Below are 53,796 nucleotides of genomic sequence, written 5' to 3' on the forward strand. Positions count from 1 at the left end.
ACCGCCGGCGCCGGGTAGCCTGCAAACGCACCCTCATGAATAAGAGAGGTTAGGCATTTCGCGGGCGCGCCGTCTGTGGCCGCATCCTCAGCAGCAACTGCATCACAGCGCGCTATTCGGAACGCACGCATCCTCTCCGATGCTTCGTTTTCCTTAAGAAAGGACTGCCGAATTTCTTCGTATGTCATATCTCGGACATATGCTGTCTCTCGCACCACGAAACGACATTTACTGCCAAAATTTATTCGGTGCGGACCATTAATTGACCCTCCAATTTCGCACATCAGGATGAAGCCGCCAGTGGGCACAGTTACGACGTGGGACTGGAACCCGTCGAGTCTTGGCTCGATCATGGCGTCGAGGGTCTGGCTAAGTCGGCGAGTTAATCCGTCTGGGTCTTCATCGGTTATAGGCACGATATCTTCAGCCGCGCCATCGTGTTCAGATATTCCGTAGATTATCAATCCGCCACCTCGATTGGCGAGCGCAGCGACATCCTTCGCAAATTCAGCCTTGTCTTGTTCCAACTTCCCGGGCTGCTTGGCCTTGAACTCAAGGCTGTGGGATTCGCTGGCGCGATCATCGCACAGCGCGAGAACAGCTTCGAAGGTGGGCTGTAGGTTCATAGCTACAACCGTTACCCCCTACTCCGCAGCCTCAGCCCCAAACAGCCCGGCCTCAGCCTCACCCTCGGCGCCCGGCTCGTTCGCCGCCTTCGCCTTCTGCCGCTTGTCGAAGCTCGACCACACGGTGTTCCAGTCGCCGCGCGTCGCGCCCTTCGAGTATTCCGTGGCGCGGGTTTCGAAGAAGTTGGCGTGTTCGACGCCGTTGAGCAGCGGGGTCAGCCACGGCAGGGGGTGTTCCTCGATCATGTAGATCTCCTGGAGGCCCAGCTGCTTCAGGCGCCAGTCGGCGATGTAGCGGATGTAGCGCTTGATCTCCTTGGCGCTCATGCCGTCGACCGGGCCCATTTCGAAGGCGAGGTCGATGAAGGCGTCCTCGAGGCGGACGGTCTTCTGGCAGATGTCGATCAGGTCCTCCTTCACCGCCTTGGTGAGGCACTGGCGTTCTTCGCAGAAGGTGTGGAAGAGCTTGATGATGCCCTCGCAGTGGAGGCTCTCGTCGCGGACCGACCAGCTGACGATCTGGCCCATGCCCTTCATCTTGTTGTGGCGCGGGAAGTTCATCAGCATGGCGAAGGAGGCGAACAGCTGGAGCCCCTCGGTGAAGCCGCCGAAGGCTGCAAGCGTGCGGGCGATGTCCTCATCGGTGTCGACGCCGAACTGGCCGAGGAAGTCGTGCTTGTCCTTCATTTCCTCGTATTCGAGGAAGGCGGAGTATTCGGCCTCGGGCATGCCGATGGTGTCGAGCAGGTGCGAATAGGCGGCGATGTGCACCGTCTCCATGTTGGAGAAGGCGGCGAGCATCATCTTGACTTCCGTGGGCTTGAACACGCGGCCGTAATTGTCGTGGTAGCAGTTCTGCACCTCGACATCGGCCTGGGTGAAGAAGCGGAAGATCTGGGTGAGCAGGTTGCGCTCGCTCTCGGAGATCTTCTGCGCCCAGTCGCGGCAATCCTCGCCCAGCGGCACTTCCTCGGGCATCCAGTGGATCTGCTGCTGGCGCTTCCAGAAGTCATAGGCCCAGGGGTACTGGAAGGGCTTGTAGGTGTTGCGGGCTTCGAGCAGCGACATGGGCGGGTACTCCAATCAGACAATCAATATAACAGATACGGTGCGGGTGGCCGCGCGGATTCAGCGATTCCAGTAGGCAAAGATCACGATCAGGCAGAAGGGCACGAGCATCGTCACCATCGCGATGTGGATCATCGCGGCGTTGAACGAATGGCCGGGCGTGTCGCGCTTCAACTCGCGCACCGCCTGAATGCCGAACCACAGGCTGACGGCGAGGCCGAGCAGAGCGGCGGCGACGGGTACGTTCATGGGCTTCTCTCCCCCCTGAGAGCGTGGCCGGCGCGCGCAGGCGACTGCCCCCGCGCGCGCCCTGCCGGGATTACTGGCAGCTCAGGCATTCCTCGTAATCGGTCTGCTCCCCGCTGGCGGAGAGTTCGATCTTGGGCGCTTCCGAGGTGTTGTCGGCCTCCACCCCGCCGGCGAACCCGGCGCGCTGCACGGACTTGGAGCGGAGGTAATAGAGCGACTTGATGCCCTTCTCCCACGCCTGGTAGTGCAGCATCATCAGGTCCCACTTGTCGACATCGGCCGGGATGAACAGGTTCAGCGACTGGGCCTGGTCGATATAGGGCGTGCGGTCGGCGGCGAATTCGAGCAGCCAGCGCTGGTCGATCTCGAAGCTGGTCTTGTAGACCGCCTTCTCCTCCGGCGTCAGGAAGTCGAGGTGCTGGACGCTGCCGCCCCGCTCGAGGATCGAGTTCCAGACATTGGTCGAGTTCTTGGCCTTCTTCTCGAGCAGCTTTTCGAGGTACGGATTGCGCACGATGAAGCTGCCCGACAGGGTCTTGTGGGTGTAGATGTTGGCCGGGATCGGCTCGATGCAGGCGCTCGTGCCGCCGCAGATGATCGAGATCGACGCGGTCGGCGCGATCGCCATCTTGCAGCTGAAACGCTCCATCGCGCCCATGTCGGCCGCGTCGGGGCAGGGCCCGCGCTCCTGCGCCAGCAGCATCGAGGCTTCCGAGGCCTTGGCGTGGATGTGCTTGAACATCTGCAGGTTCAGCGCCTTGGCCATCGCGCTCTCGAAGGCGACGCCCTTCTGCTGGAGGTAGGAGTGGAAGCCCATCACCCCGAGGCCGACCGAGCGTTCGCGCGAGGCGGAGTACTTGGCGCGAGCCATCTCGTCGGGCGCGCGGTCGATATAGTCCTGCAGCACGTTGTCGAGGAAGCGCATCACGTCCTCGATGAACTGCTTGTCGCCCTTCCACTCTTCCCAGGTCTCGAGGTTGAGCGAGGAGAGGCAGCACACCGCCGTGCGGTCATTGCCGAGGTGGTCGATGCCGGTCGGCAGGGTGATTTCCGAGCACAGGTTCGAGGTCGAGACCTTGAGGCCGAGATCGCGGTGATGCTTGGGCATCATGCGGTTCACGGTGTCGTTGAAGACGATGTAGGGCTCGCCGGTGGCAAGGCGGGTCTCGACCAGCTTCTGGAACAGCGAGCGCGCGTCGACCTTGCCGCGGACCGAACCGTCACGCGGGGACTTCAATTCGAACTCGGCCCCTTCGCGCACCGCCTGCATGAACTCGTCGGTGACGAGCACGCCGTGGTGGAGGTTGAGCGCCTTGCGGTTGAAGTCGCCGCTCGGCTTGCGGATTTCGAGGAACTCCTCGATTTCCGGGTGGCTGATGTCGAGATAGCACGCGGCCGAGCCGCGGCGCAGCGAACCCTGCGAGATCGCCAGCGTCAGCGAGTCCATCACCCGCACGAAGGGGATGATCCCGCTGGTCTTGCCGTTGAGGCCGACCGGCTCACCGATGCCGCGGACATTGCCCCAATAGGTGCCGATCCCGCCGCCCTTGGAGGCGAGCCACACGTTCTCGTTCCAGGTGCCGACGATCCCTTCGAGGCTGTCCTCGACCGAGTTGAGGTAGCACGAGATCGGCAGGCCGCGGTTGGTGCCGCCGTTCGAGAGGACGGGGGTCGCGGGCATGAACCACAGGTTCGAGATGTAGTCATAAAGCCGCTGGGCGTGCGCCTCGTCATCGGCATAGGCATCGGCCACGCGGGCGAAGAGGTCCTGATAGACCTCGCCGGGAAGCAGGTAGCGGTCGGTTAGGGTGTCCTTGCCGAAATCGGTGAGGCGCGCATCGCGCGAGGGGTCGGTGACGATGGTGAAGCGCCGGTCGTTGACCTTCTTGCTGTCGGTCTTGGCGGCGTCCTTCACGGCCGCAGCCATCGCGCCCGCGAGCGCCTCGCCGGCCTTGGCGGCGATCAGGGCATCGGAGCCGGTATCGGTGGTCTTCATCGTAACAGCCTTTTCATCCCCCGCGATCACGCCGGTCTCGAGTTCGTTGGTCGCAGTATCCGGCACGTTTTCGCTCGCCTTGAAATCCATCTGAAGCCCCACTTGTCCCCCGAATCGTCACTATGGCACAAGCGGCCATGTTCTGATTCTGTTCTATACCGGCGGGTCCACAGACTTGCCAACAGTTCGCCCGCATCCGGGCGTGCTGACAGGTCGGTCGATCCCGTTCTGAGCGCGCGGCGGGCCCGTGGTCCGCAGCGACTCCTCTCCCGATCACTCCGCTGGGGGAGCGGCGGGGAAGTCACCATGGGTTGGGGGTCCGATTTGCGCCGAACCACTAGATGATGAATCACGTGGCGACTCCCGTCAATCGGCGATTAAGCACCTAGTTACCATGACGGGGGTGTTTCAGACCCGTGTCAAAGCCGCGACGCATGGACCAAGCTTGAGTCGCGGACCCCGCAAGCCCCAAATTGAATCTGTGAAGAAAAATATGGTGATTGAATCATTCGAATCCACCCGTGAATCTTTTGTACGGGCAGGGGCATGATTGTTGCGCGGGAGGGGTTGGAAAGCGGGTGCGGAGCGATGATGCGAGGAGTCCGCTATCGCCCCAGCTCCGCCAAAAAAGCGGGCGTTCGGCTATCGACCCCATGAAAGCCTGTCACCGCAGTATTTCGGCTCCCCGAAACCCGCCATTCACTGCGAAATGATCCTCGACGATAGCTGGACCACGTATGGTTTGGCGGCTCTTTGCTGAGAAAGAAAAGCAGCAATTTCCATATCCCGGCGCGTCGCCCTGCGGCTGCGAAAAAAGCCGCCCTTAACCTGTCGTTAGCCATCTTCGGCTAGCTTTTTCCCATGCTTTACGAGCCTATTCTGGCGGCCGAGACGCCACTATTGACCCGCGCGGCCTTCCGGCAGCGCATGCTTGTCGAGACGGGGCAACGCTACGCTGCCTTCCGCAAGTCGCTGACACCCCATTATGGCCGGGTGCTGGTCGACATCGCGCTGGGCTATGCCGCTCTTACCGGCTGGCTCGTGCTGATAGGGCAGGCCAGCGGTATCGTTGCCGGACTAGGTGGCGCTGCTGTCGGCGCGATCGGCGTCGGATTTCTGGTCGCCTACCTCCAGCTATTCATTCACGAAGCGGCCCATTTCAATCTCGCTGCGAGCCGCAAAACCAATGATCGACTGGCCGATTGGCTGGTATGCTGGTTCGTCGGTACGTCAATCGCCGCCTATCGTGCAACGCATGCTGAGCATCACCGTCACCTCGGCCGCGACGGTGACACCGAGGTCTCTTATCGTCACGCGTTGACCCCGATGTTCGTCATCGAGATGTTGACCGGCGTCCATGCGCTGCGCGTGTTCCGCGCGCGTAACCGCCAAACTCGCGCAAACGTCGCCGTGGCTTGTCGGGCTCCGCTGTTGCGCGGCCTATTCTTGCACGCCGTCATCGTCGGCGTGTTGCTGTGGCTGGGCTGGTGGCCTGCGGTGCTCGCCTGGCTCGGCGGTATCGGCATCGCCTTCCCGTTCTTCGCCACCATTCGCCAACTGCTTGAGCATCGCCCGACACCAGGGATGCGGGACGAGGGCGATTCGGTTACGCGTCTGTTCGGCGATGGGCCATTCGATCGCATTTTTGGCGGCGTCGGCTTCAATCGTCACCTCCTCCACCACCTCGAGCCGCAGATCAGCTACACGCGCCTGGGCGAGCTCGAAGCTTTTCTCGAGACGACCTCGCTATCCGAGCTGCTTGACGCACGCCGCGCCAGCTACCTGGGCACTTTCGCGGAACTGATGCGGGAGCAAAGGCGATGATCTGCCTGGCCTGCGGCTCGTCCGATCTCACACATTGGGCATGCGCGCGCGACGTAGAATATCTGTCGACATCCGAAAGCTTCAACTATTTGCGTTGCGGGGCCTGTGACGCTTTGTCGATCGACCCGGTACCGCGAGGTCGCCTCAGCGAAATATACCCTGATACCTATTACAGTTTCTCGCCCGGCAAGCTCTCGCTCGCCGAGCGGATCAAGCAAGGGTTAGACCGGCGCACCTTCGCCAAGCTCTTTGCCAGAGTTCACGGCGAAACCCTGTCCGCGCTCGACGTTGGCGGCGGCTCCGGCTGGCTACTGACTCAGGCTAAAGCAGTCGAGCCCCGCCTGACGCGCACTCAAGTCGTCGATATCGACGGATCGGCCGAGGATGCAGCGCGGGCTGCGGCGCATGATTTCTTCCTTGGTCGAATCGAAGATTTCGATACCGCCGAACGCTTTGATGTTATCTTCATGCTGAACTTGATCGAACATGTCGATGATCCGGTCGCGGTATTGTCCAAGGTGCGAGGTCTCCTGAAACCTGGAGGGCGCATCCTGATCAAGACACCCAATCATGACAGCCTCGACGCTCGGCTTTTCCGCCACCATAGCTGGGGGGGGCTTCACGCCCCGCGCCATTGGGTGGTCTTCACGCCCGAATCATTTCGTAAAGCAGCCATCAAGGCGGGCCTTTTCGTTGATCGCCTGTCGCTGACGCAGGGTGCACCGTTCTGGGCGGTGTCGGCACTTGAATATCTGTCACGCAAGGGACTGATCGAGATCAGACGCGACCGGCCCATGTGCAATCATCCGCTGTTCGGCCCGATGCTGGCGCTATTCGGTGGATTCGACCTGATCCGGGGGCGATTCCAGCGCACATCGCAGATGTTTGCGGAGCTGAGCGCTACTTGAAGGTTCACCTGGCCTGTGCGGAGACGTGTTCTTCCACAGCCGGGTGTGTTGCGCCTTCAGTGTCTCGAATGAAGCGGTCGCACGACCGAAAGTGAGGCGCGTAGCGGTCCAACTGGATCACCTCGAGAATGTCTGCTTCTAGAGCGGTTTCCGACCCACCTGCCGCCATTCACCCCTGCAAGGCGAACAACCGAAACCTGTCGCTCTCACACTGCCCCCTCCGCAATCGTCTGCGCAGTCTTGTAGTCGGGCTTGCCGTTGTTGAGGCGGAGCGATTGCCCGGTGAGCACATAGAGTCGCGGGATTTTGTAGCCCGCCAGCCCGGCGCGGGCGTGGGTGTCGAGTGCGGCTTCGAGTCCGTCGCTCTCTGGCGCGCCCTCGGGCTGGACCACAGCGACAATCTTTCTCCCAAAGCGCGGATCGGGGAGGCTCACCACGCGCACGTCCTTGACCCCCGGATGCTCGAGCAGCACCGCCTCGACCTCCTCGGGAAACACCTTCTCGCCGCCGGTGTTGATGCACATGTTGTCGCGGCCGATGAATTCGAGGGTGCCGTCGGGCGACCAGCGCGCGCGGTCGCCGGTCATCAGCCAGCGCCTGCCGCCGATGACGGGGAAGGTCTGGGCGTTCTTCTCGTCCTCGCCGAGATAGCCGAGCGGCAGCGGCCCGGTGCGCGCGACGATGCCGACGCCGTCGGAGCCGGGGGGGATTTCGTTGAAGTGCTCGTCGAACAGTTTTGTCTCGCGCCCGGGCAGGGGCTGGAACTTGCCGCCGCCGGTCGAGCCCGCCGCGGTGGTGATGACGATGCCGGTGCCCGAGCTTTCGGACGAGCCGAGCGCGTCGACGATTGTCAGCCGGGGCGCGTGGGCGATCAGCCGCTGCTTCAAGGCAGGCGAGAACACCGCCCCCGAGGAGGTGATGCTCCGCAGCGACGCCAGCACCTCCGCCCCGTCGCCGCGCGCGTCGAGCCGGTCGGCCAGCGGCAGGGCGAAGGCGTCGCCGACGATGAAGATGCCGCGCGCCCCGATCCGAGCAACCTCGTCCAGCGCCAGATCGGCGTCGAACTTCGGCCCCGGCAGCAGCGCCAGGGTGCCGCCCTTGAGCAAGTGGATCACCGCAGTGAATTGCCCCGCGCCATGCATCAGCGGCGAGAGCAGCAGCAGCGGCGAGGTGCTCGCCGGGTGCTCGGGGCCGATCGACGCCGCGCGTGCCACCTGCTCGTCAAGCGATGCGGCCACGAAGGGCGGCTGCCCTGGCCCTTGCTGCCACAGGCCGATATTGAACGCCTGCCACGCCTGATCCATCGGCCACATCACCGCCTTGGGCATCCCCGTGGTGCCCCCGGTGGCGGTGAGGAACAGCGCCTCGGGGTCGCCGTGAATCGCGAAATCGGCGGGCAGCGCGGTTTCGCCCAGCGCAGCCCACTCCTCGTCCCCGACATCGACCGTCAGCGTGCCCTCGGGCATGGCCGCGCGCGCCATCTCGGCAAAATCGCTCTCGGTGAACAGCGCCTTCAGCCCGAAGCGGGTAAAGATGTCAGCCAGCTCACGCGCCTTGTAGTGGTAGTTCACATTGACCGGCACCACGCCCGCCTTCACGCAACCAAAGTAGGCGAGCAGGTAGTCGGGCGTGTTCCTGAGCATCTGCCCGGCGATGTCTCCGGGCTTGAGGCCGCGCGCGGCAAGGCCCGCCGCGATCCGGTCGGTGAGCGCATCGAGCTCGCCCCAGCTCACCACCCGGCTCCCATGCACCAGCGCGGGCCGCTCCGCCGGGATCGCCCCCGCCAGCGCCTTCACCACCACCCCGAAATTCGCGCCCGCAAATGCCATCCGTTCCGTTCTCCCTATCCCTTTCGCTAGCCCCGCATGGGCTCGCATTCCCCTACGTAAATGATGAGGAGATTCCGAAAAATTGCGGTAGTCTTCCGAATCAGAAAACAAAGAGAGGAGCAAGGCTGGGGATGGCTACGAATGTTGTCGAACTGCGCACGCCGCAAGGACGCGAATCGCTCGAACAGCTGCTCGACAGCGTGACCATCACCTGCCCCGAGGACATCCACGATGCCGCGGTCAACCTCGCCCGCATCGCGCAGGAGCGGGGGATGCAGATCGCGGTGTGCGATGACATCAGTTCCAAGGAACCGATGGTCGATGTCGACGGCACGATCCTCAACGCCGATATCTTCCGCTGGCTCGATGACGGCGCGCGCTGGTGGGAGGACCACCGCCTCGCACTGCACTCGCCGCTGCCGCGCGCATGCCGTTACGAAAGCGAGCCCTTCTGGGTCAGCCGCCACGGCTTCAACACCCGCTGGCGCAACCACTACCTTTCCGAGATCGACCTCGCCGATTTCGAGAAGCGCGCGCTGTGCAAGGCGGCGATCGTGATCCCGACCCATCCGCCCTTCGGCCAGATTTCCGCCTCGAGCTTCATCTCGATGGACCGCGACAAGGAGGACCTCTCGGCCGAATTCGCCGAATATGGCGCGCTCTTCGCGATGGTGACGCGGTGCTTTGTCGCGGGCTACGTGCAGGCCAACCGCACCAAGCGGCGCATCCCTTCGGACTGCGTGCTCTCCAAGCGCGAGGTCGAGTGCCTGCGCTGGGCGGCGATCGGCAAGACCGACAAGGAGATCAGCATGATCCTCAACCGGTCGCACGCCACGATCCGCTACCACATCCACCGCGCGGGCGAGAAGCTGGACAGCGTGAACCGCGCGCAGACGATCTTCAAGGCCGGGCAGCTGGGTTACCTGGGCGCGTCTGATTAGCGCAGCCGCCTCCGCGGCTGCGTCCTCGGTGCTGTTTCGATCCCTGCGGGATCGAGCACCTGCGGCTCGCGCGCGTGCGCTCGCGGCCCTGGGGGGCCGGACCAGCGCCTCCATGAGCGGTTTGCACTGAACCGACGCCGCAGGCGTCGCAAGGCCGAATGGCCGCCCGCAGCGGGCGCAGCTTTGCTGCGCGTCTAGCGAGGACCGCGCGCCCGGAGGGGCGTGCGGAAATCAAAGACGCCGCAACGGCTCGCTGCCATCCCAGCCGATCCCGGCCGCCTTGATCATCCCGAACAGGTCCGGCCCGTCCTTGGCCTGCTGGAGGATCTCCACCAGCGTCCCCGGCCCGCCGCCGGCATCGACATAGATCACCTGACTGGTGCCGAAGGTCCCCTCGATCACCACCTCGGCCCCCTCCGCCTCGCACACGGCGCGGGCGTGGGCGAGGTCGTCGACCAGAATGCACACATGGTGCAGCCCGTTGCCGGTCGCGCCATATTCGCCGCGGTAGATCGAGGGGTGGTCGTCGCGCGGGCGGATCAGCTCGATCTGCAGGTCGCCCCAATAGGCGAGCGCGAGGTCGAACACCGCCTCGGTCGGCTGGCCGCGATACTTCATGCCATCGAGGTGAATGCCCTCGATCAGGAAGAACGGCCCGACGCCCATCAGCTGCGTCCAATAGGCCACCGCCGCGTCGAAATCCTCGGGCACATAGGCCAGCTGCATGATGTCGCCCAAGGCGGCGATTTTGCCCGTCAGACCCATTTTCCTCTCCAATCCGATAGGGGTTCTCGGCCTCAAGCTGTGTGATATTCTGCGCCGGAGACACTGCACAAAGTGCGAGGACGAGAGGCGGGGGCCCGAACCCACGACCCCCCGATGAGGACCGGAAAAGCCCCATGAACGAGATCAAGGACATTGCCCGCGGCGACCGTTGCCCGGGGATCAGCTACACCGACATGCTCAACGGCGACACCCGCCGCGCGCCCGATTACCTCTTCGAGGAATCGCATATCGAGATGGGCGACGATCCGCTGCCGGTGGCGCCCTATATCTCGGAGGACTTCGCGCGTCTGGAGCGCGAAAAGATGTGGCCCAATGTCTGGCTCTTCGCTGCGCGCGAGGACGAGATGCCCGAGCCCGGCGACACGGTCGTCTTCGACATCGCCGGCAAGAGCTTCCTGCTGATCCGCCAGAAGGACGGCAGCGTGAAGGCCTTCTACAACGCCTGCCTCCACCGCGGCCGCAAGCTGCGCACCGAAAGCGGGGCCTCGGTCCAGTTGCGCTGCCCGTTCCACGGCTTCACCTGGCGCAATGATGGTTCGCTGAAGGAAATCCCCTGTTCGTGGGACTTCAAGCATCTCGAAGGCAAGGACATGGACCTGCCGCAGGCGCGCGTCGAGCTGTGGCAGGGCTTCGTCATGCTCACCGAGAACCACGCCCTGCCCGATTTCAAGACCTGGCTCGGCCCGGCGGCCTCGCATTACGAGCGCTACGACTTCGAGAACCGCTACACCGGCATGTGGGTGCAGAAGAAGATCCCCGCCAACTGGAAGGCGACCGCCGAGGCCTTCATGGAAGCGTGGCACTCGATCACCACCCACCCGCAGCTGCTCGCCTTCCTCGGCGATGCCAACACGCGGTATGACCTCATCGGCGATCACTTCAACCGCGCGATCACGCCTTCGGGCGTGCTCTCCCCGCACGTGAAGGGCAAGAATTCGGACTACGTGCTCGAGAAGATGAACGAGTTCTCGGGCGGGCAGGACGCGCGCACCAACCGCCGCTTCTCGGCCAGCGAGGAGCCCGTGGAAGGCTACGACGCCGATGATCCGCTCGGCGCGCGCAAGGTGCTGGCCGAGGCGGGGCGCAAGGGCTTCGCCGAGCAATACGGCTACGACTATTCGGACGCCGCCGACACCGAGATCCTCGACAACTTCACCTACAACATCTTCCCCAACTTCGCGCCGTGGATCGGCTTCCTGCCGACGCTGGTCTACCGCTGGCTGCCGGGCGACACGCCGGACTGGTGCATCATGGAAATCCGCCTGCTGTTCCCGACCAAGAAGGGCGAACAGCGCCCGCGGGCGGTCGCGCCGACCTATATCCCCGACGACGAGCCCTTCGCCTGGGCGAACGACATCATGGGCCCGCAGCTTGCCAACGTCTTCGATCAGGACATGGCGAACCTCCCCTATGTGCAGGAGGGCATGAAGGCGATGAAGGACGGGCTGATGGAGCTCGGCCACTACCAGGACAGCCGCGTGCGCCACTTCCAGACGACGCTGATGAAGTATGTGAACGGGGAGCTGCCGGCTGTCGGTTAACCTCTCTTCGTCATTGCGAGCCGGAGGCGAAGCAACCCATGGCCCGACAGTTCCGCTCGCGGCACGGTTCGGCCATGGATTGCCGCGTCGCCTTCGGCTCCTCGCAATGACGAGGGGATGAGCAGAACATGAGCTTCTCCTTCGACCTCAAGGGGCGCACCGCGCTCGTCACCGGCGCGTCCTCGGGCCTCGGCACGCGCTTCGGGCGCATCCTTGCGGCGAGCGGCGCGCAGGTGGCGCTGGGTGCGCGGCGCAAGGACCGGCTCGAGGCTCTCGCCGCCGAAATCGGCCCGAACGCCGCCGCGATCCGCATGGACGTCGCGCGCGAGGCCGACATCATCGCCGGGTTCGACGAGGCCGACGCGATCTTCGGCAAGGTGGTCGATACCGTGATCGCCAATGCCGGGGTCGACGGCGCGGGGATGGCGACCGCCATCTCCGAAGAAGAGATCGAGCAGACCCTCGCGATCAACCTGAAGGGCGCGATCCTTACTGCACGGGAAGGCGCGCGCAGGATGATCGCGAACGGCGTCACCAACGGTCGGATCGTGCTGATCGCCTCGATCACCGCCTTCGAGCCCTCCCCCGGCCTCGTGGCCTATGCCGCGAGCAAGGCGGGCGTGGTGCAGGCTGGCCGGACGCTGGCGAGGGAATGGGCGCGGGCCGGGATCAACGTCAACACCGTCTCCCCCGGCTACATCCGCACCGCGATCAACGACGCGTGGTTCGACACCGAGGGCGGGCAGAAACAGATCGCGCGCTTTCCCAAGCGCCGGCTGATGGGCGAGGAGGGGCTGGACGCGATGATCCTGTTCCTGTGCTCGGACGCCAGCGAGTTCGTGACGGGGACGGACTTCGTGCTCGACGACGGCCAGACGCTGTGAGCCGCCGCCTGATCTCGCTCGCCGCCGGGATCATGCCCGAGGCCACTCCCGCCCAGCTGATCGAATGCGCCGCCGCGAGCGACTTCGATTTCGGCGGGATGTGGGTCGAGAAGGAGACGTGGACCCCGGCCACCACCCGCGCCATCCGGCGGCAAGCGCAGGACGCAGGAGTGGAATTCCTCGACTGCGAGGTCGCGTGGATCATGCCCGGCGCGCCCGATCCGTGGCTGACCGAGCTCGTCCACATCGCCGCCGAGCTGGGCGCGGCGAACCTCCTGTGCGTCTCCAGCGACCCCGACATGGCCGCCACCACCGCCAAGTTCCAGACGCTGGTGGATGCGGCCAAGGGCACCGGGGTCAGGGTCAATCTCGAATTCGGCATCTTCACAGAGGTGAAGACCATCCACATGGCCCGCGCGGTGCTCGAAGCCGTCGAGGGCGAGGCCAAGGCGCTGCTGGTCGACACGCTCCACTGGGCCCGCTCCGGCGGGACGGCCGAAGACCTCGCGGCCATCCCGCGCGAATGGCTGAGCTACTGCCAGCCCTGCGACGCGCCTGCCGAGGGGCCGGACACCAGCAACTTCGACGCCATCATCGACGATGCGATCAACCGCCGGATGCCCTTGGGCCAAGGCGGCCTCCCCCTCGACGCGATGGTGGGCGCCCTGCCCGCGCACCTGCCGATGGCGATCGAGGAGCGCTCGGCGGCTTTGCGCGATGCCTACCCCGACCTCACCGAACGCGCCCGCGAATGCGCCCTCACCAGCCGCGCGTGGCTGGAGGGACGAGACTAGCCGGAGAGCTGGACATCTCGTTCACAGCGCACCGGCGAAGGCTTCCAGTTGGTTCAGGCACGTGCCCCAACCTTGATGGAAACCCATCTCCTCGTGCTTGCGCCGATCATCGCCCGACTTGTGCCGCACCACGGTGCGGTAGCGGGTACCCTCCGGACAAGCCTCCATAGTGATCTCGACGCTCATGAAGCTTTCGTCATTGGGACGAAAGTCAGGCCCGATTGCGTCGGTCCACACCAACCGCGCAGCAGGCTCGGCGATCAGCACACAGCCGGGAGTCTCTTCCATTTCCTCGCCTTCGGGAGAAGCCATCACCACCGAGAAGATGCCGCCAGCGTGCGGCTCGATCCGTGCGCGGGCCACGGTCCACGGGCGGGGCGCGAACCACTGGGCGATCAGCGACGGATCGGTCCAGGCGCGCCAAAGCTGCGCGGGGCTGGCAGCGACGGTACGTTCGAGCACCAGATCGAGTTCGGGATTGTACTGCATGGGATTATCCTTTTCTCTCAGTGTCAGTCAGGAAGGTATCGAGGCGGTCGAGACGCGCGTTCCAGATGTTCCTCTGCTGGCCAAGCCAGCCTTCGGCGAGCTGCACCGTCTCCGGCCGCAAGCGGCATGTGCGGGTGCGGCCGGTCTTCTCCGAGGCAATCCAGCCTCCGGTTTCGAGAACCTTGAGGTGTTTGAGAAAGCTCGGCAGCGCCATGTCGTGTGGCGCTGCGAGTTCGGACACGGGTGCCGGACCTTTCGCAAGCCGGGCAATCACCGCGCGCCGGGTGGGATCGGCGAGACCATGGAAAATCGAGTCTAAGTTAGCCATATGGCTATCTATTCGCCTTCAGGTGATGGCGTCAAGATACTTATCTCATCGGCTAAGTCTTAAAGTGTAATTGGCCGCGCGTTCACACCCCCCGCGCGTGCCCCGCGATCTCGCCCGCCAGACGCGGGATCAGTTTCAGCGGCAGGTCGTGGCCCCAGCCGGGGATCGTCACCAGCCTTGCGCCGGGGATCACGGCTGCGGTCGCCTCGCCGCCGGCGGGCTTGACCAGCGGGTCGGCCTCGCCGTGGAGCACCAGCGTCGGCGTCGTCACCGCGCCGAGGCGCTTGGTGCGGTCGCCGTCGTCGATGATCGCGGCGAGCTGGCGCGGGAGGCCTGCGGGGTAGACGCTCCGGCGCATGCTGCGCAGCACCCGCTCGCGCTGGTACGCCTCGTCGAACGGGAACTCGGGGCTGTCGGGGGTGCCGATGTTGCGGATGATGTTGAGGCCGTGGGCGACCACCGTCTCCTCATCCATGCCCTTCAGGGGCGCGGTCAGCGCGCCGATTGCGGCAGGCTCGGCCTGGGGCAGCTTGCCGCTGCCGGTGGTCGACATGATCGAGGTCATGCTCATCAGCCGCCCGGCATGGTGGATCGCCATCAGCTGGACGATCATCCCGCCCATCGAGGCGCCGACGACATGGGCCTTCTCGATCCCCAGCGCATCGAGCACCCCGATCCCGTCATCGGCCATGTCCTTGAGGGTATAGGGCACCTTGGCCGGGAAGCCGATCTTCTTCCGCAGCACCTGAATGGCGGGCGAGGGCGCGCGCTGGCCTTCCATCTTCTGGCTGAGGCCGATGTCGCGGTTGTCGTAGCGGATCACCCGGAAGCCCTCGGCCGCGAGCGCCGCCACCAACTCGTCCGGCCACAGCGTCATCTGCGCGCCGAGGCCCATCACCAGAAGCATCGCCGGCGCCTGCGGGTCGCCGTGCTCCTCGTAGAAGATCTCGATGCCGGTGTTGGGGGTGGTCAGGGTGGGCATGGGGCAGGCGGTTCCTCTCAGCGGCCCCGCGCAGTCACTTCCACGGGGGTCCGGCAATATCGAAGCCGCGCGCGTCCAATTGGTCAAGCACCCCGCCGCCTTCCGCCAACACCCTTAGCGGCACGACCGCGAGGGTGGTGCCCGTGTTGGCGCTCGCCTCGGCGATGCGGTCGACCCAGATGGTCCTGAGTTCACTGCCCAAAGTCTCGTCCGCCCAGGGCCAGCACTGGCCGAGTGCGCTTTCGAGCGGGTTGTTCATCACGGCGGGAATCTTGAACCGCCGCCAGTTGGCCGCGCGCTCCTCGACGATCTGCGGACCCGCCTCGACCGCATCCATCGCGGCGACGAGGCAGGGGATGTGCGCAGTCGGCGGCGCTTCGAAGAGGTTGTCGATCACGTCCTCGCCCCTGAGGGTCGCGGCGCGGGTGATGGCGATGTCGGCCTTCTCGGCGGCGTCCTTCACCACGTCCGAGGCATCGCGCGCGGTGTCCTTGTTGAAGCGCAGCTCCTCGCGCAGCATCCGGAACGAGGTGAGCAGGAACGACTGGCGCGAATAATCCTCCTCGTGCACCGCGGCGAGCGCTTCGAGGCGCTGGAGCTGGGCGGCGTCGAGGTAATCGGAGGCGACGGTCTTGTCGGGCAGCTTGGTGAGCTTGCCGCCGGAGAACATCAGCCGGAAGATGTCGCCGGGCGAAATCTTGGGCCGCGCGCCGAGGATCACGCGGTCGGCCTGCCGGGTCGCCTCCTCGAGCCGCGCGGGCTCCCACGGGGTGGTCTTCGGGATCGCGCGGATCTCGCCGACGAGGATGACGGTGCCGCTGGGCGTCTCGACAATCCACATCGGCGCGCCCGAACGCTGGGCGGTGACGACGATGGCGTTGTCGGATTCGGCGGGGGCGGAGTCTTGGGCCGCGAGGGGAGCCGCCGTGAGCATTGCAAGGCAAAGCAGGCCAACGGTTCTCTTCATAAGTTCGCCCTTGTTTTTGATGGTCTGCCGATATGCCCTGCTAGGTCGCACCAAATGAACCGGAACCTAACCGGCAGGTTCCGGATCGATCACAATCCGCGCGATGCGTTCGACCATTCGTCCGGGTTCCACATCGCAGGACGTCCGCCGAGGTCGGGCGTGAAAAAGCTGCGATCCTCGGTTTGGACCAGGGCCAGAAGCCGCGCCCCTTGAAGCAAGCTGTTGCGCGATTGAGTCTCGATGATGTCGAGCAATGCGATGGCCTCACGCTCGCCGCGACTTACATGCCGGTCGAACCCGAGAAGAACCAAAGCAACCTTGTCGTTTCCCTCAAAGGGCCAATCTCTCATGCCGTCATTGAGCGCATCGAGATTGCCCGTCCAAGGGCCATAGCCGAACTGCTCTTCCCAGTGGAGAACCTCGCTGAACCGGGTCCGCATCGTGCCGGGGTCGGTGCAATCGATGAGATGAAGATCGTAACCAAGTGCGGCGAGATCGGCGCACCACTTGTCGAGGATAGCGCGTTGCCAGAACAGGTGCACGGCGCCGTCTTGCAGCAAGTGCAGATCTACCGTCCAAGTCACGGCACCAGCACCGTATCCTTGGCCTCAGCCGCCAGATCGGGATAATCGAGCGTGTAGTGCAGCCCCCGGCTCTCCTTGCGGCGGAGCGCGGATTGCACGATCAGCTCGGCGGCCTGGAGCAGGTTGCGCAACTCAATAAGATCGGTCGTCACGCGGAAGGCGCCGTAGTAATCCTCGACCTCGCGCTTCAGCAGTTCGATCCGGCTCGCCGCGCGCTCCAACCGCTTGGTGGTGCGCACGATGCCGACGTAGTTCCACATGAAGCGGCGGATTTCGGTCCAGTTCTGCTTGATGACGACCTCTTCGTCCGAGTCGGTCACGCGGCTTTCGTCCCATGGGAGGATCGCGGGGGGCGCCTCCAAAGTGTCCCAGCGCGCGAGGATGTCCTGCGCGGCGGCCTCGCCGAAGACGAAGCATTCGAGCAGGCTGTTGGACGCCAGCCGGTTCGCGCCGTGGAGGCCGCTTTCGGTGCACTCGCCCGCCGCCCACAGGCCCGGAATGTCGGTGCGCGCGTCGAGGCCGACGACCACGCCGCCGCAGGTGTAGTGCTGCGCGGGGACGACGGGGATCGGCTGCTTGGTCATGTCGATCCCGAGGCCCATCAGCTTGTCGTAGATCGTGGGGAAGTGGCCCTTCACGAACTCGGGGTCTTCATGGCTGATGTCGAGGTGCACGTAATCGAGGCCGAAGCGCTTGATCTCGGCATCGATCGCGCGGGCGACCACGTCGCGCGGCGCAAGCTCCATCCGCTCGGGGTCGTAGAAGGTCATGAAGCGCTTGCCGGTGCGCGGGTTGATCAGCCGGCCCCCTTCCCCGCGAACCGCCTCGGTAATCAGAAAATTCTTGGTCTCGAGGTGGTAGAGGCAGGTCGGGTGGAACTGCATCATTTCCATGTTGGAGACGCGCGCGCCTGCTCGCCACGCCATCGCGATGCCGTCGCCGGTCGCGCCGCGCGGGGCGGTGGAGAACTGGTACACGCGCCCCGCGCCGCCCGTGGCGAGGATCGTCGCGCGGGCGACATGGCGCTCCACGTGGCCGGTCGCCTCGTCGAGCGCGTAGACGCCCCACACGCGCCCCGCGGCGGAGAAGTGCTCGCGGTGGCGGTCGGTAATGAAGTCGATGCAGGTGCGGCCCGGCAGCAGGGTGATGTTGGGGTTCGCCTCGGCGGCGCGCAGCAGCGCCTCCTGCACCGCCCAGCCGGTCGCATCGTCGACATGGACGATGCGGCGGTGCGAATGGCCGCCTTCGCGGGTGAGGTGGAGCGCTTCGGCCTCGCGGTTGAAGGGCACGCCCAATTCGCACAGCCGGTCGATCGAGGCGGGCGCGCGCTCGATCACGAATTCGACCGTGGCAAGATCGTTGAGCCCCGCGCCTGCCACCATCGTGTCGCGCACGTGGTTGTCGAAGGTGTCGCCCGCATCGAGCACCGCGGCGATCCCGCCCTGTGCCCAGGCGGTCGACCCGCCGGTAAGCGAGCCCTTGGCGAGCACCAGCACGCGGACGCTCTCGGCCAGCGCCAGCGCCGCAGTCAGCCCCGCCGCGCCCGATCCGATCACGAGGACGTCGTGCGCTTCATCCTGCGGGCGGGGCAAGGCATTCTCCGTCACCATTGCGGCGCAATGCCGCGCAATTCGGACAGCGGCAAGAGCCAAGTCGCCTCCCAACTTTGGTTAGGAAGCTCAGTATTTTCCCTAGGTTGCACTGCAACATGATGCTACATGGTGCCCGGAACGACGCCCGACGCAGAATCGGAGCGCGCCAAGCGGGACGTAACACACTTCCGAGTCGCCACAACCTCTCACCGGGTGCTTGCTAGTCCATGTTCGTTTTTCAGACACTTGCCTGTCTCCTGAACCAGCATCAGCCCATGCGGCGCGACGTCACCTGGACCGGGCGCAACTATGTCGGGGTCTGCCGCCATTGCGACACGCCGATCGAGCGCCTCGGCCGGCGGCGCTGGCGCCGGCGCAAGACCGAGGATGCCGACCGGGGCGAGCCGACCCCGCGCTGACGGCGCATCCCGGAGGGGTCAGGCTGCCGCGGTCAGCTGGACGAAGACATCCTCCAGATCGGCCTCGCGGGTGGTCACATCGGCGATCACCAGCCCCTGCGCCTGCAGGATGGCGAGCACCTGCCCGGCATTGAGGCGATCCTTGTCATAGGTCACCGCGACATCGCGTGCGCCGTCCCACTCGACCTTCGCAAAGGCTTCATGCGCAGGCGCGGCGGCAAGATCGTCGGCTGCGGTCACCGCGACGATCTTCTCGCGCGCCATGCCGACCAGCTCGCGGGTGGTGGTATCGGCGATCACCTTGCCGTGGTTGATGATCGCGATGCGGTCGCACAGCTCCTCGGCCTCTTCGAGATAGTGGGTGGTGAGCACCACGGTCACGCCCTCGCGGTTGAGCTCGGTAACCAGTTCCCACAGCTGGCGGCGAAGGTCGACATCGACCCCGGCGGTGGGCTCGTCGAGCACGAGGATCGGCGGCGAATGGACCATCGCCTTGGCCACCAGCAGCCGCCGTTTCATGCCGCCCGAGAGCGTGCGGGCATAGGCGTTGCGCTTGTCCGCAAGCCGCACCGCCGCGAGCAGCGCCTCCGAGCGGCGCAGCGCGGCAGGGATGCCGTAGAACCCGGCCTGGTTCTCGAGCACCTCGAAGGGGGTGAAGAAGGGGTCGAACACGATCTCCTGCGGCACGATCCCGATCGCGCGTGAGGCGTTGCGGCGGTGCCGGTCGATGTCGAAGCCCCAGATCTCGGCCGTGCCGCTGGTCTTGTTGACCAGCCCGGCAAGGATGTTGATCAGCGTCGACTTGCCCGCGCCGTTGGGCCCGAGCAGGCCGAAGATCGAACCCTGCGGCACATCGAAGCTCACGCCGTCCAGCGCGAGCTTGCCCTCGGTCACCGCGCCCTTCGCGCCCTTGGCGGGGGCATAGCGCTTGACGAGGTTGTCGATGCGGATCGCGGGCTCGGTGGACATGGGTCTCCCCTAAGGCGTGGCGGGGCGGCGGGGCAAGGCGAAAGCGACCGATTGGCGCTTTCCTACACGCAAGGCGCCTGTCAGGATGCCGCGCATGATCGCCGCCCGCACCCTCCCTTTCTCGACGCCTGCATGGCCGGTGCAGGGGGCGGAGAGAGTTTTCCACTTATACTGTGTCTCATGTGTCTCCTACTGGCGGCTTGCGGGGCGCGGAGGCCGGCTGTATCGGGGGGCGTCATGAGCATTCCTCCTCCCGAAACCCTGCTGGTCGAGACCCACCGCGTGTCCTGCGACGGCGCGACCGGCATCCGCGGCGGCGCGGGCTTCCGTCCGGCGGCGCTGGGCCATCCGCGCGTGTTCCTCGAGATCGACGAGCACGGATACGTCGATTGCGGCTATTGCGACCGGCGCTTCATCCTGAAGGGCGGTCCGGCGGATGGCGCGGCGCAAGGCGGCCTCGGCGACATCGCCTCGGGGGCGGATGCGGGCCACCGCTAAGGCACTGGCGTTCGCCGCGCTGGCTATGCCCGGAGCTGTCGCGGCAGCGGGCCCTTGCCCGGTGATTGGAGCGATGCTGGCGGAAAATCCCAAGCGGTTGAAAGGGATCGGCGCCACCATCAACGTGGCAGGCACAATCGACGTGACCATGAACGGCGCTGCCGACGCGGTACGCGGGGCGGAGAATTGCGACCTCTACGGCCCGGCAGATCAACTGAATATCGCTTGTGACTGGAGCTATGGCGCGGATGGGAGTGCCGAGGCCCGACGCGATTTCGATGCGCTGAAAGGGCGGCTGGAAGCCTGCCTTCCCAGCCCGCTCGAACGCAGCGAGCCCATGGTTTATACCGAGCAGGGTCTGGCAAAGGCGGCGCAGGACGGGGGAGCATCCTATGCCGAATACCTCCGCAACCGGGAGGTGCTGGAGGAATACGAGCAGACCTATGAGCTCGGCAACGAGGGAGAGCATGCCCTCACGGTCTCGGTGAACCTGGAGCGCGACAAGAGCGATGGTTCGATGCGTCTGCGTCTCGATATGGAGCGCGACTAGCCGCTCAGCGCCGGTTAAGGCATTGTGGGGCTTAGAGGGGCGACAAACCTGAAGGAGATGTCCGCATGATTCGTATCTCCCCCCGCTCGCGACTGCTGGCCGGCTGCCTTGCCGGCGCGCTTGCCACCGCCGCCTCGCTCGCCCTACCCGCTCAGGTCGCCATCGCCCGCGGCGATCTCGAAGCCGACGTGACCGCCGCCGCGCCCGAGGAGGAGACCCCGGCGACCCCCACCAAGGGCGAGCAGCGCCTCGCCAAGCTGCTCGAGGGGCGCGTTGCGGGCGAGCCGGTGCGGTGCATCAGCGCTTTCCGCAATGTCCAGATGGAGACGATCGACGGTACGGCCTATGTCTACGGCTCGGGCAACCGGATCTGGGTGCAGCGCACCCGCAACCCGGCCGATATCGATTCGAACGACATCCTCGTGAACGACCGCCGCGAAGCCTCGCAGCTGTGCCGTCTCGACATCGCCTCGACCATCGATCGCAACACCGGCTTCTTCACCGGCGCGGTGTTCTTCGAGGACTTCGTCCCCTACACCCGCGTCAAGCCCGGGTCCGCGAGCGGGGGCTGACACTGCAGCCCGGCTTCGGCAGGTCCGGAGCGGGGCGGATCGGCGAGGGCGCAGCGGACTGCGCAACTGCAATCGTCACAGGCGGGCTCGGCAGATTGGCTGCGGCCCTGCGCGCCGACCTGGCGCATGTCGGAACCGCTGTGGACCGCCTCGCCCGGCGGGCACAGTTGCAACCCGTCCGCCTCGGAGCTCGCAAAGACCTGCTCGGCACGGCGATAGGCGCTGATCTCGGCATGAAGCTCGCCGAGTGAATCGGCTGCTGCCAGCGCGGCGGCGCGCCGGGTGCGGGCAACATCGATGCCTGGCAAGGCAGACAGCGCGCCCGCCTCTGCCGTGTCACGACCGGCCGGGGCGCGCGCATCATCGAGCGCGGCAAAACCGCCCTGCCAGCGTCCGAGCGTCCATCCGCCCATCGCCACACTGATCAATAGTCCGCCCAGCGCCGCTGGGCCATTCGCCAACAAATCCATCGTCACCTCCCCGTCCAACTTCCTCCGGGGAGCATCCCGATGCCGCCCGGAGGCATCCAGCCTCACGTGCGGCGCCGACCCCCTCCAGAATCGGCATGTCGCACTTTTACAAGGTGCTGCAGAGCGGCCCCTGCGAGAATGCGGGCGACTACCTAGTCGGCGCCGGTTGGCGCTGGCGGTGAACGGGTCGGCGCGCGGATCAGGCGCGGGCCATGGCCTGCATCCGGGCGATGATCTCCTCGGCCTGGAGCATGATGCGGTCGATCAGCTCCTTGCAGGTCGGGATGTCGTGGATCAGCCCGGCGACCATGCCGCAGCTCCACGCGCCCTCGTCCATCGCGCCTTCCATCATGATCTTGGGGTAGACGCCCGCGACCTCGGGGAGGATGTCCTGGATGGTGATCGCGTCGCCGAGCTCCTTCTCCTTCTGGATCAGGCGCTCGACCGCGGCGTTGTTGAGCACGCGCTCGGTGTTGCGCAGGGGCCGCATCACGAGGCGGGTGTCGAGTTCGGAGGCGGCGAGGATCGCCTGCTTCACGTTCTCGTGCACCGGGGCTTCCTTCGTGGCGATGAAGCGGGTGCCCATGTTCATCCCCGCTGCGCCCATCGCCAGCGAAGCGACGAGGCTGCGCCCGTCGGCCATCCCGCCGCTCGAGACAAAGGGGATCTCCAGCTCGTCCGCCGCGCGGGGGAGGAGGATGAAGTTGGGCACGTCGTCCTCGCCCGGGTGGCCGCCGCATTCGAAGCCGTCGACGCTCACCGCATCGCAGCCGATCTCCTGCGCCTTCAGCGAGTGGCGCACCGAGGTGCACTTGTGGATCACCTTGATCCCGGCATCCTTCAGCGGCGGGAGCAGCTCGACCGGGTTGCGCCCGGCGGTCTCGACCACCTTCACGCCGCCCTCGATCACCGCCTTCACCAGCCCCGGATAGTCGGGCGGGGTCAGGGTCGGCAGGATCGTGAGGTTCACGCCGAAGGGCTTGTCGGTCATGTCCTTGCAGCGCGCGATCTCGTTCGCGAGCTTCTCGGGCGTGCCCTGGGTGAGGCCGGTGATGATCCCGAGGCCCCCGGCGTTCGAGACCGCCGCGGCCATCTCGGCAAACCCGACATAGTGCATGCCGCCCTGGATGATCGGGTGCTCGATGCCGAACATTTCGGTGATCGCGGTCTTCATGGCGTGTCTCTCCCATCTGAGCCCGTCGCAGGGGCGTGTTTGGCGCGAGACAAGCCGAGTTGGCGGGCGCTTTCAAGCCCGCTTTTGCGAGGTCGGGCCTCGCCCCCCGCGCGCCGTAGCGTCAGGCTGGCGGGATTTTTCACGGGGAACCGGGCGGCGGGGAGGCGGTGGGATCGGTGCGCCTCGCACATCCGCCCGGCATCGGGGGAATGCACCCTCCCGCCCGCCGCCGCCTTGATCCAGCGCAAACCTTCCGAAACGGAGCGAAAACCGTAGCCTCAGCCGCGGGTGAAGGCGAGCGTGAAGGTGACTGGCACCGCGGGCGTGATCGAGGGCAGCTGGGCCAGCGCGCGCAGTTCGCCCAGCTCGTCGGTCAGGCCGAACATGTCGGTCGAGATGATGACGGGCGCGGCCGATACCACAAGCACGCGGTCCTCGGCGGTGCGGGTGACCAGCACCTCGGTCTCGACATCGGCGCTCGCGCCCTTGATCGTGACGCTGGCCTTGAGCGGCCGCAGCACCGATTGCCCGACCGCGAGCCCTGCAAAGCGCGCGGGATCGAGCTTCGCCGTGACGGTGGCGGCCGGGTTGTCGGCGACCTGGAAGAACACCTCGCGCATCCTCTCGTCACGGATCTCGACGCCGGTGTTGACCGAGGCGAGGTCGATGCCGAGGCTGGCGGTCCCGTCCGCCGCGACGCTGCCCGAAAGCGTGTCGAAGCGGTTGTTCTCGGCCACCTCGCCCGCCTTGATCGAAACATAGGCGAGGCGCGAGGCGGCGGGATCGAGGCGCCACGCGCTCTCGGTGACGGGCGCGGGCGAGGCGGTGGCATCGCTGATCGGCGCATCGGCCTCGGGCCCGGCACAGGCGGCGAGGGCGAGAGTGAGGGAAACGGCGAGGGGAAGGGAACGAAGCGACCGCATGGCCGATGCGTTATGCGATTTACTGGCGGCGCGGAAGGGGGCGAACAGCGCAAGGCTGGGGACTTGCGCGGGTTAGCCGGATGGTAAGCCGGAGCTGCTACGCCTCGCCCCCCATGACCAGTCCCGATCGCCTTGCGGCCGCGCGCGACGCGGTGATTGCCGGCAACCTTGCCAAGCTGCGTCTGCTGCTGAAGTCGGGCGTTCCGGCCGATGCACCGCTTCCCGGCAGCTCGCTGCTGCGGCTCGCGGCGCGCTTCGGCCATGCGGCGGTGTTCGACGCGCTGGTCGATGCGGGCGCGCGGATCGACGATCCCGAACTCCTCGAATATGCGGCGGACGGGAAGACCCCCTCGCCCGCGATCATCGCCCGCATCCTCGCCGAGGCCGCGCCCGCGCAAGCCGTGCGCGATGCGGCGCTGCGGTTCGCGAGCGTGCAGGGCGGTGGCACGGCGGTCGCGGCCCTGATCGCAGCCGGCGCGGATGTGAATGCGCGCGACCCCTTCAGCGGCGATTGCGCGCTGCTCAACGCGATCCTGCACGGGCAGGAAGAGGCCGCCGCGTTGCTGCTGGAAGCCGGAGCCGACCCGCAGGTGCGGGTGCTCGACGATCCCGCCGAGACCCCGGCCGAGAACCCGCACAAGGGCAGGACCGCGCTCGAACTGGCCGAGGCGCTGGGCCACACCGACATCGCCGCAAGGCTACGCGCGGCGGGCTGAGCTAGCCGCGCCTCACTCCCACTCGATCGTCCCCGGGGGCTTCGACGTATAGTCATACACCACCCGGTTGATGCCCTTGACCTCGTTGACGATCCGGGTTGCGACGCGGGTGAGGAAGCCGGCGTCGAAGGGGAAGACGTCCGCGGTCATCCCGTCGGTCGAGGTCACCGCGCGCAGGGCGCAGACCGAATCGTAGGTGCGCCCATCGCCCATCACGCCCACCGTCTTGACCGGCAGCAGCACCGCGAAGGCCTGCCAGATCGCGTCGTAGAGCCCGGCGTTGCGGATTTCCTCGAGATAGACCGCGTCGGCCTTCCTGAGGATGTCGCAGCGCTCCTTGGTGACTTCGCCGGGGATGCGGATCGCGAGGCCCGGGCCGGGGAAGGGGTGGCGGCCGACGAAGGCGTCGGGCAGGCCCAGCTCGCGGCCGAGATCGCGGACCTCGTCCTTGAACAGCTCGCGCAGCGGCTCGACCAGCGCCATGTTCATGCGCTCGGGCAGGCCGCCGACATTGTGGTGGCTCTTGATCGTGACGCTCGGCCCGCCGGTGAAGGAGACGGACTCGATCACGTCGGGATAGAGCGTCCCCTGCGCGAGGAAGTCCGCCCCGCCGACCTTCTTGGCCTCGGCCTCGAACACGTCGATGAAGGTCTTGCCGATGAACTTGCGCTTGGCCTCGGGGTCGGTGAGGCCGGCAAGGCCATCGAGGAACAGGTTCTCCGCCTCCACGTGGACGAGCGGGATGTTGTAATGGTCGCGGAACAGGGTCACGACCTGCTCGGCCTCGTTCATGCGCATCAGGCCGTGGTCGACGAAGACGCAGGTGAGCTGGTCGCCGATCGCCTCGTGGATCAGCACCGCGGCGACGGCGGAGTCGACGCCGCCGCTGAGGCCGCAGATCACCCGCTTGTCGCCCACCTGCGCGCGGATCTCCGCGATCTTGGTCTGGCGGAACTCGGCCATGGTCCAGTCGCCCGCAAGGCCGCAGACGTGGCGCACGAAATTGGCGATCAGGCGCGCGCCGTCCGGGGTGTGGACCACCTCGGGGTGGAACTGGGTGCCGTAGAACTTGCGCGCCTCGTCGGCGATTACCGCGAAGGGCGCGCCGTCGGAGGTGGCGACGATCTCGAAGCCGGGGGCGAACTGCGTCACCTTGTCGCCGTGGCTCATCCACACCTGGTGCCGCTCGCCGACCTCCCAGAGGCCGTCGAACAGCGCGCATTCGGCGGTGACGGTGAGGAAGGCGCGGCCGAATTCGCCGCCTTCGCCGGTCTCGTGGCCGGGCCGGACCTCGCCGCCCAGCTGGTGGGTCATCACCTGCTGCCCATAGCAGATACCGAGGATCGGCACCCCCGCCTCGAACAGCAATTGCGGCGCGCGGGGGGAACCCTCGTCAGGCACACCTGCGGGCGAACCTGAGAGGATAATCCCCTTCGGCTGCATCCGGTGAAAGGCGGCCTCGGCCTGGGTGAAGGGGGCGATCTCGGAATAGACCCCCGCCTCGCGCACCCGGCGGGCGATCAGCTGGGTGACCTGCGAGCCGAAGTCGACGATGAGAATCGAGTCGGAGACGGCGGACTCGCCGCCAAGGGTGTGCGCGCTCATGGCGGCGGATTAAGGAGCGCGCCCCCCGCTGTCCAGCACCCCGCGCGCGAGGCCCCGCGATTTTGCGGTGCAACAGGAAAAGAGCATCGTTGAATCAGCTGGTTCCCGGAAAACCCTTCATTTCCGCTTGCAATCTTTGGAACCAATTTCGCGCATTTCGCATTTGCACATAACTCTTGTGCACTGCACCAGAGTTTCAAACAGCAACCGAATGCCGGACAGCGGCATCACATTCCTTCGAAACCCCCTCTCGTTCGGAGTTCGTCACATGCGTTTCACTCTTCCCCTGCTCGCTCTCGCCGCACTCGCCGCTCCTGCAGCGGCCGAGAATGTCGTCACCGTCAAGATCGCTTACGGCGATGTCGACGTGACCACCGCCGAGGGCCGCGCCGCGCTCGAAGCGCGGATCGATGCGCGCCTCAAGAAGGCCTGCGTCAACCCGGCCGCCGCGCGTTACGCCCACAACCGCCGCGCTCTCGACCGCAAGTGCGTCGCCGATGCGCGCGTCGCCGCCCTCGCCGAAGTCGAGCGGGTTGCTGCGCTGCAGCAGCGCAGCGGGCGCGAAGTCGCCGCCAACTGAGCGCGCTTACATCGTTGAAATCACAGGCGGCCGTCGGAGCGATCCGGCGGCCGTTTGCATGTCATGCACCTTAATAAGTTGCGTTTGGCGCAACTTGCCTTGGTGTTTTCTCATTTGAAATAGCGCCGCGCCAATCCCACTTGGCCCCTCGAGCGATGCGGCGCGTGGCCTCCTCTCCATCCAAGCGCTGATCCGACCCGGAAGCATCGCCCGGCGACGAGGGAGCCGAACACGGTTCCCCCCGCCCGCCTGCCGACTGGAAGGGACTGGCCAGCTCTCCCCCTGCTGGGCCTTCCCCACCGGTCATTGCCCGGCCCAGCGCCCGGCATGCAGCGAAAGAGACGCGGCCACCGCACTCCCCCCCCTGAACAGGTGGCCGCGTCTCGAGCTGCCTGCATCCACGCTACGCGCCCCGATCAATGTCTTTTTCGATTGCGGTGATGAATTATTTTCAGTCGCACTTAAGATTGAAAGTTGCGCGCCCGTTTCTATATCGTGCTCGGCCCGAGCGCTCCCTCTCCCCCCTGATCGTCCGGGCCACCCCAACCACAACAGAACAGGGAACCAGAACCATGACCATGATCAGCGAAAAGGCCGTCGCCCTGCTGCTCGCCGTTGCGCTCAGCGGCACCGCGTTCAACACGTTCATCGTCTGACGCCAGCAAGCAGGCGCAAGCCTATCGACCGGCCCGGCCCCTCATCCGAGGAGCCGGGCCGAGCTGTTTCTAATCGGTGCCGCCCAATCGCACCGCTTCCTCGCGAAGCTCGGTCTTGAGCAGCTTGCCGATATGACTGCGCGGCATTTCGGCAATGGCGTGGAGCGCGGCGAGGCGCTGGGTCTTGCCGAGCCGCGTGTTGACCGCCGCCATGATCGCGCCCGTGTCGGCAGCGCCGTCCTTCAGCACCACGAACCCCACCGGCGTCTCCCCCCAGGCGCGCGAGGGGACGCCGACCACGGCGGCCTCGACCACGCCGGGCTCCTTCGCCAATTCGGCCTCGAGGTCGGAGGGGTAGATGTTGAACCCGCCCGAGATGATCATGTCCTTGGCACGGCCGACCAGTTCGACGAAGCCCTCGGCATCCACGCGCCCGATATCGCCCATCCGCTGCCACACCCCGCCCTCGGGATCGGTCCAGTAGCCTTCGCGGGTCTTCTCGGGCTGGTTCTGGTAGCCACTCATCATGGTGAGGCTGCGGCCGACGAGGTTGCCGGGGGTGCCGGGGGGCACTTCGCGGTCCGCGTCGTCCAATACCTTCAGCTCGCTCCCCGGTGCGGGGCGGCCGACGGTGTGGAGCTTGTCGGGGAATTCGTGACACGGCAGCAGGCAGACGACGCCGCCCTCGGTCATCGAGTAGATCTCGATAAGACCCCCCGGCATCCGGCGCAGCACCTCGCGCTTGAGCTCGGCGGAGAAGGGCGCTGAGGTGCAGTATTTGAGCTTGAGGCTCGACAGGTCGAAATCGTCGAAGCCCGCGAAATCCATCAGCCGTTGGTATTGCACCGGCACCAGCATGGTGATGGTCGTGCGATCGGCCTCAGCAAAGCCGAGCCACTTGCCGCAGTCGAACTTCCCCATCACCCGCACGCAGCCGCCGGCCAGCAGAACCGGCAGGAAGGCGACCATGGTGGTGTTCGAATAGAGCGGGGTCGAGGCGAGCGAGCGGACGTCGATCCCCGCGCCGAGGTAGGAAAGGGCGGTCGGCGCGAATTGCCGCCAGCGCATCCGGTGCGAATGGACGATGCCCTTGGGGATGCCCGTGGTGCCCGAGGAATAGATGATGTTGAACGGATCGCCGGGCTCGGGCGCGAAGTCGGGCGCGCGGCTGCCGGGAGGGGCCATCCACTGGTCGATGCTCTCCAGCGGCACGCGCTGGAGGTCAGCCATGAAATCCGGCCCCAGCTCGGCGGCCTTGGCGGCGTCGATGAACAGGTGGGCCGCGCCCGAATCCCGCGCCATGCCTTCAAGCTGCTCGCGCGAGGCGCTGGTGGTGAGCGGCGCGGCCACGCCGCCTGCACGCACAGCAGCGAGGAACACCAGTGCATATTCCACTGTCGACGTCCCGAGGATGGCCACCGCCTGCCCGCGCTGGAGCCCCGTCTCCACCAGCCGCGCCGCCAGCCGTTCGACCAGCCCGACCAGCTCGGCCCAGTAGACCTCGCGCCGCTCGTCCACCAGCGCGAGGTCGTCGCCCTTGAGGCGGCTCCATTCCATCAGGATTTCGGGGAAGCTGCCGAAGGGCTCGGCAAGGCGGTTCATCATCGTCTCTTGGCTCATGAAGCCATGCATAATCGGCAGGCGGGCGGGCGCAAGGAATTGCAAAGCGCCTCGCACAAGTGGCAGGAAGCGGGCCGAGGGAGAGAGACATGATCCGCAGCACTACCGTCGCCGCCGTGCTCGCCGCGCTGGCCGCGAGCCCCGCCGCCGCAAAGGCGGAACCGACGCAGAATGTGCTGGTGGTGGTCGCGCACCCGGATGACGAGCTGTTCATGGCCCCCGCCATCGCCGCACTGGCGCGGCAGGGTGCCAAGGTGACGATCATCTTTGCGACTGTCGGCGATCAGGGGCCGGGCGTGACCGACTTTGCGCGCGGGGCCCAGCTCGGCGCAATCCGCCGGGCGGAGGCGCAATGTTCGGCCAACGCGCTGGGCGCGCAGGCGCGGTTCCTCGAAGGGCTGGGTGACGGCACGCTGGCCGAAACCCCGCAGGCGCCCAAGTCGCCCGCCTTGCGGTTCATCGACCAGTTCGCGAAGGCCTATGTCGAGACCGACCCGCAGCTGGTGCTGACCTGGGGCCCGGACGGCGGCTATGGCCATGCCGACCACCGCATGGTGAGCGCGCAGGTGACCATGGCGCTGCAATCGCTGGCCAACCAATATCGCGCGCGGCTGCTCTATGTCGGCATCCCGGCCGGCTCCTTGCCCAAGGTGCCGCAGATGGCCGGCTGGGCCGAGACCGATCCGGCGCTGCTCACCGAAGCCGTGCGCTACACCCCCGCCGATCTCGCCGCCGCCAAGGCCGCCGCGATGTGCCACGCGACCCAGTTCGACGAGGCCTCGCGGCAAGGCATGATGGGCCTGTTCGACGCCACCATGTGGCGCGGCAAGGTGCATTTCCGCCCCGCCTTCTAGGGCGCCCGTCGAACCCTCTCCAACTCCCGTGGAAAAGCAGGCCTCGGGGGCCTCCCGCAGTTGGGTTTCGCCGCCCAAGCCCCTATATGCTGGGCCATGGACGACAACACCAATCAGACCCCGCAAAAAGTGCCCAACGCCAACGAATATGGCGCGGATTCCATCAAGGTTCTGAAGGGCCTCGACGCTGTCCGCAAGCGGCCGGGCATGTATATCGGCGACACCGACGACGGCTCTGGCCTGCACCACATGGTGTTCGAAGTCAGCGACAACGCGATCGACGAGGCGCTGGCGGGGCATTGCGACCTCGTTCTGATCGAGCTGAACCCCGATGGCAGCGTCTCCGTGGAAGACAACGGCCGCGGTATCCCCACCGGAATGCACGCCGAAGAAGGCGTTTCGGCGGCCGAAGTCATCATGACCCAGCTTCACGCGGGCGGGAAGTTCGAGAACACCTCGGACGACAACGCCTACAAGGTCTCGGGCGGGCTCCACGGCGTCGGCGTGTCGGTGGTCAACGCGCTCAGCGAATGGCTGGAATTGACGATCTGGCGCGAGGGGCAGGAGCATTGGATGCGCTTCGAGCATGGCGATGCCGTCGCCCCGCTCAAGGTCGTGGGCGATGCCCCCAGGTCCGAGCGCAACGCCGACCCGAACGGCTTCAAGAAGGGCACCCGCGTCACCTTCAAGGCGAGCCACGACACCTTCAAGAACGTGACCGAGTTCGATTTCGAAAAGCTCGAGCACCGTTACCGTGAGCTCGCCTTCCTCAACTCGGGCGTGCGCATCAAGCTGCGCGACCTGCGGCACGAGGAGAAGCTCGAGCACGATCTCTATTACGAGGGCGGCATCGCGGCCTTCGTCAAATACCTGGACCGCAACAAGCAGCCGCTGATTCCCGAGCCGATCGCGGTCAGCGCCGAGAAGGACGGGATCGGGATCGACGTCGCGCTCGAATGGAACGACAGCTATTACGAGAACGTCCTCGCCTTCACCAACAACATCCCCCAGCGCGATGGCGGCACGCACCTCGCAGCATTCCGCACCGCGCTGACCCGCACGCTCAACAACTACGCCGAGCGCTCGGGGATGCTGAAGAAGGAGAAGGTCAGCCTCTCGGGCGAGGACATGCGCGAAGGCCTCACCGCCATCGTCAGCGTCAAGCTGCCGGACCCGAAATTCTCCAGCCAGACCAAGGACAAGCTGGTCAGCTCCGAAGTCCGCTCGCCGCTCGAAACCCTGATGAGCGAGAAGATGACCGAGTGGCTGGAGGAAAACCCCAATGACGCGCGCGCCATCATCCAGAAGGTGATCGACGCCGCCGCCGCCCGCGAGGCCGCCCGCCGTGCGCGCGAGATGAGCCGCAAGGGGGCGATGAGTGTCGCCAGCCTGCCGGGCAAGCTGGCCGATTGTCAGGAGCGTGACCCCGCCAAGTCCGAACTGTTTCTGGTCGAGGGCGATTCCGCAGGCGGCTCGGCCAAGCAGGGGCGTGACCGCAAGACCCAGGCGATCCTGCCGCTCAAGGGCAAGATCCTCAATGTCGAGCGTGCGCGGTTCGACCGGATCATCTCCTCCAAGGAAGTCGGCACGCTGATCCAGGCGATGGGCACCGGCATCCGCGACGAGTTCAACCTCGAGAAGCTGCGCTACCACAAGATCGTCATCATGACCGACGCCGACGTGGACGGCGCGCATATCCGCACCCTGCTGCTGACCTTCTTCCACCGCCAGATGCCAGAGATCATCAAGGCCGGGCACCTGTTCATCGCCCAGCCGCCGCTGTTCAAGGTCGCCAAGGGGCGCAGCGAGGTCTACCTCAAGGATCAGGCCGCGCTCGATCGCTATCTGGTCGATGCCGGGCTTCAGGGCCGGGTGCTGGAGACCTCGGGCGGCACCCGCGGGGCGGAGGAATTGCGCGCGCTGGTCGATGGCGCGCTGCGGCTGAAGAACCTCCTCGCCTTCGTGCCGCGCCGCTACGACGGCGGGATCATCGAACAGATGGCGCTGGTCGGCGCGCTCGAGCCGGGTCTGGCGGGTGAGGCGCTTGCCGCCGCGCTGGGCCGCGCCGCCGGGCGTCTGGGCGCAGGCGACCGCGAGGCGCGCTGGTCTGCCAGCCAGCGCGAGGACGGCACCGTGGTGTTCGAGCGCCTGTGGCGCGGCGTCAAAGACGTGCACGAGATCGAGGCGCGCTTCCTCTCCAGCACCGAAGCGCACAAGCTCCACGGCCTCGCCGCCGCGCAGGCCGAGGCCTATACCGATCCGGTCAAGCTGGTCCGTGCCGGGGCCGAGGCCGAAGAGCCCGAACCCGAGGTGGCTCCCGCCGCCGACGATCCGCTCGCCGGCGAGGCCGAGGAGGCCGCCCCTGCACCCGCCGCCACCTTCGACGGCACGATCAGCCGCCCGAGCCAGCTGCTCGAGGCAATCTTCGCCGCCGGTCGCAAGGGGCTGTCGATCAGCCGCTACAAGGGGCTGGGTGAAATGAACGCGGAACAATTGTGGGAGACAACCCTCGATCCCGAAGCCCGCGTGCTGCTGCAGGTGAAGGTCGAGGATGCCGACGTGACCGACGAGATCTTCACCCGCCTGATGGGCGACATCGTCGAACCGCGGCGCGAGTTTATCCAAGATAACGCCTTGAACGTCGCCAACCTCGACGTCTGATCCGCCGAAGGACCCCATGGCCGCCCATCCCACCCGCACCGAGGACCTGCAACAGGCGAGCTTCCTGATCATCCTCGCGGTGGTCAGCCTGCTGATGGCGGTGATCGTCTATCCCTTCGCCCAGCCCTTGCTGTGGGCGGCGCTGGCGGCGATCATGTTCCAGCCGCTCTACCGCTATGTTCTCAAGCGGCTGCGCGGGCGGCGCAATCCGGCGGCCGGGCTCAGCCTGCTGATCATCTTCATCGTCGTCCTGATCCCCGCCGCCTGGATCGCGGCGATGGTGGCCGAGCAGGCGATCATGCTGGTGACGACGCTCCAGAAGCAGCCGCTCGATCTCGCCGCGTGGTTCGACACGTTCTACACCGCCCTCCCCCAGTTTGCGCGCGACGCGGTCGACCGCAGCGGCTGGGCCGACATCGCCATGGTGCAGACCCGGCTGCAGGAACTGCTGGCCGAAAGCGCCGGGATGATCGCCACCCAGGCCGTGTCGATCGGCAGCGAGGCGCTGAGTTTCTTCCTGTCCCTCGGCGTCGCGCTGTACGTGATGTTCTTCCTGCTGCGCGATGGCGAGCGGATCGGGCGCACCGTGCTGTGCGCCGTGCCGGTCGAGCGCGCCATCGCCGACCGGCTGGCCGAGCGCTTCCTCGGCATCGTGCGCGCCACGATCAAGGGCACCGGCGTCGTCGCGCTGGTGCAGGGCGCCTTGAGCTGGATCACGCTGGTGATCGCGGGCGTCCCTTCCGCGCTGCTGTTCGGCGTGGTGACGGTGTTCTTCGCGCTGGTGCCGGTGATCGGCGCGGGCGCGGTGTGGCTGCCGGCGGGGCTGTACCTGCTCGTCACCGGCGCGACATGGCAGGGCATCTTCGTGCTGGCGGTCGGCTTCTTCATCATCTCGTCTGCCGACAACGTGCTGCGCCCGATCCTGGTCGGCCGCGACACCGGCATTCCCGACTGGATCATCCTCGTCTCGACACTGGGCGGCATCACCCTCGTCGGCTTCTCCGGCATCGTCCTCGGGCCGCTGGTGGCCGGGCTGTTCCTCGCCAGCTGGTCGATCCTGCGCGAACAGCGCGAAGAGGACGAGGAGGCCGCGCTGAGCGACGGCGGCGGGGTCCGGGTCGACGCATCGGGACACACCCCCGAAGCGGCAGCGGGCTGAGCGCGCGCATGTCCTCGCTCGTCACCCCCGGCTCCAAGGGCGAGGCAATCGGCCGGCTGGTGCTGGCGGGCTTCGTCGTCTCGCTGCTCCCGGTGCTGCCCTTCGGCGACCTCATCGCCTATCCCTTCTTCATCCTCACCACATGGTTCCACGAGATGGGCCACGGCCTCACCGCAGCCATGCTCGGCCAGTCGTTCGAGCGGCTGGTGCTGCTGCCCGACGGCTCGGGCTTTGCCGAGTACCTCGTCAGCGGCGAGGCATCGCGGCTGGTGCAGGCGGCGATCGCTGCGGGCGGCCCGCTGGCGCCGAGCGTCGTCGGCTCCGCGCTGATCGTCGCCAGCGCCCACCCGCGCGCGTGGCGTCCGGTGCTGTGGGCGATGGTCGCCGCGATCCTCGCCAGCACCGTCATCTGGGTCCGCTCGGCGACCGGCTGGTGGGCGCTGCCGGTGGCCGCTGCGGTGCTCGGCCTCGTCGCATGGCGCGCTAGCGGAGGCTTCCAGCGCTTCACCCTCCAGTTCCTCGGCCTCACCGCCGCGTGGAGCGTGTTCGGCGCGTGGCGCTACTTCCTCACCGAGCAGATCGTGATCGAGGGGCAGACGCAGCTGTCGGACACCGGGGCGATCGCCGCGGTGCTGCTGCTGCCCTACTGGTTCTGGGCGGGCGCGATCCTGCTCACTTCGGCCGCGATGTTCATCTTCTCCCTGCGCTATGCCCTCGCCGACAAGCGCCGCGGCCCGCCGCCGAGGAAGCTCCCCGCCAACGTCCTCCAGTTCAAGCGCCGCTGACGCTTTCGGCAGTCCCCCCGGGGCTCGCGCCGGAGTAGCCTGCCGCGCCATGGACACCACCGAACTCGCCGACCGCCTCGCCATCGCCGAGACCCTCGCGCTCTACTGCCGCGGGATCGACCGTTGCGATGCCGAGCAGCTCGCCGCCGCCTTCACCCCCGACGCGCTGATCGACTACGGCGACGGCGCGCGTCCGATCGCCGAGGTCATCCCCGGCCTGATGGCGGGCCTCGGCGCCATGCGCCTGACCCAGCACAACATCACCAACACCGTGATCCGCATCACCGACGACACCGCCAAGGCCGAGACCAACTGCGTCGCGCTCCACATCCTCCCCGCCCCCGAAGGCGAGGCGGAGCTGACCGTCGGCGGCCGCTACCTCGACACGCTGGCGAGGCGCGAGGGCCGCTGGCTGATCGCCGAGCGGCTCTACGTGATGGACTGGAACCGCACCGTGCCCGCCACCATGGCGCTGGAAGGCGGGCTGTTCGATGGCCTCCAGCGCCGCGGCGCGCGGGGGCCCGCCGATCCCGCAGCCGCATGGTGGGCCGCTGTTGGAGACACATGAGACACTGTCCAGAGGCGAAATTCTCTCCCTTCCCGCACGCCCTGCCGGAGGGGTCGGGAAGGAGAGGAATCGCTGAGGTCATGGGGCGATCCTGTCACCCCCACCGCAAGTAGGAAAGCGCCGATTTTCCCGCCGTGTAACGGCTCAGGACGCTACCTTGAGCGTGTTCAGCCCCGCCGCATCGGCCCCGGCCTCGCCCGACAGCCCGATGAACATCGTGTCGACGATCCGCGCCAGCTTCTGCTCCGACAGCTTGTCGCCGAGATAGATCAGCGCGTCGGGCAGGGTGTAATTGCTGATCATCTGGTTGATCAGCGAGAGCGCCTCGTCGATCTCGAGCCCGGCGAAGAAACCCTCGGCCTGCGCCTCGGCGATCAGCTCGCACAGATAGTGGTCGGCAAGGTCGACATAGGACCGCACACGCTCGAAATTGGCCGCGCCCATCTCGCACAGAACGGTGAAGAACTGCGGGTCTTCACGGAACCGGGCCTGCGCGATCACGAAGCGGCGGCGGAAGAATTCGTACATCTTGCGCTGCGGGGGAAGGTTGCTCGAGAGCACCTCCTCCATCACCGCCAGCTGCGGGGCAAGCCAGGTCTGCGCGACCGCATCGAACAGGTCGTCGTAATCGGCAAACAGCGCCTCGAAGCGCGCGCGGGTCAGCCCGCTTTCGGCCATCGCGACGGTCCACGGCACTTCAGACCCGCGCTCCTTGACGAGGTCGAGCACATGGCGCGCGATCCGCTCGCGCTCCGCTTCCCGGGCGGTTTCGGTCAGTGCCATGTCGTCAACGCCTCCTCGCGCGGGGGCCAACATAGGCCAACCGCGAGCGGGCTTAAAGGGCCGCTCGTCGATTTTTGTGCGACGCAGCAAGGGAAAGGTCATGTGGGCGAGACGGCTGACGGCCGTTTCAGTTCCGGGGCGGCAGCGGGAAGAAGGCCGAGGTGCGGCGCTTGTAGTCCGCGTATTTGTCGCCCTTGGACTTGTCCAAACCCTTCTCGAGCAGGGTGACGCCCGACCACTTGGTGAGGGTGAAGCTGAGGAACAGCGGGCCGATCACGGTCGCTGCGGCATATTCCCAACCGGCCGCGGCACAGGCGAGCCAGATGCCCCACCACGCGGCGAAGTCGCCGAAATAGTTGGGGTGGCGGGTGTAGCGCCACAGCCCGGTGTCGAGCACCTTGCCGTGGTTCGCCGGATCGGCCTTGAAGCGGGTGAGCTGCCAGTCGCCGACCCATTCGAAGAACACGCCGACGCACCACAGGGCAAAGCCCGCCCATGCCAGCGGCGGGATCGGGGCGGGCTCGGGGCTGGCGAGGATGCCGACCTGCGCGGGCGAGGAGACCATGAACAGCAGCACCGCCTGCATCAGCCACACATTGGTGAGCGCGGCGCGGGCGAACTGGCCCTTCTCGCGCGCCTTCTTGAGGATCAGCTTGTAGCGCTTGTCCTCGCCCTCCTTGCGCCAGCGCAGGAAGAGGTAGATGCCGAGCCGGAAGCCCCAGGCCGCCGTCATCGCCATGATCAGCGTCGCCAGAGCGCCCGGCCCGCCCGGCACATGCAGCCAGCTTGCCACGGCAAGAATGCCCATGCCGGCGCCCCAGAAGGCGTCGATGAAGCTGACGTCGTCGATCTTCACGCTGATCGCCCACTGGATCAGCACCAGCGCCAGCAGGATCGCGGCATTGACGGCAAGGAGTTCAAACATCGTTCTTGCCCGCAATGATGTCGCGCGCCTGTTGTTCCAGCACCTTGAAGCGCTCGTAATCGGGGAGCTTGGAGCGGAACCACTCGGCGATCTTCAAGAGGTCCTCGCCGTAATTACCGGTCGGGATCATCGGCGGGCCGAAGCTGATGCGCTTCTTCACGTTGTCGGCAAAGGCGGGGACGATCGGCACGTTCGCCGCGCGGGCGATGTGGTAGAAGCCCGACTTCCACTTGCCATCGGTCTTGCGCGTGCCCTCGCAGGCGATCACCAGCGCGAGTTCGTCGCGGCGCTCGAATTCGGCGGCGACCTGCTCGGTGGCGTTCAACCGGCTGCGGCGGTCGACGGGGATGCCGCCCATGTCGAGCATGAAGCGAGTCATCGGCCACTGGAACAGCGTGTGCTTGCCCATGAAGTTGGGGCGAATGCCCTCTTCATGGGTCGCGCCGGTGAAGAACACGAAGTCCCAGTTGGAGGTATGCGGCGCACCCGCGAGCACGAATTTCTTCAGGTGCTTGGGCAGCGGGTCCTCGATCTTCCACCCCCGGATGTACCAGATCGCGAGGATGATGCGGCGCACGATGCGCGAAAGGATCGAGGGCGCACGGGTGTGCGCGGCGGCGGTCGGCATATGCGGCAATGTCCCTGGCCTCTCCCAAAAGGCTTGAAGTGCTTGTGGCCCAACATGGGTTAGCTACGCAAGGGGGCGGGGGAGGGTTTCAGGGCAAATGCGTGCAGGAGTGAGCCAGCGCTACACCATTGGCTAAGTGGGTTGAAATTGATCAACTTGCATGAACAAATCGTCACACTCCTTTCTTCCCGTCATATAAATCATGCCACTGTTTGGCCTGACAATGTAATCTTGGAGGGGCTCATACTCGCCTTGCTCATTCTTTTTGTAGACAAGACTGTGACTCTCAGTCTCATATCGATAGCTCGAAATAATACCGAAGAAAGCCGGCCGGCCATCGTCCCCACATGAATAAACGGGCCCACCGGAATAACCCGGATTATTGAAACCATCTAAAACAGTCAGAGTAAGTCCACCGTGCTGAATAATGCCACTAAAGTGGGCTGATCTGACTAATGGTGTTGAAAAGCCGTTTTGTGACGGATAATTGGAGTTCAGTCCATGGGGAAAACCCAAGAATTTGACAGGCTGCCCCGGATAAAGACTGCATTTCGTGTCAAATTTTGAACCAACATTCCATCGAGATGTAGTTACGAAGGCGGCAATGTCATGGCCATTGTTTGGCATGAAAATTGCTGAAACCTCCGTTGGAATCCATGTGTCACCCTGTGCAAAATACACGAATTCACCTACATGCGTTTGATCGATCAGGTGGCGGGCAGTGACATGAAATACGCCGTTCTCATTTCCATAGAGAAAGCAAGTTCCCGTGCCTCTTTGAGTTTTAAGTTTAAACGCAGTTTGCATTTGAAAACTGGTTAGCAAGACATCAGCGAGGTGGGCGGCAACTTGTTGTCTATCCATTCTTTCCTCACATCCGAAACACCCCGAAGCGGGGCACCTCTGCAATCGGCGCCTCAAGACACGCCGCGAACGCCAGCCCCAGCACATCGCGGGTCTGCGCCGGGTCGACCACACCGTCGTCCCACAGGCGGGCGGTGGCGTAGTAGGGGTTGCCCTCGTCCTCGTATTTCTGGCGGATGGGCGCCTTGAAGGCCTCGGCCTGTTCGGGCGTCCAGCTCTCGGCGTCGCGGTGGACGGTGGCCAGCACGGAGGCGGCCTGCTCGCCGCCCATCACCGAGATGCGGGCGTTGGGCCAGGTGAACAGGAAGCGGGGGCTGTAGGCGCGGCCGCACATCCCGTAGTTCCCCGCCCCAAAGCTGCCGCCGATCACCACGGTGACCTTGGGCACGGTCGCGGTCGCCACGGCGGTGACGAGCTTCGCCCCGTGCTTGGCGATGCCTTCCGCCTCGTACTTCCCGCCGACCATGAAGCCGCTGATGTTCTGGAGGAACAGCAGCGGAATGCGCCGCTGGCAGGCGAGCTCGATGAAATGCGCGCCCTTCTGCGCGCTTTCCGAAAACAGCACGCCGTTGTTGGCGAGGATCGCGACGGGCATCCCCCAGATATGCGCAAAGCCGCACACGAGGGTGCTGCCGTAATGCGCCTTGAACTCGTGGAACTCGGAAGCATCGACGAGCCGCGCGATCACTTCCTTGACGTCATAGGGCGCGCGCACGTCCTCGGGTATGAGGGCGTAGAGGTCTTCGGCGTCGAACTTCGGCGGGCGCGGGTCTTTAAGCGCCACGTCCTTCGCCGCGCCGGTGTTTGCCCCGAGGTGGCTGACGATATCGCGCACGATGGTGAGCGCGTGCTCGTCGTTCTCGGCGAGGTGGTCGACCACGCCGCTCTTTTTGGCATGGAGGTCGCCGCCGCCGAGGTCCTCGGCGGTGATCTCCTCACCGGTCGCCGCCTTCACCAGCGGGGGGCCGGCGAGGAAGATCGTGCCCTGGTTGCGGACGATCACCGTCTCGTCGGACATGGCGGGGACGTAGGCTCCGCCCGCCGTGCAGCTCCCCATGACGCAGGCGATCTGCGGGATGCCGAGCGCGCTCATATTGGCCTGATTGAAGAAGATCCGGCCGAAGTGGTCGCGGTCCGGGAAGACCTCAGCCTGATGCGGCAGGTTCGCCCCGCCGGAGTCCACCAGATAGATGCACGGCAGGCGGTTCTCCTGCGCGATCTCCTGCGCCCGCAGGTGCTTCTTGACCGTCATCGGGTAGTAGGTGCCGCCCTTCACGGTCGCATCGTTGCACACGATCATGCACTGCCGGCCCGCAACGCGCCCCACCCCGGTGATGATCGAGGCGCCGTTGACGTCGCCCTCGTACATCCCGTTCGCCGCGAGCTGCCCCACCTCGAGGAAAGGCGAGCCCGGGTCGAGCAGCCGCTCCACCCGCTCGCGCGGGAGCAGCTTGCCGCGCGACACATGCCGCTCACGATGCTTCTCCGGCCCGCCCAGCGCGGCCTCGGCGACCCGGGCGCGGAGTTCCTGCGCGAGGGCGTGGTTGTGCGCGAAACGGGCCTTGGCCTCGGGTGCCTCGCGGTCGAGTTTCGACGTCAGAACAGGTGCGGTCATGGTCTCTCCTGCGTTCCGCCCTAACCGCGCCGCGCGCCAAGGCCAAGACCTCTAGCCAAGCGGCGGCGCGTCCAGAATCGCGGCGTGTTCGGGCGCGAACCAGCGGCCGCGCATCCATTGCCGGGCAGCGGCTTCGATCATGCCGGGATAGTCGGCACGCTCGGGGATGACCAAAGGCAGCGCAAAGGCGCGCACCGTGGCCTCCACGCCGCCCGCATCGAGCCTGCGCCCCGCGGCGGCGGCGTGGCGGGCGATCTCCAGCTCCTGGCCCCAGAAATAGACCGCCTGTGCCCCGACATTGTCCTGCATCCGCCGCACTTCGGGCACGCGGTCGCCCTCGACCAGTCCGAGCCAGATGTCGGGCATCAGCAGATCGACCGGCTCATCCGGCCACCACGCGAAAGCATCGCCTTGCACGATCCGAACCTTCTTGCCCGCGCCACCGGGCAGCCGCGCGAACAGATCGAGTTCGCGGTGGAGCGCGATCACCTCCGGGTCGCGCTCGACGATGGTGACCATGGAGACGCCATCGCGCAGCGCCGTTTCGGCCGCGACCCAGCCCATGCCGAGGCCCATGATCACAACATGGCCCTCGGCCGCCTCGACGCCGAGAATCTGGCTTTCATACTCGAGCGGCGTGAGCGACATCCATGTCTCGGTGCCGCGGACCAGCCCCGGCATGGCACGCACCATTTTCATCCCGCTCCAATAGCCGCGGGACGGGGTATTCGCACCGATCAGCAGTTTCCATGCACCGGCCTCGACGGGCCGATAGAGCGCGGCCAGGGGACCGAAGTCGAAGACTTCGAGCCCGAGCAAGACGGCAAGATCATGCGGGTCAGCCTGCGACATCCGGTTTGCTCTCCCTCACCGCTTGCGCACGAATTCGGCCCTGAGCACCAGGCCCTTGATGCCGGGATACTTGCAGTCGATCTCCTGCGCGTCGCCGGTCAGGCGGATCGACTTGATCAGCGTGCCCTGCTTGAGCGTCTGTCCTGCGCCCTTGACCTCGAGATCCTTGATCACCGTCACCGCATCGCCATCGGCGAGCAGGTTGCCGACCGCGTCGCGCACCTCGACGGCATCCTCCGCGGCGCGTTGGGCCGCGAGCTCGGACGCCGGCAGCCACTCGCCGCTCGCCTCGTCATAGACGTAGTCTTCGTCGGGGGTCATGCGGGGTCTCCGGTGGTGGTCTCTTCAGTCCAGCTTGGCGCGGGTCGCCAGAAAGGCGCGGTATTTGGGGTCTTGATCCGCGAAGATGTCCTCGCCTGCGCCCATGTAGGCCCGCATCAGCTCGTCCGCCGCGCGGTCGAACTCGCCCAGTTCATACTGGCTCTGACCGAGACGCAGGTGGAGGAAGGGATTGCCGAGCCCGCCCGGACAGATCATCGCGAATTGCAGCGTCTGGCGCGCATCGGCGTAGCGGCCCTTGAGGAAGTCGATATCCCCGATTGCGGCGGCGAGCCAGGTGGTCGCCTCCCACTCGCTCTGCGGTTCGGGTATGAGCATCCACGCCTGCATGAACAGCTTGCGCGCCTCGTCGAGCTTGCCTGCGTCGAACAGCGCCTGCCCCTCATCGGTCAGCCGGATGATTTCGGCATAGGTCTTGTCGTCGAGTTCAGCCGGCATGGCGGGCGCTCCTCCAGGTGCGGATTGGGCGAGGGCTGGCGTTGCCGCGAGGAGCAGCGCCGCTGCCAGCAGGGCGGGCCGGGTCGCGGCGCTCACCCCGCCGCCCCGATCAATTCGCGCCCGATCAGCATACGCCGGATCTCGTTCGTCCCCGCGCCAATATCCAGCAGCTTGGCGTCGCGCATGTAGCGTTCGACCGGCCAGTCGGTGGTGTAGCCCGCGCCGCCCAGCGCCTGCACGCTTTCGGCGGCGACCTTGAAGGCGTTCTCGCTCGCCAACAGGATCACCCCTGCCGCATCGAATCGCGTTGTCTGCCCGGCGTCGCAGGCCTTCGCCACCGCATAGGTGTAGGCGCGGGCCGATTGCAGGGCGACATACATGTCGGCGACCTTGGCCTGCATCAGCTGGAACGAGCCAATCGGCTTTCCGAACTGCTTGCGCTCGCGCAGGTAGGGGATCACCGTGTCGAGGCACGCCTGCATGATGCCGAGCTGCAATCCGGCGAGCACCACGCGCTCGTAATCGAGCCCGCTCATCAGCACGCCGACTCCGCCGTTCAGCGGCCCCATGATGCGGTCTTCGGGGACGAAGCAGTCGTTGAACACCAGCTCGGCGGTGGGGGAGCCCTTCATGCCGACCTTGCTGATCTTCTGGCCGATGGAGAAGCCCTCGTCGCCCTTCTCGATCAGGAAGGCGGTGATGCCGCGCGATCCGGCGTGGCCGTCGGTCTTGGCATAGACCACCAGCGTATCGGCCTCGGGAGCGTTGGTGATCCAGAACTTGGTGCCGTTCAGCACATATCCGCCCTGAACGGCATCGGCCTTCAGCTTCATCGACACCACGTCCGACCCCGCGCCCGCTTCGGACATGGCGAGGCTGCCGACATGCTCGCCCGAGATCAGCTTGGGGAGATATTTCGCCTTCTGCTCGTCATTCCCCCAGCGGCGGATCTGGTTGAGGCAGAGGTTGGAATGCGCGCCATAGCTGAGGCCCACCGAGGCGCTGGCCCGCGAGACTTCCTCGACCGCGATCACATGCTCGAGATAGCCGAGCCCCAGCCCGCCCCATTCCTCCTCGACCGTGATGCCGTGGAGGCCCAGCGCGCCCATCGGCTCCCACAGCTCGCGCGGAAAACGGTCCTCGCGGTCGGTGCGTTCGGCGAGGGGGGCGATCTGCTCGTCGGCGAAGCGCGCGGTGGTGTCGCGGATCATCTCGGCGGCTTCACCGAGCTGGAAGTCGAAATCGGGGGTCGCGCGCATGAATCGTTCCTCACCGGGCAATGATTGTTCTGATGCGCCGCATAGCAAGCCATCGGGCAAAGGCCAATCGCTCGCGCTGGCGTAGCGCGGCGACAATCGCTAATCGAGAAAGGAATGGAAACCGCGCCGCCCCTGCTCCGCTTCGACGGGGTCATCTGCCGCTTTGGCGAGGTCACGGCCGTCGGCGGCGTCACCTGCGAGATCGCCAAGGGCTGCTTCGTGGCGATGGTCGGCGCCTCGGGATCGGGCAAGTCGACGCTCCTGAAGACGGTCAACACGCTCGTGATGCCCACGGGGGGCCGGGTGCTGTTTGGCGGCGAGGATGTGAGCGAACTGCCCCCTGCCCGCCTGCGCCGCCGGGTCGGCTATGTGTTCCAGGGCATCGGCCTGTTCCCGCATTTCTCGGTCGCCGAGAACATCGCCATCGGCCCGCGCCTCGCCGGCGAGAAGCTGGCGCGGGAGCGGATTGCCGAATTGCTCGAACTGGTCGAGCTCGATCCCGCCTATGCCACGCGCATGCCCGACGAGCTCAGCGGCGGGCAGCGCCAGCGCGTGGGCGTGGCGCGCGCGCTGGCGGGGGAGCCGGAGCTGCTCATCATGGACGAGCCCTTCGGCGCGCTCGACCCCGTCACCCGCGACGCGCTGGGCCGCAAGGTGCGCGAGTTGCACGAGCGGCTCGGCCTCACCACGGTGATGGTCACCCACGACATGGCCGAGGCGCTGCTGCTGGCCGACCGCGTGGTGGTGATGGACAAGGGCGCGATGGTGGCCGACGCCACGCCGCAAGCGCTGCTAGCGGGCGAGGGCGGCGCGGTGGCGCAGCGGCTCGTCAGCGTCCCGCGCGAACAGGCAGAGCGCCTCGCCGCGATGGAACTGCGGGGCGAGGGGCGCGGCTGATGCACGAGATCTGGGACATCCTCCCCGGCCTCGGCGACAAGCTGGCCGCGCACGTGGTGCTGGCGGCGAGCGCGATCGGCCTCGCCATGCTGATCGCCCTGCCGCTGGCGGTGTGGGCGGGGCGCTCGCGGATCGTCTCGCGGCTCGCGCTCAGCCTTGCGAGCCTCGTCCAGACCATCCCTGCGCTGGCGCTGCTGGCGCTGTTCTTCCCGCTGCTGCTGTCCTTGCGCACGGTCTTCGGCGAGGGGCTGCCGACCCTCGGCTTCCTCCCCGCGCTGATGGCGCTGACGCTCTATGCGTTGCTGCCGATCCTCAGGAACGCCGTCACCGCGCAGGCGAACCTCGACGAGGGCGTGCTTGAGGCCGCCGACGGCGTCGGCATGACCAAGTGGCAGAAGCTGGTGCTGGTCGAGGCGCCCTTGTCGGCCCCCTTCATCATGGCCGGCATCCGCACCGCGAGCGTGTGGACCATCGGCGCGGCGACGCTGGCCACCACAATCGGCCAGCCGAGCCTCGGCGATCCGATCTTCGCGGGCCTCCAGACCCAGAACTGGGCGCTGGTGCTCGCCGGGTGCCTGGCGAGCGCGGGGCTGGCGCTGGCGGCGGACAACCTGTTGTGGGTGATCGAGGTCGGCCTCGCGAGGCGCAAGCGCTGGATGACTTATGGCGGGATGGCGATCGTCGTCCTCGGTATCCTCGCCGCGCTGTGGGGCCAGCGCCCCGACAGTGAGGAGCGCCCTATCGTCATCGCCGCCAAGCAATTCTCCGAGCAATATATCCTCGCCCAGCTGATCGGTTCGCGGCTGGAGGCGGCCGGCTACCGGGTCGAATATCGCGACGGGCTAGGGAGCGCGGCGGTGCATTCGGCGGTGGCCAATTCGAGCGTCGACATCTCGGTCGACTATACGGGCACGATCTGGGCCAATTTCCTCAAGCGCGCCGACAACCCCGGACGCGAGGCGATGTATGAGACGATCCGCGCGTGGGAAGCCGAGACTTACGGCGTGAAGGTGCTCGGGCGGCTGGGGTTCGAGAACGCCTATGCCTTCGCGATGCGGCCTGACCGGGCGCGGGAGTTGGGCGTCACCAGCCTTTCCGATCTGGTCGGCAAGGGCGGGAGCCTCACCGTGGGCGGCGATCCCGAATTCTTCGAGCGGCCCGAATGGCTCGCGGTGCGCGACGCCTATGGCCTGCGCTTCGGGAAGACCCGCAATTTCGCGCCGACCTTCATGTATGATGCCCTCAGATCGGGCGAGGCGGACGTGATCAGCGCCTATACCTCGGACGGGCGGATCGCGGCCGACAGGCTGGTGGTGCTCGCCGACCCCAAGGGCGCGCTGCCGGGTTATGACGCGCTGCTGTTGCTCTCGCCGCGGATCGCCGACGACCCCGGCGTCGCCGCCGCGCTCCAGCCGCTGCTGGGCGCGATCAGCGTAGAGGCGATGCGCGAGGCGAACTTCGCCGTCGACCGCGAGGATGCGGGCAAGCTCACGCCCAAGCAGGCGGCGGAGGCGCTGGCGAGGAAACTCCGTCGTCCCGGACTTGATCCGGGACCGCTCACGTCCGGGCGCTGAGAATGCGCGGTGGCTGGGTCTACATCCTGACCAACAAGCCGCGCGGGGTGCTCTATATCGGGGTGACTGCCGATATCGTTCAGCGCATCTGGCAGCACCGCAACGGGCTGGGCTCGGCCTTCGTGCGCAAATACGGCCTCGACAAGCTTGTGCGTGCCGAATCGTACCCCTCGATCGAAGAGGCGATCTGGCGCGAAAAGCAGCTCAAGAACTGGCACCGGCAATGGAAGATCGAACTGATCGAGAGCGACAATCCGACGTGGGAGCATATCGAACCCGATCCCGGATCAAGTCCGGGATGACGAATTCGCTTTACCCCGCGCGTTTCCAAACCTGCGACTGGCAGAACGGCCCGACGCAGCCCTTCATCTCGAGCGTCCCGTCGGGCTTGCGGCGCACATAGGCGGTGTAGGTCTTGCCCTTCTTGGGATCATAGACCTTCCCGCTCCACACATCGCCATCGGCGACGAGGCCGGTGAGGATGGAAATGCCCAGCAGCTTGCGGCTGCGCTTGGCCGCGTCGGGGTTGTTGACGTCGCGCTGGTCGTTGCCCTGCGGCGGGGGGACGAGGAATTTCTCGATCCGCCCGCACAGCGCCTTCCCGCAAGGGGCGATCGCCACCACCGCGTCCTTCTCCGCCGTCACCCAGCGGCCCGTGATCGGCTCGGCCGCGAAACCCGCGGGCACCATCACCGCGAGCCCCATGGCCACTGCCAAAACGCCTGCCATCTTCTTCATGCGCGTCTCCCTCACTGGAATCCCGCCCCGAACGGCCAGCGCCGCCCGCACAGGCCGAGCACCTTGAACAACCTGCCCATTTCGCTGTCCTTGACCAGCCGGTTACGCTGCCGTTCGAACTTCTCGCGTTCATAGGGTGCGCGGCGGCGGAGCATTTCCATGCGCATGTCGATCCCCATCTGGATCAGCCATTCGCCCTGGTACTGCAGCCCCATCACGTCCGCGCCGTGCTGCTGCGCGACGAGTTGGAGCAGCTCGAAATCGACGTGTGCGGTGAGGTCCGCATCGCCCGGATGGGCGAAGACATCGACCTTCTGGTGCGATTTCAGCGCCTGCAAGGTCGATCCCGAGCGCAGCTCCTCGTGCCCGTAGTCGATGATCAGCGCGACCCCGCCCTGCTCCTTCAGCCGCCGCGCGAGCTCGGCCATCAAGGCGACGGCGGCGGGGCTGGTCTCGATCAGCGTGCCCTGCGAGGCGGTGACCCAGCTGGGCGGGACCAAGTGATCCATCCGCTCCTTGCCGGTCACGAAGGTGAAGTCGTCACCCTCCAGCCCCACCATCCGGGCGTACCAGCCATCGGTGGAGCGGATCAGGTGCTGCACCGGCAGGGCATCGAAGAATTCGTTGGCGACGATCAGCAGCGGGGCATCGTCGGGCAGGGTCGAGATGTCGTGGTGGTGGATGCAGTCGGGGAAGGCCTCGCGCTGGAGCTTGCGCAAGGCGGCCGAGGTCTCGACGAAGTGGACCTGCGGGGTGAGCCCCTGCTTGGCTGCCGCGCCGAGCGCATCCTTGGCCAGCGTTCCGCGCCCGGGGCCGAGTTCGACATAGTGGATATATTTGCGCTTGGTCATCTGCGACCACAGGTCGGCCAGCCACACCCCGATCAGCTCTCCGAACACCTGCGTGATCTCGGGCGCGGTGATGAAATCGCCCTGTTCGCCCAGCGGATCGCGGCTGGCGTAATAGCGCGCGTTGCTCTCGCCCATATATTGCGAAAGCGGGATCGGGCCGGTCTCGCGGATCAGGCGCTTGAGGACCGCGGGAACATCGACCTGCGCGCGGGCGAGGACTTCGGCTTCGAGCCGTGCCTGCTCGGCGGCGGCGGCCTCTTCCGCCTCGCGCTTGGCCTGTTCTTCGGCGGCGATGCGGGCGGCTTCTTCCTCGGCAGCCTTTCGCGCAGCCTCTTCGGCGGCGAGGCGCGCGGCTTCCTCGGCAGCGAGCCGCGCGGCTTCCTCGGCGGCGCGGCGGGCGGCTTCCTCTGCTTCCTTCTTCGCCTTGGCCTCGGCTTCGCGACGCGCCTTTTCCTCGGCCGCCTTGCGGGCCTTCTCTTCGGCGGCGGCCTTGGCCTCGGCCTCGCGGCGGGCTTTCTCCGCGGCGGCCTTTCGCGCCTTTTCCTCGGCTTCGGCCCTGGCGCGGGCTTCGGCTTCGGCCTTGGCGCGGGCCTTGGCCTCGGCACGGGCCCGGGCTTCGGCTTCCTTCCTGAGGCGGGCTTCCTCGGCGGCGCGGGCCCGGGCTTCTTCCTCGGCGCGCTTGCGGGCCTCGGCGATGCGGCGCGCTTCTTCCTCGGCGCGCGCGCGCTCGGCGGCTTCGGCGGCCTCGGCCTCGCGGCGAGCGCGCTCTTCGGCCTCGCGGCGGGCCTTGGCCTCGGCTTCAGCACGGGCCTTGGCCTGTTTCCTCGCCTCGGCTTCGGCGGCAGCCCTGGCGCGCGCTTCGGCCTCGGCACGCTGACGCGCCGCGATCTCGGCGCGCTTTCTCGCCCGGGCCTCGGCCGCCGCCTGCTCGCGCGCTTCGCGTTCCGCGCGGGCCCGCGCCTCGGCTTCGGCCTGCTCGCGCTGCCGCGCTTCCCGGGCGAGACGGGCGCGCTCCTCGGCTTGTGCCTTCACCCGGGCGAGCGCTTCGGCCTGTTCGCGCGCAGCCGCCTCGGCGCGCGCCTTGGCGGCCGCGCGCGCCGCGCGTTCGTCACGCGCGGCGGCCTGCGTGCCGGGTTCGGGATCGATCAGCCGGAGCGCGCTCTTCCAGACGCGCGCGCCGTTCAGGCCGGCGCCGGCGTCCCCGCCGCCAGCGGCTTCTTGCGCAGCGCGAAGATCACGACAATCAATCCAGTCAGGATAAGCGGTATCGTCAGCCATTGCCCCATCGATAGCCCGGTGCGGGCTGCAAAGTCAGCCAGTTGTTGATCCGGCTCGCGGAAAAATTCGTTGACGAAGCGCGACACGCCCATGCCCACGGTGAACACCCCGGCCAGCAGCCCGGGGCGATAGCGCGCGCGGGTCAGCCAGAACAGCGCGAGCATGATCGCAAGCATCGCCAGCCCCTCGAGCCCGGCCTGGTAGAGCTGGCTCGGGTGGCGCGGCAGCTCTGTGGGGTCGCTCGGGAACACCATCGCCCAGGGCACATCGGTGACCCGCCCGTAAAGCTCGCCATTGACGAAATTGGCGAGGCGGCCGAGCAGCATCCCCATCGGCACGCCGACCGCGACATAATCGACCACGCGGATGAAATTGAGCTTCTCGCGCCAGGAGATCCACAGCATCGCCACCGTGACGCCGATAAGGCCGCCGTGGAAGCTCATGCCGCCCTCCCACAGGCGCACCAGCCGCCAGCTCAGCCAGCTGTCATTGGCGAAGGTGGCCCACAGCGCCGGCTCGTAGAAGGTCGCATAGCCCAGCCGCCCGCCGATGATGACGCCCAGCGTGCAGTAGAAGAACAGATCGTCCGCATGGCGCTGCGCCATCGGCGCGCCGGGTTCCTTCAGCGCGCGCGAGGTGTGCCAATAGGCGAAGATCACCCCCAGCAGGTAGGCGAGCGAGTAGAAGCGCAGCTGGAAGAAGCCCAGATCGATCCCTCTGGCAAGGTGCAGATCGGCAAACTGGATCGGATCGGCGGCGGTGCTTGCGGCAAGTAGTGACAGCACGGAGCGAACCTCTTATTGCAATGAGATGCCGTAACGGCGGGCTCGAGGGCCCCTGTCGCGCTGGCGCTTCTGGCACAGCCGGCGGGTGAGGGGAAGGGGCACGGGAATCCGCCGGACGCAATGGGACAGGTACTCGGGACGGGTCGCACCGGGCCGGGCGCCGCAAAAAACGAGAGAGAGAGGAAACCACCGCATGCCCACCCCGCTGGACAATGCGCTCGAAGCGATCATCGCCGGCCTCACCGCCGAGGGCCAGCCATTTGCCACCGTGCCCTTCGTGCGGGGCGGGGTGGAAATGCCCGTCTTTGCCGCCGCGCCCCCGACGCTCGCCCATTATTTCGCCCATTTCGCGAACCAGAACAAGGACATCCCCTTCCTCGTCGATGGCGACGTGCGTCTCACCTTCGGCGAGGCCTATGCCGCCGCGACCCATGTGGCAGAGGGACTGATCCGGCTCCACGGCGTCCAGAAGGGCGACCGCATCGGGCTGGCCGCGCGCAATTCGGCCAACTGGATGATCGCCTATATGGGGATCATCATGGCGGGCGGCTGCGCGACCCTGCTCAACGGCTTTTCGAGCGGCGAGGAGCTCGCCTATGCGATCGATCTGGCCGAAGCGAAACTGGTGCTCGCCGACGAGGGCCGCGCCGCGCGGCTCGAGGGCCATGCCCACGGCGCCAAGGTGGTCCTGTTCTCGCACGGCAATCCGCCCGCCGAGGGCCTCGCCGCCGCCTGGGCCGCGCCCGCGGGCACGCCCGCCGCGATCGCGCTGCTCGGCGCGCTCGGCCCCGACGATCTCGCGACGATCCTCTACACCTCGGGTTCGACCGGCAAGTCCAAGGGCGCGTGGTCCGATCACCGCGGCGTCGTCAACGCGGTGATGAACTATGTCTGCCAGTCGGCGATGGCCAAGCTCCACGTCGAATCGCAGGAAGGCCCGATGAGCGAGCAGCCCTGCGCGCTCGTCGCCGTGCCGCTGTTCCACGTCACCGGCGAAGTGCCGCTGTTCCTCCAGAGCTTCGCCATCGCGAGGAAGCTGGTGCTGATGCCCAAGTGGGACGCCGGCCTCGCGATCCGGCTGATGGCTGAGGAGAACGTCACCTACTTCGTGGGCGTGCCCTTGATGAGCTACGAAATCGCCAACCACCCCGACCGCGAGAAATACGACCTGTCGAAGTGCAAGAGCTTCGCCGCAGGCGGCGCGCCGCGCCCGGTGGAGCATGTCATCCGCATCAAGGAGGCTTTCCCCGGCGGCTTCCCGCTGCTGGGCTATGGCCTCACGGAAACCAACGCGGTCGGCTGCGGCAATTTCAACGAGAACTACCTTGCGAAGCCCGGTTCGACCGGGCGCGCGAGCAAGCCGATGGTCGATCTGGCGATCCTCGACGATGCCGGAAACCCGCTGCCCGCCGGCCGGGTGGGCGAGGTCTGCATCCGCTCGGTGTGCAACTTCCGCGGCTACTGGAAGAACGAGGAAGCCACCAAGGCTGCCTTCACCGACACCGGCTTTTTCCGCACCGGCGACCTCGGCTATCTCGACGAGGACGAGTATCTCTTCATCGTCGACCGCAAGAAGGACATCATCATCCGCGGCGGCGAGAACATCTCGTGCATCGAGGTCGAGGACGCGATCTACGCGCATGACGATGTCGGCGAATGTTCGGTCTTCGGCCTGCCCGACGAGCGGTTCGGCGAGGTGCCTGCGGCGGTCTATGCGATGAAGGAAGGCCGCCCCGCCATCACCCCGGGCGAATTGCGCGCCTTCCTGCTCGAGCGGATCGCGCCCTTCAAGGTGCCGCTCGAACACCAGATCTGGATCGTGCACGAGCCCCTGCCGCGGCTCGGCACGCAGAAGATCGACAAGCGCACGGTCAAGGCCCGCTATCTCGAACAGGCGGTCGCTGCGTGACCGCCGCATGAGTCCCGCTCGTGTCCCCGGCCAGCGCGCGATCATCGACCGGCGCGCGCTGGCCGAGGAGATCGAGGCGCTGTTCGAAGCCGGCGGGGCCGCCGCCCGCCCCGCCATCGTCGCCGCGCTGCGCACCGCGCTGCTCGAAGGGCGGGCCGAGCTCGCGCGGCGCCTGCTCGAGACGCCGTCTGCCGGGCACGAGGTCACCGCCGGGTTCAGCTTCCTGATGGACCAGCTGCTGCGGGTGATCCACGATCACGTCACCACGCATCTCTACCCCGTCTCCAACGCCACGCAGGCCGAGCGGCTCGCGATTCTTGCCGTGGGGGGATACGGCCGCGCCGAGATGGCGCCGCATTCGGATGTCGATGTCGCCTTCATCACCCCGGGCAAGCGCGCGCCGTGGTGCGAGCAGGTGATCGAGACGATGCTCTACCTGCTGTGGGACCTGGGGCTCAAGGTCGGCCATTCCAGCCGCACCGTCGCCGACACGATCCGCATGGCTAAAGAGGATCTGACGATCCGCACCGCGCTGCTCGAAAGCCGGCTCGTGTGGGGCGAGCAGGTGCTTTACGAAGAGCTGCGCGCGCGCTTCTGGAACGAGGTCGCCAAGGGGAGCGAGCGCCAGTTCCTGACCCAGAAGCTGGCCGAACGCGATGCCCGCCACAAGCGGATGGGGGACAGCCGCTACGTTGTCGAACCCAACGTCAAGGAGGGCAAGGGGGGCCTGCGCGATCTCCAGACGCTCTACTGGATCGGGAAGTATGTCCACCGCGTCGACAATGCCGCGCAGCTGGTCGATGTCGGCCTGCTCACGCAGAGCGAATACCGCAATTTCCGCCGCGCCGAGGGGTTCCTGCTGGCGGCGCGCTGCCACATGCACCTCATCACCGACCGCGCCGAGGACCGGCTGACCTTCGATCTCCAGCGTGCCGTGGCCGAACGCATGCTGTTCGCCGACCGCCCTGGCAAGAGCGCGGTCGAGCGGTTCATGCAGTACTACTTCCTGCAGGTGAAACGCGTCGGCAGCCTGACCGGGGTGTTCCTTGCGCACCTCGACGAGGAGATGGCCAGAAAGCGCCCGCGCACCGGCTTCTTCGCCGGCTGGACCCAGCGGCCCCGCCAGTTCAAGGGCTACACCGTCGAAGGCGGGCGCCTGCGCGCCCCGGGCGACGAGTGGTTCAAGGCCGATCCGGTGCGCCTGATCGAAGTCTTCCAGCTGGCCGAGGCCGAGGGGCTCGAGGTCCACCCCGAAACCATGCGCCAGGCCGGGCGCGACGCCAAGCTGATCGACGCCAAGCTGCGCCGCGACAGGCGCGCCAATGCGCTGTTCCTCGATCTGCTGAGCGGCCGCAAGGACCCCGAAACCGCATTGCGCTGGATGAACGAGGCGGGCGTCTTCGGCCGCTTCGTGCCCGATTTCGGCCGGGTCAACGCGCAGATGCAGTTCGACATGTATCACCACTACACCGTCGACGAGCACACCATCCGCGCGATCGGGCTCCTCTCGCAGATCGAACGCGGGTTGCTCACCGCCGATCACCCGCGCGCCACCCGCGAGTTCCCCAAGCTCGCCTCGCGCCGCGCGCTTTATGTCGCGGTGCTGCTCCACGATATCGCCAAGGGGCGCGGGGGCGACCATTCCGAACTGGGCGCCGAAGTCGCGCACCGCCTGTGCCCGCGCTTCGGCCTCGACGAGAAGGAGACCGCGCTGGTCGCCTGGCTGGTGCTCCACCACCTCCTCATGAGCCGCACCGCGCAGAAGCGCGACCTGACCGATCCCAAGACGATCGAGGATTTCGTCGGCCAGGTGCAGAGCCTCGAGCGGCTGCGCAACCTCGCGATCCTCACTGCGGTCGATATCCGCGCGGTCGGGCCGGGGACGTGGAACAGCTGGAAGGGCCAGCTTCTGGGCGAGCTTTACGATGCCGCGCAGGAACGCCTGCGCCTCGGCCACAAGGGCACCGGGCGCAAGGCGCGGGTCACGGCCAAGAAGGATGCGGTCCAGCGCCTGCTGGGGGATCAGGATTACCTCGTCGATTCGGTCGGCGCGCTGCTGGGGGATGCCTACTGGATCGCCGAGCCCGAGGAGATCATCGCCGCCAACCTTGCCCAGTACGACGCCGCCGCAGCTGCGGGCGAGGCGCTTTCGATCGCCTGCGAGGTCGACGAGACCCGCGGCGCGACCCGCATCAGCGTCATCGCACTGGACCATCCGGGGCTGTTCTACCGCATGGCGGGCGGCATCCACCTCGCCGGCGCGAACATCATCGACGCGCGCATCCACACCGCCCGGTCGGGCTATGCGGTCGACAATTTCCTCGTGCAGGACCACAACGCCCAGCCCTTCCGCGAGGACGCGCAGATGGCCCGCATCGAGAAAGGCATCCGCGATGCCCTGCTCGCCAAGGTCGAACTCGTGCCCAAGCTGGCCGCGCGCCCGCTGGCGCACTCCCGCGCGAAAGCCTTCGATGTCGCGCCGGGGGTGAGTTTCGACAATGATGCCTCGAACCACTTCACCGTGATCGAGGTCACCGCGCGCGACCGCCCGGCGCTGCTCAACCGGCTGGCGCATGCGCTCTACAAGGCCAACCTGATCGTCCATTCGGCGCACATCACCGCTTACGGCGAAGCGGCGGCGGACACCTTCTACGTCACCGATCTGACCGCCGCCAAGATCAAGGCGCCCGAACGCCTCGCCGAGATCGAGGCCGCGCTGCTTTCCGCGGCGAGCGACGAGCGGCAGGAGCAGCTCGAAAAGGCGTAAATGCCACACCCGTGGCGAAATTTGACGCCCGCGTGAAAGCCCGGTTTGCAGACCGGCCCGATCGGGTTAGTCCACTAGAGTCTGTCCTGTTTAGACTGAATCGATGTGGGATTCCCAAGGGGTGCTG

The 53,796-nt window shown here is 66.5% G+C and carries 53 protein-coding genes; 23 read left to right on the top strand and 30 right to left on the bottom strand.

Annotated features, from left to right (window positions below):
* The 4 genes from AX708_RS20475 to AX708_RS11170 form a co-directional block, all read right to left on the bottom strand.
* A partial coding sequence (locus AX708_RS20475; protein ID WP_197426380.1) for a helix-turn-helix domain-containing protein occupies positions 1-626 on the bottom strand: 626 nt, incomplete at its 3' end.
* Between the two features lie 18 nt (positions 627-644).
* Positions 645-1,694 (bottom strand): ribonucleotide-diphosphate reductase subunit beta, encoded by a 1,050-nt coding sequence (locus AX708_RS11160; protein WP_066530371.1) that lies wholly within the window; start codon positions 1,692-1,694, stop codon positions 645-647.
* A gap of 60 nt (positions 1,695-1,754) precedes the next feature.
* Positions 1,755-1,943, bottom strand: coding sequence for a hypothetical protein (locus AX708_RS11165; protein WP_066530369.1), 189 nt, complete (start codon positions 1,941-1,943; stop codon positions 1,755-1,757).
* A 70-nt stretch (positions 1,944-2,013) separates the two neighbouring features.
* Positions 2,014-4,029, bottom strand: a complete 2,016-nt coding sequence (locus AX708_RS11170; RefSeq protein WP_066530403.1) for a ribonucleoside-diphosphate reductase subunit alpha — start codon at positions 4,027-4,029, stop codon at positions 2,014-2,016.
* A gap of 771 nt (positions 4,030-4,800) precedes the next feature.
* On the opposite strand from AX708_RS11170, the gene AX708_RS11175 reads away from it, so the two are divergent.
* A complete protein-coding gene (locus AX708_RS11175) occupies positions 4,801-5,763 on the top strand; it encodes a fatty acid desaturase (RefSeq protein WP_066530366.1) in 963 nt (320 codons plus the stop codon).
* Positions 5,760-6,671 (top strand): bifunctional 2-polyprenyl-6-hydroxyphenol methylase/3-demethylubiquinol 3-O-methyltransferase UbiG, encoded by a 912-nt coding sequence (locus AX708_RS11180; protein WP_066530364.1) that lies wholly within the window; start codon positions 5,760-5,762, stop codon positions 6,669-6,671. Before AX708_RS11175 ends, AX708_RS11180 begins: the two co-directional genes overlap by 4 nt.
* A gap of 206 nt (positions 6,672-6,877) precedes the next feature.
* Here AX708_RS11180 and AX708_RS11185 read toward each other — a convergent pair whose 3' ends face one another.
* Complete coding sequence (locus tag AX708_RS11185; RefSeq protein WP_066530362.1) at positions 6,878-8,500, bottom strand: AMP-binding protein; 1,623 nt, start codon at positions 8,498-8,500, stop codon at positions 6,878-6,880.
* A gap of 131 nt (positions 8,501-8,631) precedes the next feature.
* Between AX708_RS11185 and AX708_RS11190 the strand changes: the two genes are divergently transcribed.
* On the top strand, positions 8,632-9,441 hold the full coding sequence (locus AX708_RS11190) for a LuxR C-terminal-related transcriptional regulator (RefSeq protein WP_066530360.1): 810 nt from the start codon (positions 8,632-8,634) through the stop codon (positions 9,439-9,441).
* Between the two features lie 231 nt (positions 9,442-9,672).
* Here AX708_RS11190 and AX708_RS11195 read toward each other — a convergent pair whose 3' ends face one another.
* Positions 9,673-10,206, bottom strand: coding sequence for a VOC family protein (locus AX708_RS11195; RefSeq protein ID WP_066530357.1), 534 nt, complete (start codon positions 10,204-10,206; stop codon positions 9,673-9,675).
* 134 nt (positions 10,207-10,340) lie between these two features.
* On the opposite strand from AX708_RS11195, the gene AX708_RS11200 reads away from it, so the two are divergent.
* From AX708_RS11200 to AX708_RS11210, 3 genes are all read left to right on the top strand, one after another.
* A complete protein-coding gene (locus tag AX708_RS11200; protein WP_066530355.1) occupies positions 10,341-11,768 on the top strand; it encodes an SRPBCC family protein in 1,428 nt (475 codons plus the stop codon).
* A 128-nt stretch (positions 11,769-11,896) separates the two neighbouring features.
* A complete protein-coding gene (locus AX708_RS11205; protein ID WP_066530354.1) occupies positions 11,897-12,652 on the top strand; it encodes an SDR family NAD(P)-dependent oxidoreductase in 756 nt (251 codons plus the stop codon).
* Positions 12,649-13,446 (top strand): sugar phosphate isomerase/epimerase, encoded by a 798-nt coding sequence (locus AX708_RS11210; protein ID WP_066530353.1) that lies wholly within the window; start codon positions 12,649-12,651, stop codon positions 13,444-13,446. The genes AX708_RS11205 and AX708_RS11210 overlap by 4 nt, the downstream gene beginning before the upstream one ends.
* Before the next feature lie 21 nt (positions 13,447-13,467).
* Here AX708_RS11210 and AX708_RS11215 read toward each other — a convergent pair whose 3' ends face one another.
* The 6 genes from AX708_RS11215 to nadB all read right to left on the bottom strand — a co-directional run bounded on the left by AX708_RS11215 (position 13,468) and on the right by nadB (position 18,406).
* Positions 13,468-13,935 (bottom strand): SRPBCC family protein, encoded by a 468-nt coding sequence (locus AX708_RS11215; protein WP_066530340.1) that lies wholly within the window; start codon positions 13,933-13,935, stop codon positions 13,468-13,470.
* Positions 13,936-13,939: 4 nt separating this feature from the next.
* Positions 13,940-14,263 (bottom strand): helix-turn-helix transcriptional regulator, encoded by a 324-nt coding sequence (locus tag AX708_RS11220; protein WP_066530333.1) that lies wholly within the window; start codon positions 14,261-14,263, stop codon positions 13,940-13,942.
* An 82-nt stretch (positions 14,264-14,345) separates the two neighbouring features.
* Positions 14,346-15,245, bottom strand: a complete 900-nt coding sequence (locus AX708_RS11225) for an alpha/beta fold hydrolase (protein WP_066530331.1) — start codon at positions 15,243-15,245, stop codon at positions 14,346-14,348.
* A gap of 34 nt (positions 15,246-15,279) precedes the next feature.
* Entirely contained in the window at positions 15,280-16,212 is a 933-nt protein-coding gene (locus tag AX708_RS11230; RefSeq protein WP_066530330.1) for a TraB/GumN family protein, read from the bottom strand.
* Positions 16,213-16,301: 89 nt separating this feature from the next.
* A complete protein-coding gene (locus tag AX708_RS11235) occupies positions 16,302-16,796 on the bottom strand; it encodes a barstar family protein (protein WP_197426381.1) in 495 nt (164 codons plus the stop codon).
* Positions 16,793-18,406: an L-aspartate oxidase gene (gene nadB / locus AX708_RS11240; RefSeq protein ID WP_066530326.1), complete on the bottom strand. Its 1,614-nt coding sequence runs from the start codon at positions 18,404-18,406 to the stop codon at positions 16,793-16,795. The genes AX708_RS11235 and nadB overlap by 4 nt, the downstream gene beginning before the upstream one ends.
* A 257-nt stretch (positions 18,407-18,663) precedes the next feature.
* Here nadB and AX708_RS20480 point away from each other — a divergent pair, with 257 nt between their 5' ends.
* Positions 18,664-18,807: a hypothetical protein gene (locus AX708_RS20480; RefSeq protein ID WP_156443419.1), complete on the top strand. Its 144-nt coding sequence runs from the start codon at positions 18,664-18,666 to the stop codon at positions 18,805-18,807.
* An 18-nt stretch (positions 18,808-18,825) separates the two neighbouring features.
* Here AX708_RS20480 and AX708_RS11245 read toward each other — a convergent pair whose 3' ends face one another.
* Complete coding sequence (locus tag AX708_RS11245) at positions 18,826-19,776, bottom strand: ABC transporter ATP-binding protein (protein ID WP_066530323.1); 951 nt, start codon at positions 19,774-19,776, stop codon at positions 18,826-18,828.
* A 237-nt stretch (positions 19,777-20,013) separates the two neighbouring features.
* Here AX708_RS11245 and AX708_RS11250 point away from each other — a divergent pair, with 237 nt between their 5' ends.
* The 3 genes from AX708_RS11250 to AX708_RS11260 all read left to right on the top strand — a co-directional run bounded on the left by AX708_RS11250 (position 20,014) and on the right by AX708_RS11260 (position 21,396).
* On the top strand, positions 20,014-20,274 hold the full coding sequence (locus AX708_RS11250) for a zinc-finger domain-containing protein (RefSeq protein ID WP_066530321.1): 261 nt from the start codon (positions 20,014-20,016) through the stop codon (positions 20,272-20,274).
* A gap of 73 nt (positions 20,275-20,347) precedes the next feature.
* Complete coding sequence (locus tag AX708_RS11255) at positions 20,348-20,824, top strand: hypothetical protein (protein WP_066530320.1); 477 nt, start codon at positions 20,348-20,350, stop codon at positions 20,822-20,824.
* A 65-nt stretch (positions 20,825-20,889) separates the two neighbouring features.
* The gene (locus AX708_RS11260) at positions 20,890-21,396 is read left to right on the top strand and encodes a hypothetical protein (RefSeq protein WP_066530319.1); all 507 of its coding nucleotides are present in this window, start codon (positions 20,890-20,892) and stop codon (positions 21,394-21,396) included.
* On the opposite strand, the gene AX708_RS11265 is transcribed toward AX708_RS11260, so the two are convergent.
* From AX708_RS11265 to AX708_RS11275, 3 genes are all read right to left on the bottom strand, one after another.
* Positions 21,357-21,866 carry a hypothetical protein gene (locus AX708_RS11265; RefSeq protein WP_156443417.1) on the bottom strand — a complete coding sequence of 170 codons (510 nt, stop codon included), beginning with the start codon at positions 21,864-21,866 and terminating at the stop codon, positions 21,357-21,359. The two genes, AX708_RS11260 and AX708_RS11265, sit on opposite strands and share 40 nt — an antisense overlap.
* 199 nt (positions 21,867-22,065) lie before the next feature.
* Positions 22,066-23,040 (bottom strand): nitronate monooxygenase family protein, encoded by a 975-nt coding sequence (locus tag AX708_RS11270; RefSeq protein ID WP_066530310.1) that lies wholly within the window; start codon positions 23,038-23,040, stop codon positions 22,066-22,068.
* Between the two features lie 278 nt (positions 23,041-23,318).
* Complete coding sequence (locus AX708_RS11275) at positions 23,319-23,963, bottom strand: YceI family protein (protein WP_066530308.1); 645 nt, start codon at positions 23,961-23,963, stop codon at positions 23,319-23,321.
* Positions 23,964-24,076: 113 nt separating this feature from the next.
* Between AX708_RS11275 and AX708_RS11280 the strand changes: the two genes are divergently transcribed.
* Positions 24,077-24,679, top strand: a complete 603-nt coding sequence (locus AX708_RS11280) for an ankyrin repeat domain-containing protein (RefSeq protein ID WP_066530303.1) — start codon at positions 24,077-24,079, stop codon at positions 24,677-24,679.
* A gap of 12 nt (positions 24,680-24,691) precedes the next feature.
* On the opposite strand, the gene guaA is transcribed toward AX708_RS11280, so the two are convergent.
* A complete protein-coding gene (guaA, locus tag AX708_RS11285) occupies positions 24,692-26,284 on the bottom strand; it encodes a glutamine-hydrolyzing GMP synthase (RefSeq protein ID WP_066530301.1) in 1,593 nt (530 codons plus the stop codon).
* 268 nt (positions 26,285-26,552) lie between these two features.
* On the opposite strand from guaA, the gene AX708_RS11290 reads away from it, so the two are divergent.
* Both AX708_RS11290 and AX708_RS20485 read left to right on the top strand, forming a co-directional pair.
* Complete coding sequence (locus AX708_RS11290; protein WP_066530298.1) at positions 26,553-26,864, top strand: UrcA family protein; 312 nt, start codon at positions 26,553-26,555, stop codon at positions 26,862-26,864.
* Positions 26,865-27,283: 419 nt separating this feature from the next.
* Positions 27,284-27,520, top strand: a complete 237-nt coding sequence (locus AX708_RS20485; protein ID WP_156443416.1) for a hypothetical protein — start codon at positions 27,284-27,286, stop codon at positions 27,518-27,520.
* Between the two features lie 69 nt (positions 27,521-27,589).
* On the opposite strand, the gene AX708_RS11295 is transcribed toward AX708_RS20485, so the two are convergent.
* Positions 27,590-29,140 (bottom strand): class I adenylate-forming enzyme family protein, encoded by a 1,551-nt coding sequence (locus AX708_RS11295; protein ID WP_066530400.1) that lies wholly within the window; start codon positions 29,138-29,140, stop codon positions 27,590-27,592.
* Positions 29,141-29,229: 89 nt separating this feature from the next.
* Between AX708_RS11295 and AX708_RS11300 the strand changes: the two genes are divergently transcribed.
* The 5 genes from AX708_RS11300 to AX708_RS11320 all read left to right on the top strand — a co-directional run bounded on the left by AX708_RS11300 (position 29,230) and on the right by AX708_RS11320 (position 35,167).
* Positions 29,230-29,994 (top strand): PIG-L family deacetylase, encoded by a 765-nt coding sequence (locus AX708_RS11300; RefSeq protein WP_066530296.1) that lies wholly within the window; start codon positions 29,230-29,232, stop codon positions 29,992-29,994.
* Between the two features lie 96 nt (positions 29,995-30,090).
* Positions 30,091-32,655, top strand: coding sequence for a DNA topoisomerase (ATP-hydrolyzing) subunit B (gene gyrB, locus AX708_RS11305; protein WP_066530294.1), 2,565 nt, complete (start codon positions 30,091-30,093; stop codon positions 32,653-32,655).
* A 16-nt stretch (positions 32,656-32,671) separates the two neighbouring features.
* Positions 32,672-33,814 carry an AI-2E family transporter gene (locus tag AX708_RS11310; RefSeq protein ID WP_066530292.1) on the top strand — a complete coding sequence of 381 codons (1,143 nt, stop codon included), beginning with the start codon at positions 32,672-32,674 and terminating at the stop codon, positions 33,812-33,814.
* 8 nt (positions 33,815-33,822) lie between these two features.
* Complete coding sequence (locus AX708_RS11315) at positions 33,823-34,599, top strand: M50 family metallopeptidase (protein WP_066530290.1); 777 nt, start codon at positions 33,823-33,825, stop codon at positions 34,597-34,599.
* Between the two features lie 49 nt (positions 34,600-34,648).
* Positions 34,649-35,167 (top strand): nuclear transport factor 2 family protein, encoded by a 519-nt coding sequence (locus AX708_RS11320; protein WP_066530287.1) that lies wholly within the window; start codon positions 34,649-34,651, stop codon positions 35,165-35,167.
* A gap of 144 nt (positions 35,168-35,311) precedes the next feature.
* On the opposite strand, the gene AX708_RS11325 is transcribed toward AX708_RS11320, so the two are convergent.
* From AX708_RS11325 to AX708_RS11360, 9 genes are all read right to left on the bottom strand, one after another.
* Positions 35,312-35,950 carry a hypothetical protein gene (locus AX708_RS11325; protein WP_066530284.1) on the bottom strand — a complete coding sequence of 213 codons (639 nt, stop codon included), beginning with the start codon at positions 35,948-35,950 and terminating at the stop codon, positions 35,312-35,314.
* Positions 35,951-36,077: 127 nt separating this feature from the next.
* The gene (locus AX708_RS11330) at positions 36,078-36,875 is read right to left on the bottom strand and encodes a DUF1295 domain-containing protein (RefSeq protein ID WP_066530283.1); all 798 of its coding nucleotides are present in this window, start codon (positions 36,873-36,875) and stop codon (positions 36,078-36,080) included.
* Positions 36,868-37,503, bottom strand: coding sequence for a lysophospholipid acyltransferase family protein (locus tag AX708_RS11335; protein WP_066530281.1), 636 nt, complete (start codon positions 37,501-37,503; stop codon positions 36,868-36,870). The genes AX708_RS11330 and AX708_RS11335 overlap by 8 nt, the downstream gene beginning before the upstream one ends.
* 132 nt (positions 37,504-37,635) lie before the next feature.
* A complete protein-coding gene (locus tag AX708_RS20490) occupies positions 37,636-38,367 on the bottom strand; it encodes a serine protease (RefSeq protein WP_156443415.1) in 732 nt (243 codons plus the stop codon).
* 7 nt (positions 38,368-38,374) lie between these two features.
* Positions 38,375-39,982, bottom strand: a complete 1,608-nt coding sequence (locus tag AX708_RS11340; RefSeq protein ID WP_067490142.1) for a carboxyl transferase domain-containing protein — start codon at positions 39,980-39,982, stop codon at positions 38,375-38,377.
* A 51-nt stretch (positions 39,983-40,033) separates the two neighbouring features.
* On the bottom strand, positions 40,034-40,834 hold the full coding sequence (locus AX708_RS11345) for a hypothetical protein (protein ID WP_066526577.1): 801 nt from the start codon (positions 40,832-40,834) through the stop codon (positions 40,034-40,036).
* A gap of 15 nt (positions 40,835-40,849) precedes the next feature.
* Positions 40,850-41,155 carry an alkylphosphonate utilization protein gene (locus AX708_RS11350; protein ID WP_066526580.1) on the bottom strand — a complete coding sequence of 102 codons (306 nt, stop codon included), beginning with the start codon at positions 41,153-41,155 and terminating at the stop codon, positions 40,850-40,852.
* 24 nt (positions 41,156-41,179) lie between these two features.
* Positions 41,180-41,611, bottom strand: a complete 432-nt coding sequence (locus AX708_RS11355) for a tol-pal system YbgF family protein (protein WP_066526582.1) — start codon at positions 41,609-41,611, stop codon at positions 41,180-41,182.
* 92 nt (positions 41,612-41,703) lie between these two features.
* Positions 41,704-42,870, bottom strand: a complete 1,167-nt coding sequence (locus AX708_RS11360) for an isovaleryl-CoA dehydrogenase (RefSeq protein ID WP_066526584.1) — start codon at positions 42,868-42,870, stop codon at positions 41,704-41,706.
* Positions 42,871-42,984: 114 nt separating this feature from the next.
* Between AX708_RS11360 and AX708_RS11365 the strand changes: the two genes are divergently transcribed.
* Genes AX708_RS11365 through AX708_RS11375 form a run of 3 tightly spaced genes read left to right on the top strand, consistent with a single transcriptional unit; the run spans position 42,985 to position 45,643 of the window.
* Positions 42,985-43,767, top strand: a complete 783-nt coding sequence (locus tag AX708_RS11365; protein ID WP_066526586.1) for an ATP-binding cassette domain-containing protein — start codon at positions 42,985-42,987, stop codon at positions 43,765-43,767.
* Positions 43,767-45,341, top strand: a complete 1,575-nt coding sequence (locus AX708_RS11370) for an ABC transporter permease/substrate-binding protein (RefSeq protein WP_066526589.1) — start codon at positions 43,767-43,769, stop codon at positions 45,339-45,341. Before AX708_RS11365 ends, AX708_RS11370 begins: the two co-directional genes overlap by 1 nt.
* A 2-nt stretch (positions 45,342-45,343) precedes the next feature.
* Positions 45,344-45,643 (top strand): GIY-YIG nuclease family protein, encoded by a 300-nt coding sequence (locus tag AX708_RS11375; RefSeq protein ID WP_066526592.1) that lies wholly within the window; start codon positions 45,344-45,346, stop codon positions 45,641-45,643.
* A 10-nt stretch (positions 45,644-45,653) separates the two neighbouring features.
* On the opposite strand, the gene AX708_RS11380 is transcribed toward AX708_RS11375, so the two are convergent.
* Genes AX708_RS11380 through lgt form a run of 3 tightly spaced genes read right to left on the bottom strand, consistent with a single transcriptional unit; the run spans position 45,654 to position 48,993 of the window.
* Positions 45,654-46,079, bottom strand: coding sequence for a DUF2147 domain-containing protein (locus tag AX708_RS11380; RefSeq protein WP_066526594.1), 426 nt, complete (start codon positions 46,077-46,079; stop codon positions 45,654-45,656).
* Positions 46,080-46,090: 11 nt separating this feature from the next.
* Positions 46,091-48,208 carry an SAM-dependent methyltransferase gene (locus AX708_RS21370; RefSeq protein ID WP_197425914.1) on the bottom strand — a complete coding sequence of 706 codons (2,118 nt, stop codon included), beginning with the start codon at positions 48,206-48,208 and terminating at the stop codon, positions 46,091-46,093.
* The gene (gene lgt / locus AX708_RS11390; protein ID WP_066526597.1) at positions 48,112-48,993 is read right to left on the bottom strand and encodes a prolipoprotein diacylglyceryl transferase; all 882 of its coding nucleotides are present in this window, start codon (positions 48,991-48,993) and stop codon (positions 48,112-48,114) included. Before lgt ends, AX708_RS21370 begins: the two co-directional genes overlap by 97 nt.
* Positions 48,994-49,186: 193 nt before the next feature.
* Here lgt and AX708_RS11395 point away from each other — a divergent pair, with 193 nt between their 5' ends.
* Positions 49,187-50,902, top strand: a complete 1,716-nt coding sequence (locus AX708_RS11395) for a class I adenylate-forming enzyme family protein (RefSeq protein ID WP_066526601.1) — start codon at positions 49,187-49,189, stop codon at positions 50,900-50,902.
* Between the two features lie 7 nt (positions 50,903-50,909).
* The gene (locus AX708_RS11400; protein ID WP_066526604.1) at positions 50,910-53,669 is read left to right on the top strand and encodes a [protein-PII] uridylyltransferase; all 2,760 of its coding nucleotides are present in this window, start codon (positions 50,910-50,912) and stop codon (positions 53,667-53,669) included.
* Positions 53,670-53,796 lie beyond the last annotated feature (127 nt).

Origin of the sequence: Erythrobacter sp. CCH5-A1 (genome assembly GCF_001557115.1) — a bacterium.
Lineage (GTDB): Bacteria > Pseudomonadota > Alphaproteobacteria > Sphingomonadales > Sphingomonadaceae > Erythrobacter.

Bases quoted from the DNA above. Each gene is read 5' to 3' on its own strand.
- AX708_RS11375 (WP_066526592.1), top strand. From the start codon at position 45,344: ATGCGCGGTGGCTGGGTCTACATCCTGACCAACAAGCCGCGCGGGGTG.
- AX708_RS11275 (WP_066530308.1), bottom strand. From the start codon at position 23,963: ATGCGGTCGCTTCGTTCCCTTCCCCTCGCCGTTTCCCTCACTCTCGCC.
- AX708_RS11185 (WP_066530362.1), bottom strand. From the start codon at position 8,500: ATGGCATTTGCGGGCGCGAATTTCGGGGTGGTGGTGAAGGCGCTGGCG.
- AX708_RS11265 (WP_156443417.1), bottom strand. From the start codon at position 21,866: ATGGATTTGTTGGCGAATGGCCCAGCGGCGCTGGGCGGACTATTGATC.
- AX708_RS11315 (WP_066530290.1), top strand. From the start codon at position 33,823: ATGTCCTCGCTCGTCACCCCCGGCTCCAAGGGCGAGGCAATCGGCCGG.
- AX708_RS11380 (WP_066526594.1), bottom strand. From the start codon at position 46,079: ATGAAGAAGATGGCAGGCGTTTTGGCAGTGGCCATGGGGCTCGCGGTG.
- AX708_RS11220 (WP_066530333.1), bottom strand. From the start codon at position 14,263: ATGGCTAACTTAGACTCGATTTTCCATGGTCTCGCCGATCCCACCCGG.
- AX708_RS11350 (WP_066526580.1), bottom strand. From the start codon at position 41,155: ATGACCCCCGACGAAGACTACGTCTATGACGAGGCGAGCGGCGAGTGG.
- AX708_RS11270 (WP_066530310.1), bottom strand. From the start codon at position 23,040: ATGAAGACCGCGATCACCGAAATGTTCGGCATCGAGCACCCGATCATC.
- AX708_RS11400 (WP_066526604.1), top strand. From the start codon at position 50,910: ATGAGTCCCGCTCGTGTCCCCGGCCAGCGCGCGATCATCGACCGGCGC.
- AX708_RS11245 (WP_066530323.1), bottom strand. From the start codon at position 19,776: ATGTCCACCGAGCCCGCGATCCGCATCGACAACCTCGTCAAGCGCTAT.
- AX708_RS20485 (WP_156443416.1), top strand. From the start codon at position 27,284: ATGTCTTTTTCGATTGCGGTGATGAATTATTTTCAGTCGCACTTAAGA.
- AX708_RS11280 (WP_066530303.1), top strand. From the start codon at position 24,077: ATGACCAGTCCCGATCGCCTTGCGGCCGCGCGCGACGCGGTGATTGCC.
- AX708_RS11290 (WP_066530298.1), top strand. From the start codon at position 26,553: ATGCGTTTCACTCTTCCCCTGCTCGCTCTCGCCGCACTCGCCGCTCCT.
- AX708_RS11325 (WP_066530284.1), bottom strand. From the start codon at position 35,950: ATGGCACTGACCGAAACCGCCCGGGAAGCGGAGCGCGAGCGGATCGCG.
- AX708_RS11360 (WP_066526584.1), bottom strand. From the start codon at position 42,870: ATGCGCGCGACCCCCGATTTCGACTTCCAGCTCGGTGAAGCCGCCGAG.
- AX708_RS11340 (WP_067490142.1), bottom strand. From the start codon at position 39,982: ATGACCGCACCTGTTCTGACGTCGAAACTCGACCGCGAGGCACCCGAG.
- AX708_RS11250 (WP_066530321.1), top strand. From the start codon at position 20,014: ATGAGCATTCCTCCTCCCGAAACCCTGCTGGTCGAGACCCACCGCGTG.
- nadB (WP_066530326.1), bottom strand. From the start codon at position 18,406: ATGGTGACGGAGAATGCCTTGCCCCGCCCGCAGGATGAAGCGCACGAC.
- AX708_RS11365 (WP_066526586.1), top strand. From the start codon at position 42,985: ATGGAAACCGCGCCGCCCCTGCTCCGCTTCGACGGGGTCATCTGCCGC.
- guaA (WP_066530301.1), bottom strand. From the start codon at position 26,284: ATGAGCGCGCACACCCTTGGCGGCGAGTCCGCCGTCTCCGACTCGATT.
- AX708_RS11355 (WP_066526582.1), bottom strand. From the start codon at position 41,611: ATGCCGGCTGAACTCGACGACAAGACCTATGCCGAAATCATCCGGCTG.
- AX708_RS11215 (WP_066530340.1), bottom strand. From the start codon at position 13,935: ATGCAGTACAATCCCGAACTCGATCTGGTGCTCGAACGTACCGTCGCT.
- AX708_RS11255 (WP_066530320.1), top strand. From the start codon at position 20,348: ATGCTGGCGGAAAATCCCAAGCGGTTGAAAGGGATCGGCGCCACCATC.
- AX708_RS11205 (WP_066530354.1), top strand. From the start codon at position 11,897: ATGAGCTTCTCCTTCGACCTCAAGGGGCGCACCGCGCTCGTCACCGGC.
- AX708_RS11190 (WP_066530360.1), top strand. From the start codon at position 8,632: ATGGCTACGAATGTTGTCGAACTGCGCACGCCGCAAGGACGCGAATCG.
- AX708_RS11330 (WP_066530283.1), bottom strand. From the start codon at position 36,875: ATGTTTGAACTCCTTGCCGTCAATGCCGCGATCCTGCTGGCGCTGGTG.
- AX708_RS11180 (WP_066530364.1), top strand. From the start codon at position 5,760: ATGATCTGCCTGGCCTGCGGCTCGTCCGATCTCACACATTGGGCATGC.
- AX708_RS21370 (WP_197425914.1), bottom strand. From the start codon at position 48,208: ATGGCTGACGATACCGCTTATCCTGACTGGATTGATTGTCGTGATCTT.
- AX708_RS11200 (WP_066530355.1), top strand. From the start codon at position 10,341: ATGAACGAGATCAAGGACATTGCCCGCGGCGACCGTTGCCCGGGGATC.
- AX708_RS11345 (WP_066526577.1), bottom strand. From the start codon at position 40,834: ATGTCGCAGGCTGACCCGCATGATCTTGCCGTCTTGCTCGGGCTCGAA.
- AX708_RS11165 (WP_066530369.1), bottom strand. From the start codon at position 1,943: ATGAACGTACCCGTCGCCGCCGCTCTGCTCGGCCTCGCCGTCAGCCTG.
- AX708_RS11370 (WP_066526589.1), top strand. From the start codon at position 43,767: ATGCACGAGATCTGGGACATCCTCCCCGGCCTCGGCGACAAGCTGGCC.
- AX708_RS11395 (WP_066526601.1), top strand. From the start codon at position 49,187: ATGCCCACCCCGCTGGACAATGCGCTCGAAGCGATCATCGCCGGCCTC.
- AX708_RS11195 (WP_066530357.1), bottom strand. From the start codon at position 10,206: ATGGGTCTGACGGGCAAAATCGCCGCCTTGGGCGACATCATGCAGCTG.
- gyrB (WP_066530294.1), top strand. From the start codon at position 30,091: ATGGACGACAACACCAATCAGACCCCGCAAAAAGTGCCCAACGCCAAC.
- AX708_RS11310 (WP_066530292.1), top strand. From the start codon at position 32,672: ATGGCCGCCCATCCCACCCGCACCGAGGACCTGCAACAGGCGAGCTTC.
- AX708_RS11300 (WP_066530296.1), top strand. From the start codon at position 29,230: ATGATCCGCAGCACTACCGTCGCCGCCGTGCTCGCCGCGCTGGCCGCG.
- AX708_RS11320 (WP_066530287.1), top strand. From the start codon at position 34,649: ATGGACACCACCGAACTCGCCGACCGCCTCGCCATCGCCGAGACCCTC.
- AX708_RS11335 (WP_066530281.1), bottom strand. From the start codon at position 37,503: ATGCCGACCGCCGCCGCGCACACCCGTGCGCCCTCGATCCTTTCGCGC.
- AX708_RS11160 (WP_066530371.1), bottom strand. From the start codon at position 1,694: ATGTCGCTGCTCGAAGCCCGCAACACCTACAAGCCCTTCCAGTACCCC.
- AX708_RS11230 (WP_066530330.1), bottom strand. From the start codon at position 16,212: ATGAAGAGAACCGTTGGCCTGCTTTGCCTTGCAATGCTCACGGCGGCT.
- AX708_RS20480 (WP_156443419.1), top strand. From the start codon at position 18,664: ATGCGGCGCGACGTCACCTGGACCGGGCGCAACTATGTCGGGGTCTGC.
- AX708_RS11260 (WP_066530319.1), top strand. From the start codon at position 20,890: ATGATTCGTATCTCCCCCCGCTCGCGACTGCTGGCCGGCTGCCTTGCC.
- AX708_RS11175 (WP_066530366.1), top strand. From the start codon at position 4,801: ATGCTTTACGAGCCTATTCTGGCGGCCGAGACGCCACTATTGACCCGC.
- AX708_RS11225 (WP_066530331.1), bottom strand. From the start codon at position 15,245: ATGCCCACCCTGACCACCCCCAACACCGGCATCGAGATCTTCTACGAG.
- AX708_RS11170 (WP_066530403.1), bottom strand. From the start codon at position 4,029: ATGGATTTCAAGGCGAGCGAAAACGTGCCGGATACTGCGACCAACGAA.
- AX708_RS11295 (WP_066530400.1), bottom strand. From the start codon at position 29,140: ATGAGCCAAGAGACGATGATGAACCGCCTTGCCGAGCCCTTCGGCAGC.
- AX708_RS20490 (WP_156443415.1), bottom strand. From the start codon at position 38,367: ATGGATAGACAACAAGTTGCCGCCCACCTCGCTGATGTCTTGCTAACC.